This is a genomic window from Thermoanaerobaculia bacterium, assembly GCA_035593605.1.
In the GTDB taxonomy this organism is placed as follows: Bacteria; Acidobacteriota; Thermoanaerobaculia; order UBA2201; family DAOSWS01; genus DAOSWS01.
On the sequence record DAOSWS010000029.1, the window covers coordinates 1 to 41,589 of the forward strand.

A 41,589-nucleotide genomic window follows, 5' to 3' on the forward strand; every position below is an offset into this window, starting at 1 on the left:
GATTCCCTACCGTTCCAATTAAAAACAGAATCGTTTTTCAGTGGACCCTACTTTATCATCTGTTACAATAAAAATGGAAAACATTAAATCATTATTAATTATCTGTTTGTAGTTTATCTCGATAAATGAGAGCATATTCTTATATATATGTAATTTATCTTTGTTGAAAAAGTAAACCGGATTCCAATTTGTCAATCCTGTCCAAAGCAAATTCTCAGAATCATAACTCACATGGCATTGATGAAAAATACTTGGCCAATCATCATTAACATTTTTAGCTGAATCTTTATCCAAATAATTATATTGGCTATCACCAACCTTGTAATAAAGCAGATCATTGCTATGTATTGTGATTACATAACTTGAGGCCATCCATATCTGATTGAAATCTGGAGTGTATTCAGAACAGGATGGGGACGAAATAAAGATCAGAATAAAGAGAATAAAGGAAAAATATTTGTGTTCAATCATAATTATCCTTAGTTGCTTATTAAGATTATGGTATCCATGGATTAAGTTGAGGGATTTTAAATCTACATATTTCATTGTAGTGACCAATTAATTTGTCCACTTTTCTGTCTCGAAATCGTTTGACACGTCAGGGTATTTTTTCATCATTCCGTAGCGATATAGTAACAGTTCCACGGCCTTTCGTCGAGCCCTGCTTATCCATTACACGGAGGGGAAATCTGTCGGGTTACAGGATGCTCTCATTCAGGAGTAGTAAGTCGTCGGGGTCAGAACTTATATCTTTACTTTTCAGACTTTTTTCTTTGCCCTGCAAATGCATCCTGGCTCCCCTTCGGATCGGAATAAGGCTAGACTGTGGAAATAGAATGCTGAAACACCGCACTCATGACAACCGCTACCGACTCACGAATCTCACGATTATTGGATCTATGGGGACCATGGCGAACCTAATGACGGATGCAAATTACAAGGTCACAGGAATCACCTGTAACTATAAGAGTTTCCAGGTTAGGATCTTCCGGGAGTAGGCGTCCAGAAGGTGGAATGGATGACGGGTCTCGTTATCCAGCAATAATCGAAACATGGTGGCCGTGTATAATGGATTCATGCGGGCACTTATCCTTTTATTACCACTCCTTTTGGGTATTCCCCTTTTTGCTTCGGTACGCTCCAGTGCTGTGGCGGGTTCGTGGTATCCCGGTGATCCCGGAGCTCTGCGAAAGATGGTGGAAGGGTACCTGGCGGAGGCGGGGAAGGAAAAACGGAACGGAACCATTTCTGCACTGATCGTACCTCACGCCGGTTATGTCTATTCGGCCGGTGTCGCGGCCCATGCCTACTCTGAAGTGAAGGGAGGCTCCTATGACAGGGTCATTCTACTGGGTACGAGCCACTATTCGGGACACCGCGGGCTTTCCGTGGGTGATTACTCCGCGTATCAGACTCCTCTGGGGGATATTCCGGTTGACCGGGAGGCCGTGAAGAAGCTCCTGAAACACAAGGGAGTAAGCTTCATTCCCTCGGCCCACGTGCGGGAACATTCACTGGAAGCCCAGCTTCCCTTCCTCCAGGTTGTCCTCCCCAATGTGCCGATTGTGACGATCCTACCGGGACACGCGACGCCCTTGGAGGACGATCCCGAGCTGGTGGAGGCCATTCGAGAGGTTGTGGATGACCGGACCCTTGTCATCGTCTCTACCGATTTCACCCACTATGGGAGACGATTTGACTATGTCCCCTTCGATCAAGACATTGCGAGACGATTGAAGGCGCTGGACCTTGGAGCCTTTCACCTTCTTTCTTCTTCGGATCCTGCTGATTTCCAGATGTATCTCGATATTACGGAGGCGAGCATCTGCGGCCAGAGGGCTCTGAGGCTCCTGATGTCTCTCTTTCCCGGAGCGAAGTATGAACTCCTGAAGTATGCAACAAGCGGTGATCTTACCGGGGATTACTCCACCTGTGTGTCGTATGTGGCCGGTGCCGTAATCCCCGCTCCGGGATCACCATCGAAGCGCCAGGCTGCCCATCCGCTCTCAGGCTCTCTGGATGCAGGAGAAAAAGAAGTTCTGCTTCGTCTGGCCCGTGCAACCCTGGAGGCTCGCCTGCTGGGCTCCGGCAGCCTGTCGGACGCTCTGTTGGCCGTCCCTTCCACCGGGCATCTGCGGGAGATCGCGGGTGCTTTTGTGACGCTGAACAAGGACGGGAATCTTCGGGGCTGCATCGGGTATATTGAAGGGATCAAACCCCTGTACCAGGCCGTTGTGGATAACGCCATCTCCGCTTCGTCCAGAGATTACAGGTTTCATCCCGTGAAGGCTGATGAGCTCAAAGATATATCCGTTGAAGTGTCCGTGCTTTCTCCGCTGAAACCTGTGGATTCCTGGTCTGAGATTAAGTTGGGGACCCATGGAGTCATCCTGCAAAAGGGAGGACGTAGGGCCGTATTTCTCCCGCAGGTCGCCACAGAGACGGGATGGAGCCTGGAAGAGTTTCTCTCCCATCTGGCCCAGAAGGCAGGATTGCCGGGGGATGCCTGGAGGGAGGGAGCGGAGTTCGAAGTCTTTACCGCGGAGGTGTTTCATGAAGGATCTGAACCGTAGGGAAGTTCTCGTTGGCCTGGCGGGAATGCCCCTTCTCCTGGCGGCCGGAAAATCACCATCAAAAACTCCGGTTATCCGATTGTCGGAGACGCCGACAGCCGCAAACCTATCCCTGGGATTGAACGCTCTGTGCACGGGAAAGAGCTCGTTCCTTAAAGAAGAGCTGAGGCCGTCGGATATTGTGGGAATTAAGCTGAATTGCCTGGCGGGACGCAGGCTTTCCCCCCGCCCGGAGCTGGTCGATTCCCTCGTTGCCTTGCTGACGGAAGCCGGGATCAAACCCTCGAATATCTACGTTTTTGACCGCTCCGACAGGGAGCTGGTCAAAGCGGGTTTTCCTCTGTCCCCGGATGGGAAGGGACCCCGAGTTGTCGGGATTAATCAGGATTATGAAAAGGAAGTTTCGGAGTCCGGACCTGTGGGGAGCTGTTATGCCACCCTTGTAACCCGCACTGTAACCCGGCTGATCAACGTGAGCGTACTGAAGGATCACGATCTCGCCGGCGTTTCCGTGGGAATGAAAAATTTTTACGGCGTCATCCACAATCCGAACAAATATCACATGGATGCATGCTCTCCCTACGTGGCCCATGTCGTCAACCACCCCTCCATTCGCACAAAGCTTGTACTGACAGTCATCGATGCTTCGGTGGCTCAGTACCATGGGGGGCCGGCCTACAATCCCAGGTATACCTGGAAAGAGGGCGCAATCTATATGGCCCGTGATCCCGTTGCCCTCGATGCGGTGGGGTGGGATCGGATCGAGAAGGTTCGAAAAGAAAAAGGAATGGCCTCGCTGAAGGCCGAAAAACGAGAACCGGCCTACATCGCTGCAGCCCAGGCCCTTGGCCTGGGTACGGCGGATCTTTCTGCAATCGAGGTTGTTTCCCTTTAGGCTGTTTAGGGGTGGTATGCGGACGATTTCGGGGCAGGCTCGTGATACACTACCTCCCTTACCAGTGAGGAGGCCTTATGGCACGAAGATATTGCGGAACCTTACGAGAAGAGGATAACGGAACCCACGTCCTGTTGTTCGGATGGGTCCAGCGCGTCCGCGAACTGGGAGGACTTCGGTTTGTTCTCCTCCGGGACCGCGAAGGATCGGTCCAGGTTGTGGGAGATTCCTCCTTGAATCCGGCGGTTTTTTCGGCAATGGGCTCTCTGGGCGGCGAAGATGTTGTACGAATCGAGGGAGAGGTTCGGGAGAGGCCGAAGGATATGGTGAATCGTTCCATGGTCACAGGCGGTATCGAAGTTGTTGCCAGATCCCTCACCGTCCTATCAAAATCCGAAGTTCCCCCCTTTGTCATTGAGGACGAGGTCAAGGCCAGTGAAGAATTGCGTTTGACCTATCGCTATCTCGACCTTCGCCGGCCCTGGATGAACCGGAACCTCTATCTACGCCACCGGGCCGCAATGGAAATCCGGAAACATCTTTCGGACCATGGATTTATTGAGGTCGAAACCCCGATGCTGACCCGCTCCACCCCGGAGGGAGCCAGGGACTTTCTCGTTCCGAGCCGGGTCCACCGCGGCCAGTTCTATGCTCTGCCGCAATCCCCACAGCTCTTTAAACAGCTGCTGATGGTGAGCGGGCTGGATCGATATTTCCAGGTTGTAAGGTGCTTCAGGGACGAAGATCTTCGGGCCGATCGACAGCCTGAATTTACCCAGATCGATATGGAAGCCTCCTTTATCACGCCCGATGATCTGTTTACGATTATCGAGGGATTGCTTCAGAAGGTCTTTGCCCTGGTGGATGTTTCTCTTCCGGTTCCCTTTGCCCGAATCTCCTACACGGAAGCTATGGAAAAGTACGGCTCCGATCGTCCGGATATGAGAATTCCCTGGATAATTCAGGACCTTTCCACGATCTTCGAGGGTACGGAATTCCGTGTCTTTCAGTCAGTCATGGAAAATGGAGGCACAATTCGGGGACTCCACGTTCCGGGTGCTGAATTTTCCAGGAAAGATCTCGGGGAACTCGAGGAGGGAGTGAAAAAGCTCGGTCTCGGTGGATTGGCCTGGATCCGCTGGAAGGAGGATGTGGAAAGTTCCTTCCGTAAATTCATTACCGACGATCAGATTCAGGCGATGAAGAAGATGTTCCATCCCGAAATGGGAGGAGGTATGACCTTTGTCGCGGCCGGACCCGCGAAGACGGCTCTCTCTGCTCTTGGATGGCTTCGGCTCCATCTTGCCGATCGACTGAATGTGATCCCTCCGCAGTCTTTTTCTCCTGTATGGGTCGTGGACTTTCCGCTCGTGGAATGGAACGAAGAAGAGTCAAGGTTGGACCCCCTGCATCATCCTTTCACATCCCCGCACCCGGAGGATATTCCTCTCATGGATACGGAGCCACTGAAAGTCAGGGCTCTGGCCTACGACGTTGTGATCAACGGGAACGAGATTGGCGGCGGCTCGATCCGAATCCATACGAGCGATCTCCAGCAGAAGCTCTTTACGATGATTGGAATCGGCGAAGAAGAGGCGAAGGAAAAATTCGGCTTTCTCATGGATGCCTTTCGGTACGGTGCACCTCCCCACGGAGGAATAGCCCTGGGTTTCGATCGCCTGGTCATGCTCCTGGCCGGTGCCGCCTCCATCCGTGATGTCATTGCCTTTCCAAAGACCACGACGGCATCATGCCTGCTGACCCGGGCCCCTGCGGACGTGGATGAAAGACAGCTGAAGGAACTGGGAATCGATCTTACCCATCGGGAATGACGGACAGGGTGATCAGAAGCTGCGTATCCTTTCTACAACAGGGCAAAATATTGGAAGCGAGAAGAGTTTTATGAGAACCGTTGAATGCCTTCAGCTACTGGGTACGGCGGGAGCGGCAGTTGGATCGATTGTGGTTTCCTTCAAAATGAGGTTACTCAGGCACCTGAGAAGGAAAGGTGCAACGAGCCCGGAAGGAGCCATTCCTCTTGATCTGCGTGCCCCCCTTTCCCGATGGTTCCGGGATCGTCTCCTCCGGGCCGGAGTCCTGGTTTCACCGGATGAGGGGACCTTTTTCCTGAATGAGGAAGCCTACCGTATCTATCGAAACAGACGAATCCGGCTCGCTCTGAGCATCCTGGTGACCGGGGCGGCTCTCCTGGCTCTGGCACTTAAATTTTTCAATTGATGGGGTAACCTGTCCCCCCCCTTTTTTCCTTGATATTAGAACCCATCCCAGCCCCAACGTATGGAGTATGGCTTTGATTCAGAGGATAAAGGACTGGTCTTCCGTCTCGTCCGTGGAAACCTTTACGTTACAGCCGTTCATCTCCACCAGCATGTAGTCCGGCACGTTCGGGGAGGGGAAGTAGCGTTTGAAGAGGGGAAAGGACTCCAGGAAGGAAGTTTTTACGGCCGGATCCTCCACAATCCTGGCCTTTCCAGCGACTCGAATATGGACCATATCTTCAAAGGTCCATGCGGCTTCTACCCGGGGATTCGCGAGGATCTGTGAGACCTTATCGGAATTGGTATAGGTACAGAAATGGAGTTTGCCCATGTGAAAACGAAGGGCAATAGGACGCACTCGCGGCTGATCTACATCCAGGGTTGCAAGGTAGCCAAAGGAGTCATCCCGGTTGATTCGTTCAAGAAAATCCTCTCGCGTCATGGTCTGTCTCCTTCTTCCGAATGGCCGACCTGCCGAAGGATCCATGCAAAGTCAAAGGCGTCTTCCCGGAGCGCATCATACCGTCCCGATGCACCGCCATGGCCCGCATCCATGTTGGTTACGAGAAGGAGCTCGTTATGATCTGTCTTGAGGCTCCGGAGCCGGGCGACATACTTCGCAGGTTCCCAGAACATGACCTGGCTGTCAAAGAGGGACGTTTTCACGAGGATTGCCGGATAATCCTTAGCCTCGAGATTCGTATAAGGGCAGTAGGATCGAATGTATGCAAAAGCTTCCGGTTCATTCGGATTCCCCCATTCCAGGTATTCCTCCGTTGTCAGCGGAAGATCGGGATTCAGCATGGTGTTGATCACATCCACAAAGGGAACGTACGTTACAATCGATTTGAAGAGGTCGGGCCTCATGTTGGTGATTGCCCCCATGAGGAGACCGCCTGCGCTACCCCCGGTGGCCACGAGAAGATCTGGATTTGTGTAACCGGCAGATATGAGATGTTCGGCACAGGCGATAAAGTCTGTGAATGTGTTTTTTTTGTGCATCAGCTTCCCGTCTTCGTACCACAGTTTCCCCATTTCGTCTCCACCCCGAACGTGAGCCAGAGCGAAGATGACACCTCGATCGAGCAGGCTGAAATAGCGGGGCCGGAAGACGGCCGGCCGGGCAAAGCCGTAGGCGCCGTAGCCATCCAGAACCAGGGGATGAGCCTCGGGTGGATGAATATCGTTTCGGCGTATCAGAGTGATGGGGACTTCCTTCCCATCGGAAGTCTTTGCCCAGATCCGTTCCAGAGTGTAGCGGGCAGGATCATAGTGGGGTACTTCTTTTTGCTTCAGGAGGGTTTTTTCCCGGGTGCTCACCCGGTATTCGAAGGTACTTTCCGGTGTCAGAGGGGACTCATAGGAGAATCGATAGACTGGAGTATTAAAGACTTCATTCTGATCGGGATAGAGAGCGAAGGCTTCCTCTTCGAAGGTGATGCCGTGAGACTCCCCCGTGGTGAAATTCAGGATCCGGAGGTTCTGCAGGGCCCTCGATTTTTCCCGTACGACCATGAATTCCTGAAAGAGATCAAATCCTTCGATCATGACATCGGCCCGATGGGGAACCACTTCAACCCAGTGATCCATGGATGGCTGTGTGACGGGCGTCTTCACAATCCGATAATTTTCCGCCCCTCGATTGGTCTGGATGAAAAACTCTCCATTCCGGTGGTCGACAAGGTATTCATGGCCGAGTTCCCGTGGAAGGATTAATGTCCATTTCTCTCCGGGGCGATCTGCGGGTATATAGCGATATTCCGTTGTGCTTGAGGCATAAGATACAAGAAAAATATACTTTCCATCCCGGCTCCGGGTAACCCACGCCCGGAATCGGTCATCCGGTTCATCGTAGATCAGGTCGTCTTCCTCGGATTGGAGACGGTGGCTGTGCACGGTGTCGGGCCGTTTCGTTTCGTCTTCCCGCGTGTAGTAAAGGGTCCGGGAATCAGCGGCCCAGACGGCAGACTCCACATGATCGATCCGGTCCGGATAGATCTCTCCGGTTTCAAGGTTTTTCACGAAGAGGGTGTATTCCCGAAATCCCCGGGTATCCAGAGAATAGGCCAGCAGCTTCTCGTTGTCACTGACTTCAAAGAGCCCCAGTCCAAGGAACGGCTGCCCCTCTGCCAGCTCATTCAGATCGAGAAGAATCTCCTCTTTTCCGTCCGAACCATGCTTTTTCCGGCAGTAGATCGGGTATTGTTTTCCCTTTTCCGTTCGGTCGTAATAGTCATAATTCCCTTTGGGGTAAGGGACGGTCAGGTCGGTTTCCTTCATCCGGGAAACCATTTCCCGGTAAAGAGTCTCCTGAAGGTTCTCCGTTCCCTTCATTATGGTTTCGGCATAATCATTTTCATCCTTGAGATACTGAAGAACTTCGGGGTCTTCCCGATCCTGGAGCCAGCGGTAGTTGTCAACGCGGGTCTGCCCGAGGTGGGTCAGTTTTACGGGGATCTTTTTGGCGATGGGAGGGGAGGGAATTCCCTGGTTTCCCTTGCATGCGAAGGAAGAAAGAATCGACAGAACGAATAAAAATCTGAGAATAGGTTTCCAGTCGGTTCGTAGGTTCATGGCTGAATTATCTCAGAAAGACAACCGCTGCGAAAGATCTGCCCGATCTGCGAATTATCTTTTGCCGGGGGGTAATGAATTCTTAATTTACCAGGTAAGGATGAAGAAGTTTCAGACTGTCCGTGAAAATTTATGGGTCGATCCTGCCCGCAGGTAGGCGTCGAAGGGCATGGCAATATTGCGGACCAGGAGCCGTCCCAGGGGACGTACACGGATTTCCCGATCGGTCAGAGCGATGAGTCCGTCCGCTTCCAGAGGCTTCAGGTCCTCCAGTTCAGGGGCGAAGGTCGATTCAAAATCCAAACCGTAGTCGTCTTCGATTTCGTCGAACTTCAAAACGAAGTGGCACATGAGCCGCGTGATCAGGTCCCGGCGCATCACATCGTCGTCGGTCAGCTCCACACCCCTGAACACGGCAAGGCCCGTCTCTTCAATCCGCCGCTGATACGATTCAAGTTCCTTTTCGTTTTGAGCATAGGTGTTTCCCACCATGGAGATGGAGGAGACTCCAAAGGCAAAGAGGTCGGCTCCCGATTTTGTGGTATATCCCTGAAAGTTTCGATAGAGGGTCCGATCTTTCAGGGCCAGGGTGAGTTCATCCTCCGGTTTGGCGAAGTGGTCCATCCCGATAAAGACATACCCGGCGGACGTGAACTTTTCCACTACCATTTCCAGGATCCGGAGCTTTTCCATCGGGGAAGGCATGGCTTCTCCCTCAATAGCCCGCTGGTGCTTGATCATTTCGGGAAGGTAGGCGAAGTTGAAAACGGCGATCCGGTCCGGATCGATCTCAATGATCTTGTCCACCGTGGTCTCAAACTCCTCCCGGTTCTGATAAGGAAGACCGTAGATCAGGTCGACATTGATGCTCTCGAATTTCAATCCACGGCACATGGAGATCGTATGCCGTGTCAGTTCTTCGCTCTGAATGCGGTGGACAGCCTGTTGAACGCGAGGATCAAAGTCCTGGATACCCATGGATATACGGTTAAACCCGCATTCAGCCAGGGCCCGGAGATGTTCGTCAGTGCATTCCCTTGGATCGATTTCGATCCCGATCTCCGCGTCGTCCGCGAAGGTGAATCGTTCCCGGATCCCGTTCATGAGTTTGCGAATGAGATCGGGCGACAGGTAGGTGGGTGTACCGCCGCCCCAGTGCAGCTGAACCACGGGCCGTGACGGATCCAGGGTTTTCAGGACTTCATCCATTTCCCGGTGGAGCAGATCCACGTAGGGATGGGTCAGTTCTTCATGTTTTGTGTAGACGACATTACAGCCGCAGAAGTAACAGACTGACCGGCAGAAGGGAATGTGCACGTAGAGGGAGAGAGGACGGGAAGGATCGTTCTCCTGGGAGGTCAGGATTGTTTTCCTGTGAGTGTCCGAGTTGTACGCCGTCGTGAAGTTGGGAGCCGTCGGATACGAGGTGTAACGAGGACCCGGCTTGTCGTATTTCAGGATCAGGTCGAAGTTGAATTCGGGTTTCTGCCAGCGGGTTTCCATCGTTATCGGCTCTGAACGTATTTGACGAGAAATTCGACATTCTCCACCGGTGTCTTGGGAAGGACGCCATGGCCCAGGTTGAAGATGTGGGGATGTCCCTTCATTTCGCCCAAAATCCTGTCCGTCTCCTTCCGGATCGAGTCCTGGGAGGAGAAGAGAATTGCGGAATCGAGATTTCCCTGGAGGGGAAGACGGCCTTTTGTTGCCTCCAGTACCTTTGTCATGGGTTCATGCCAGCCGACGGAGACTGCCGTTGCGCCCGTTTCCGGGAAGAGTTCGGAAAGATGAGCTCCGTTCAGAAGGAAATAGACGACGGGGACGTGATCCCGGAGGCGCTCCGTGATGGACTGGACAAAGGGAAGCGCAAAATTCTTATATGCATCATAGGTGAGGCAGCCGCCCCAGGAGTCGAAGATCTGAACGACTTCCGCTCCGGCTTCCGCCTGGGCTTCGAGGAAGATCGCAACGGTGTCTGCGAAGTGTTTCATGATCTGAACGAAGGACTCCGGCTCCCTGTACATCCACTCTTTCGTTTTCAGAAAGTGTTTACTGGAGCCTCCTTCAATGGCGTACGACGCCAGGGTGAAGGGCGCTCCCGCAAACCCGAAAAGGGTGCAGGAGGGGGGAAGCTGGGCCCGCAGGGAACGGATCGTGTCCAGAACAAAGGGTAGATCCCGACCTGGATGTGGAATGGACAGAGACCGAAGTTGACTTACCGACGTCAACGGCTGGACGATGGGACCGGTACCCTCTTCGAAGCGAACGTCCAGCCCCATGGGAGGAAGGCAAATCAGGATGTCAGAGAAGAGGATCGCGGCATCCATGCCGAATTTCCGGATGGGCTGAAGGGTTACCTCCGTCGCCACTTCGGGAATTCTGCACATGTCCATGAATTCGTGATTCTTCCGAATCGCCTGATATTCATCCATATACCGCCCGGCCTGGCGCATCAGCCACACAGGCGGAGGGGAAACTGGTTCACCGTTCAATACGCGTAAAATCTTCTTCATGGCGCAATTGTACCATGTGCACTCAGGCTTTCTCTGCGTTGACCGGAAGGATAGATGCGTGCTAGGTTGCCGTGTATGAATACCATGTGCTCCATTCAACGATTGGATCTCTCTGCCTATTCCTGGGAGGATGCCCGGGGATGGGGACTGAACCTTCTGAAGGCCTCTCTGGGAACCGATCCGACCATCGGGGATCTCCATGTGGTCTCCATGGAGCCAGGTTCTGTGAGGGGAAACCATTTCCACGATGCGGGAGTTGAATGGCTCCTTATTCTGAACGGTCCGGTGGATGTAATTTGGAGCAAGCCTTCAGGAACATCGCAAAAGGAGCGGATCATAGAATTTCCTGCCCTGTACAGGATTCCCCCCGGTGTAGCCCACGCAGTGATCAATGTCTCCGCAGGTGTTGTCTTTCTGGTGGCCGTGGGGGATCAGGGGGAACGGGAAACCCGTCCCTGTACTCTGGTTGAAGGAGTGCAGACTATCTCTCAGGGCTGAAGAACCTCTTGAAAAATATCGATGTAGGTCTCAGCAACCTCTTTCCAGGAGGGTAGCGATACGGGAACTTCTTTGCCGGGGCGGACATTCATCATGTATTGGATTCCGGTGAGGATGGCGGAGGGCGAGGTGTCCACAATGTGACACTGTGGATGAGGATATTCCTGTGCCGCAGGAACGGGTGTCGATACTATGGGTGTGCCTGCGGTCAGGGCCTCAATGACAGGAAGCCCGAATCCTTCCTGCAGGGAGGGGAAGATAAACAGTCTTGCCCTCCGGTAGAGTTCCCATTTTGTCCGTTCGTCTACATATCCCAGGAAAAGGGTTCGATCACTCCCGCTGTATCTGGTTTTCCATCCCTTATCTCCCGCGATCACGAGGGGGGGAAGAGTGGGGTCGGAACTGTGGGCTTCCAGGAGAGAGTGCAGGTTTTTCCGGGGTTCCAGTGTGGATACTGTGAGAAGAAATTCTGACGGGAGGGGAGAGATGTCCGAAGGAGAGGGAAGAGGAACGGGGCGTCCGGGAGGGACGACGCCCACCCTGGGTCCCACTCCAGGGAAATAATGTCGGACGGAATCCCGGGTTGCGCGGCTTACGGCGATGATACGATCTGCACGATCAAAGGATCGATCATAGAAAGGAACCGTAGTGAGTCGGTTTTTCATGCGGTGCCATCCGGGGTGTTCGAGAGGTGTGATGTCGTGGACGATAAGGACGGAAGGAATACGGATGTTCCAGGGCAACACATTCAGGGGTGCAAGAAAGAGATCCACCTTCTCCTGATCAAGGATCCGCGGAAGAAAGCCGTGATAATAGATATTTCCCTTCAGAACCGGTCCCGTATGCCAGGTGGCCCGGATGGGAATGGGAAAGGGTGCGATTTCTCGGGGGAGAAAGATATGAAGATCGCAGAGGTGGCCAAGCTCAGTCAGGAGAAGAGCCAGATGCTGGCCGATCCCCGTCCGGGGCGGGTAGAGTGCCCGTCCGTCAACGGCAATCTTCACAGCTGCTCTCCAGCACGGAAAGAGTTTCCCTTGCCGCTTCTTCCCATTTGAATAAAGCCGCCTGCTTCCGCCCGGCCTTGCGATATTGTTCCTGAAGTGGTTTATGGGTCCATACGTCCATAATGACCTTTGCCAAAGCTTCAGGTGTGGGAGAGTCAACATAGGCACAGGCATCTCCCCCCACCTCCGTAAGGGAGGAGTTTCGTGCCGCAATCACGGGACATCCATTTGCCATGGCTTCAAGGAGTGGGAAACCGAAGCCCTCGTAATGACTGGGGAAGACAAAGAGATCGGCATTGTGGTAGAGATCGCCCAGTCTGGTGCGATTCACATAATTCAGATGGCGAATCGAGCCCGCATAGGGGTGGGCTCTCATCTTTGAGAGTGTTTCTTCGCTCTTCCAGCCAACCTTCCCGGCAATCACAAGCTTTCCCGGATACCCCTGCTGCTTTACGAGGGAAAAAGCATTCAAAAGGGAATCGAGGTTTTTCCGTGGCTCGATTGTGGACACGAAGAGCAGATAGGGACTCTGTTCCAGCGACCCGCCGGATGAACAGGGAGCGTCAAGGCCGGAAAGGACTTTTATCGTTTTTGATTCTGCACCCGGAAAATAGGAAGCGATGTCATTTCGTGTACTTTCCGATACTGCAATAATCCTGCTTGCATGGTAGATACTGGATGGCATCCTCGATTCCAGGAGATGGAGAGTCTCATTCTGGACAAATTCCGGAAAAACCTTGAAGGTCAGGTCGTGAATCGTAGGGACCATGTCGGGAGCTGCGCGTTCCATCCTTGAAGGAGGAAAGAAATTGGGGGCAAAGAGTACATCGTTTTGGTCCAGGATCTGGAAGAGAGGTTCGAATACCGCTTTGCAGATCAGGAGTATGACAGATCGGGGCAGGATCAGCCTGGATGGGATGCCGTGAGTGCGGAAGCGGACTCCCGGGAGATCAATGTCAACAAAAAGGCCGTCGCCCTCTTCTTCCATGCGGAACATGTGTCCGTAAAGATTTATGCGAACATCGGACCTTTGGGAAAGGTTGCGCAGAAGATGATAGGCGTACCAGCCGACTCCGGTCAAATTTTCGTAAAAGGGAAAGATATCCCAGGCTATGGTGAGAGGAAAAGATTCCCCCCGGCACCGTGCCTGGTGACGGCGGATCGAATCTCTCAACGTACCTGCAAGATCGCGGAAAATATGCAGGATAAATCGGGCGGTGTGATACAATCGACGAATCAATGAAGCCATATTATAGAACATTTTTCATGCTGTTCCTTCTGGCGGCGTGCGGACCCGCACCTGCTCCCACCCCGAAATCGATTGCTTCGTCCCACGTCCTATCCCCTGTGTCTGCGGACTGGCACCTCTTTACCCTCCTTACACCCCAGACACGCCGGCTCCTTTCAATTGTGATCGGAGATCGTGAAATCCCTTCCATTCCTCACTCCATTCACCTGGCGGGAAGGAAGCAGCATCTGCGGTTCATTGAGGCGCAGGGCGGAGTACTAACTTCGATGGCGGCATTTCTTCCCAATCCAGCCGGATGGGTGACGTGTAAGGAGAGTACCGCACCTCTGGCTAGGATTCGAACGGATGTCACTGCGGAAACCATCCAACTACCCCTTATTGGAAACGACATTCCTTTCCAGGAACCTGCTGATATGATCGCCTGGCTGGGTGATGGTTCGAACAACTGGAAAGGCCTTATCACCATCCGCAATAGAGGGCTTTTCTGGGAATTCCTGGGGGTCATGAATGCTGAATCCGGTGAAAATGCGGTTCATCACCCGGATGCCTCCCTTGTCTTTGTTGCACTTCCTGGTTCGGCCCTGGCCAACTGGCTGGGTTCGGGGGGGCGCAGGATTGACCTTGCTGTCTCTGAAGAAACCGCGATTCTAAAGGTCGGTTCTCATTCAGTTTCGGTAGGTGATGGCACGATTGTGTCGACCGGATCTCCCTCCTTCAGTCTCTTCGGTCATTACGATCGATCCAATCTGCGTCTTCCCGGAACACTTTCCCTGCCCGCTGCCGTTCACAGGGGACTTCGGGGGTTTGATTCTTTTGACATTCTGTGTGAAAATAGGGGGCCCCTGGAGGTTTGCAGGGGTAGGTTTGTATTAAAGGAGTTGTAAGATGTCCCAGTGGCGCGTCAACCTCTTGGACATCCCTTCCGAAGGTCTGCCTTTGGACGGGAAGATTGTCTTTGGGGAAGACCTAATCCATCCCGATCAGGAACTGACCATTCCGGAAGCCATGATGCGGGGTATCGTGAGAAAGATTTCCGGGGGATTTACCCTGCAGGGAAATCTTTCTTTTACCCTGGAGCTTCCCTGTTCCCGATGCCTGGAAAGTTATCCGCTGGCTCTATCGATTCCTTTTAATTATCGTCTGACCCGGGAACGGGATGACGATCCCGGCACCTGCACGTACGAGGATGACGCCGTCGTCCTGGACGAGATTATGGCGGAACTGGTTTTACTGAATGTTCCCATGAAGCCGCTCTGTTCCGAATCCTGCAAGGGGCTCTGCCCCAATTGCGGGATTAACCTGAATACAGGGTCCTGTTCATGCCAGCCGCCGACCGATCCACGCTGGGGCGCGCTGAAGAACCTAACATAAGAAGGAGAAGAAGATGCCAAATCCAAGACACAGGCATTCCAGAACAAGAGGAAGAAAACGTCAGGCCCACGATGCCCTTAAGGCCGTTCCGAGGACAGAATGTCCCCACTGCCATGAGCAGAAACTTCCTCACCACGTTTGTCCCCACTGTGGCCATTATCGAGGCCGGCAGGTGATGGAAGGCCAGGATACCATTTGAGAATCGCTGTAGATGCAATGGGGGGTGATTACGCCCCCCGGAATATCGTTGCCGGTGCCCTTGAAGCCGCCGAGCTGGGTATTCCCATAACTCTGGTTGGGAGGGAGGATGCCATCCTTTACCATCTCCCACCCTCTTCTCAGTGGCCTGCAGGACTACAGGTTGTCCATGCCCGGGATGTCGTGGGAATGGATGATCCTCCGACCTCGCCGCTGAAGAATAAAAAAGACAGCTCGGTGCGGGTCGCTGCGAACCTCGTCCGCAACGGTGAAGCCATGGCGCTTGTTACTGCTGGAAATACCGGGGCGGCCATGGTATGCGGGAAACTGGTGATCGGTGTCCTGCGAGGAGTAGACCGTCCTGCCCTCGCCACGATTCTTCCCAGCCTCCATGGACACGTCGTGGTCACGGATGTGGGAGCAAATGTCGAATGTAAGCCCCGAAACCTTCTGCAATTTGCCATTATGGGAAGTCTGTACACGGAGTCGATCCTGGGGATCCGTTCTCCCCGCATTGGACTTCTATCCAATGGGGAAGAAGAGACGAAAGGAACCGAACTGGTTCTTGAGGCTGCCCAGCTCATCAAGAAGACAAACCTCAACTTTATCGGAAACGTGGAGGGCAGGGATGTTTTTCTGGGGAAGGTCGACCTCGTGGTTACCGACGGATTTACGGGAAATATCATCCTGAAGGCGGCGGAAGGTCTTGGGGAAATGGTCGGAACCATGTTGAAGGAGTCGATCAAGGAAAGCCTTCCTGCCAGTTTCGGATATCTTTTGTCCAAGGGAGCCTTTAAAAAGTTTCAAAAGAGAGTGGATTATTCAGAATACGGGGGTGCGCCCCTTCTCGGAACGAATGGTGTCGCGATTATCTGCCACGGAAGATCTACCCCCAAAGCCATTCGAAACGCGATTCGAGTGGCCTTTGAGTATATTGACACGGGTTTGCATGACAAAATCGAGGTGAGTATGAAGGAATTCAGCCTCCTTGAAAAATTCCATATTCCCAAAGGATGGACCCATGAGCCGTAGAGCACGTATTGTAGAAACAGGCCATTGCCTGCCCGAAAAAGTCGTGACTAATTTTGACCTGGAGAAGATCGTCGATACCTCCGACGAGTGGATTACAACACGAAGCGGTATTCGAAGTCGTCACATTGCCCGGAAAGATGAACCCCTTTCTGATCTGGCCGTAACCGCTGCACGACAGGCCCTCGAAACAAGCGGTATTCCCCTGGATAAGCTCGATCTGATCATCCTGGCTACAGTAACCCAGGAACAGCTTTTCCCTGCGACCGCGTGCATGATTCAGCATAAGCTCGGTGTGAAGAATGCGGCCGCGATGGATATACAGGCCGGGTGTACCGGTTTTATTTATGCTCTTTCCATTGCGGATCAATTCATTCGATCGGGAAAGTATGACAACGCCCTCGTCATCGGTGGAGAGGTGTTATCCAGGTATGTGAACTGGAAAGATCGAAATACCTGCGTTCTCTTTGCCGACGGAGCGGGAGCGGTTGTGCTCCGGGCCGAAGAGGGGGAACGGGGTGTCCTGGAAACAGGTCTCTATGCCGATGGCAGTATGTATGACCTTCTTTCCATGCCGGGTGGAGGAAGTAATGCTCCCGCGAACAGGAAGGAAGAATTTGATCCCGATCTCTTCCATATCCATATGAAGGGGAACGAAACCTTCAAAATTGCAGTTCGGAGCCTGACCGACGTGAGCTTTGAAGTATTGAGCCGTCACGGACTGAACCCGACCGAAGTGGACTGGCTCTTTTTTCACCAGGCCAATGTCCGGATTATCCAGGCTGTCGCCGACCGTCTGGGAATTGATAACAGCAAGGCCTATATCAATATCGACCATGTAGGGAATACATCCGCCGGGTCGATCCCCATCGCTCTGGACGAGGCCAATAAAAAGGGTCTGATAAAACCTGGGGAGCTCATGCTTATGTCAGCGTTTGGAGCAGGCCTTACGTGGGGAGCCGCTCTGGTGAGGTGGTAGGATGAAAACCGCCCTGCTCTTCCCCGGTCAGGGAGCACAATTTACCGGGATGGGTTCCGACCTCTTTGCGGCCGACCCGAAATCCTCTGAATTACTGGAAATTGCCGATCGGACTCTTCATTTTCATCTTTCCGAATTGATCCGTAACGGACCGGAGGAGGAGCTTCAAAAAACAGCCAATACACAGCCCGGCATTCTTACGGTTTCTTCAGCTTTTGCTTCCTATCTCAAGCGCCATGGGTTAATGGCGGACATGGTGGCAGGGCACAGTCTCGGTGAATATTCAGCACTTGTTTATGCCGGGGCGATTACCTTTGAAGATGCTGTGAGAATGGTTCATCTTCGGGGAAAGTACATGCAGGAGGCTGTTCCCGAGAGGGAAGGCGCGATGGCGGCAATTCTGGGACTTACCAGCGATCAGGTTGTCACGATCTGCTCCAGAGCATCTGAAGCGGGCGTTGTCTGTGCTGCAAATTTCAATGCTCCAGAACAGACGGTAATCAGTGGATCGGCATCTGGAGTGGAGGCTGCAATCCAACTTGCCAGGGAAGAAGGAGCCAAGCGGGCCGTACCTTTAAAAGTTTCTGCTCCCTTTCATTCTCCGCTGATGGAGCTGGCCCGGGTTCGAATGACAGCGGTGTTGAATAACGTTTCTTTTTCGCGGCTCCGGATGCCCCTGGTGAACAACATCGACGCGATGCCCATTCAGGAGGGAGAGGCTGCCCGTGATGGACTCATCCGCCAGGTTGACGGTCCGGTCCGATGGGTTGAAACGATTCGCACAATGGCAAATGCGGGGGTGACGCGATATATAGAAGTTGCACCTGGAAAGGTCTTATCCGGTCTTGTCAAGCGTATTCAATCGGACGCGGAAGTGGTTTCTCTATCCACCTACGATGAAATGACACAATTCTTGGGAGGTACGTCATGAATATTGACCTGAAGGGAAAAAGAGCCCTGGTGACGGGCGGAGCTCGCGGGATTGGGGCCGCCATCGCAACCCAGCTTGCTGACTGTGGTGCAGACCTTCTTCTCCTCGATATTGAAGCCAGTGCCCTTGCTCAGAAGGTTGAGGAGTTAAGGCAGACAGGAGTGAAGGTATCGGGAATCCAGGCGGATATTACAAATTCCGAGCAGACGATCGAGCTCGTTCAATCAGATTATAAAGCCAACGGTGATTGTCTGATCCTGGTTCACAATGCAGGTCTGACAAGAGACAATCTTCTCATGCGGATGGGGGCCGATCAGTGGGATCTGGTGATGAAGGTTAATCTTTACCCTCTGCACTATCTGACGCAGGAGTGTCTCAGGCCGATGATGAAGGCCCGATGGGGAAGGGTGATCGCAATCAGTTCGGTTACGGGTCTTATGGGAAATCCGGGACAGTGTAACTATGCCGCCACAAAGGCCGGAGTGATCGGATTCATAAAATCTCTGGCCAGAGAGGTCGGTTCCAGAAATATTACCGCCAATGCGGTCGCGCCCGGTTTTATACGCACGCCCATGACGGAAAATCTCGAAGGGGATCAGATTGATCGTCTCAAGGATGCAATTTCACTCAAACGTCTCGGGGAACCCGAGGATATTGCCAGTGCTGTGACCTTTCTTGCCAGCCCGCTGGCGGACTATATCACCGGAACGGTTCTTAATGTCTCCGGTGGTCTTTACATGTAACCGGAAAGGCAGTACAATCCAAACGCTCGGGGCGTAGCGCAGCCTGGTAGCGCACACGGTTCGGGACCGTGTGGTCGGAGGTTCAAATCCTCTCGCCCCGACCATTATCTCCATTAAACAACGTGCACTAACCGCTAATGTGGCTGGAAGGCTCCATTCCGGGATTTGGCGCACCTCCCACACCCCGCCCTGCGGAGCAAATCCTCTCGCCCCGACCATTATCTCCATTAAACAACGTGCACTAACCGCTAATGTGGCTGGAAGGCTCCATTCCGGGATTTGGCGCACCTCCCACACCCCGCCCTGCGGAGCAAATCCTCTCGCCCCGACCATTATCTCCATTAAACAACGTGCACTAACCGCTAATGTGGCTGGAAGGCTCCATTCCGGGATTTGGCGCACCTCCCACACCCCGCCCTGCGGAGCAAATCCTCTCGCCCCGACCATTATCTCCATTAAACAACGTGCACTAACCGCTAATGTGGCTGGAAGGCTCCATTCCGGGATTTGGCGCACCTCCCACACCCCGCCCTGCGGAGCAAATCCTCTCGCCCCGACCATTATCTCCATTAAACAACGTGCACTAACCGCTAATGTGGCTGGAAGGCTCCATTCCGGGATTTGGCGCACCTCCCACACCCCGCCCTGCGGAGCAAATCCTCTCGCCCCGACCATTATCTCCATTAAACAACGTGCACTAACCGCTAATGTGGCTGGAAGGCTCCATTCCGGGATTTGGCGCACCTCCCACACCCCGCCCTGCGGAGCAAATCCTCTCGCCCGATTCTTCCCCCAACTCCACGGTGGACACAGGCTGCAAGGTTGGACGGTACCGCAGTGATTCAGATCCCCGGGAGGCACGTGTGCGTGTATACTAGTCCCATGCCCTTCCTTGTCTATACCGAAAATGAGGAATGGAAAGTCTGGTCGATCCCCGAAGGACAAACCAGCCTGGGACGAGACGATTCGGCAGATCTGATTCTCAGGTCCAATCACGTATCAAGGAACCATTGTGCTCTTTCCTTTGATAAGGATGGTCCCTGCATTGAGGATCTCGGCAGCAAGAATGGAACGATCGTCAACGATCAGAAGATCGATTCGGTTTACAGATTGAGAGATGGGGATGTGCTCAGGCTCGGGGACGTCATTTTAGTCTACATGGATGAGATCTCTGATCGCTTTTCCATCAGGATCGGACAGTGGAAGCTGGACCGCGACACGATGGAGCTTTCCCTGGAGAAAAAAGGTCCCCTTGGAAAATATTCAGAACTTCTGGAAAGTGTGCGAAAGAATTTTCCCGGAGATTACCAGGCTGTGCTGCACAGTGTAAATCAGCTGTTTCACTTTGAAGGGTCGGCATTCCTGAGAATTGAGGAAGGAACCGTTACCGTGGAGGGACTTGTCGCGGGAACGGGAGGCCTTCCTCTTTCCAGAGCCTATATTCGCGATCATCTGCGTCTGCAACGACCCGTACTTTCCTGCAGGATGGATTGGGAGGAAGGATCTACACTTTCTGAATCCTATGCTCAGGGGCTCTTACTTCTGCCCCTTCCGGGTGGATATGCATTCTATGGGGTCAGTAGAGAGGTGTTGACGATTTCTCCGGAGGAGTGTGGGCTTATTGCCGAAATCCTGGGGCTCTGCATCCGAAGCAAGATCTGGGGTGAGGAAGTGACCCGGCTCCGAAGGGAGACAGAACTTGTGAACCGGCAGGAGTCGAACAGAGAATTCGCATTTATCGGGTCGGCTCCATCTATGGTTGAAGTCCTTAAAACCATGAGATCCGCTCTTGAGTCCGATGCTACGATTCTGATCACGGGAGAATCAGGAACGGGAAAGGGACTCCTTGCCCGCATGATCCATTCACTCTCCCCCCGCCGGGATTTTGGATTTGTTGCAATCAATTGCAGTGCCATTCCGGATACGCTCTTCGAGGCGGAAATGTTTGGGACCGTCAAGGGTGCAGCTACAGATGTTCGGGAGCGTGAAGGATATTTCATTCTGGCAGATCGGGGGACACTCTTTCTGGATGAGATATCCAACCTATCTCCGGCCGGACAGGCCAAACTCCTCAAAGCTATAGAAGAAAAGTGGATTCTTCCCGTGGGGGCGACAATACCAAGAAAAATTGATACCAGAATTCTTGTGGCTTCCAACGCGAATCTAAAACAGCTGGTTGATGAAAAGAAGTTCAGAAACGATCTTTATTACCGCCTCAATATCCTGGAACTGGCCATTCCTCCCCTTCGAGAACGTCGAGAGGATATCCTGTTGCTCGCCGACTACTTTCTCAAAGACCTGGCCCGCCAGTACCGTCAGGCACCGCCGCGTCTGGATGTGCAGGCGGCACGAATTCTTGAGTCGTATCCCTGGCCCGGGAATGTCCGTGAGTTGCGCAATATTATGGAACGGCTGGTTCTTCTCTTCCCCGATCATGCAGTACAGGAAAAGGATCTCTCCCCCCTTCTCAAGCCAGTTGGCAACAAGGGGGATGTATTTGCCTTTTCGGAATCGATGTCATGGAAAGAATTCAAACACCGGTTGACAGGTATCTATCTCGAAAAAATTCTGGCACAGAATGACGGAAACATTCGTTGTGCCGCCAAAGCCGCAGGAATGACCTACCGCAACTTTCTCTACCTGTTGGACAAACAGAAGAAACCGTACCCGGAGGAAATGTAGGATTCTCCCTTACCCTGTCCCCATCGTTGTTATGCTGACCCCGGGACCGAAATCTGCTATCCTTATCGGGTATCAGGAAAAAACAAGGAGGAACATAACATGGAAATTTCGAAGATCGCCGTAATGGGAACAGGTACCATGGGGCGGGGGATTGTCCAGGTGGCCGCCGCCGCCGGTTACACTGTCTTTGCTGTGGATGTGGCGCAGGATATTCTTGCGAAATCACAGCAGAGAATCGAAGCGGGTATTGCCAAGTGGGTTGAAAAAGGGAAAATTACAGAGGATGCAGGCAAAGCCATGGCTTCCGCCATTACCTATACGACCGACCTTCACCAGATTTCCGACGTTGACCTGGTTGTTGAAGCGATTGTGGAACAAGTCGAGATCAAGGTCGAGCTCTTCTCAACCCTGGATACGATCTGCAAGCCGGAAACGATCCTGGCATCCAACACGTCCTCCATCTCCATTACTCAGCTGGCTGCGGCGACCCATCGTCCCGGGCAGGTGATCGGGATGCATTTTATGAATCCCGTCCCTCTGATGAAGCTCGTCGAGATCATACGGGGTCTGGAAACTTCAGATGATACCTATAGGATCGTCCAGTCAGCTTCAGAAAAGATGGGCAAGACACCGGTAGAAGTGAATGATTCCGCCGGATTTGTTTCGAACAGGGTTTTAATGCCCATGATTAATGAGGCCATCTTCTGCCTGTATGAGGGAGTGGGGACGGCCGAGGCCATCGATACGGTCATGAAACTTGGCATGAATCATCCCATGGGTCCTCTGGCCCTGGCGGATCTGATCGGACTTGACGTTTGTCTGGATATTCTTCATGTCCTCTATGAAGAGTTCAAAGACCCGAAGTATCGTCCATGCCCTCTTCTGGTGAAGATGGTACGGGCGGGAAAACTGGGGAAAAAGACCGGACAGGGATTCTATTCCTACGGAGGCTAATATGTACTGCCAGGTGTGCGGAGCGCGCAACGGGGATGATGCGGAATATTGTCACCGTTGCCGTTCCCTCCTCCTGATCCTTTCGGGTCCGGATCAGGGAGACGATTTCTTTGGGAGCGTCCCGATTGAAGAACATCTCCTTGAGCGGATCTCCGCTCTGGAGGATAAAGTTCTGAGAATGGAAGAAGCACTTTATGCCATGCTCCAGAGTCTCCGGTCTCAGGATCAGAGCCTGCTGGCAGGCCAGGCGGGTCTGCAGGCTATCCGGGACATCCTGGAAGAAAAGGGTGTGCTTGAAGGAGATAGTTTCCTTAAAGTATGGGAAGACCGATTGAACACGCAGGTTCTTTCCAGAGAGCGGGCAGAAAAGGTCGAAGATCGGCTGGAGCAGATTAAAACGGCTTTCGGCGGTCAGAGTGAAGATGAATTTGTACAGTACCTTCTTGACGCTGTGAAAGCATTTGATGCGTCTGATGATCTTCGCGGATTTAAACATCTCGGAGCAGCCAGTAAGCTGGATCGAAAAAATGTAGAACTGCTTTCCCTGATTGGTGAACTGCATACGCTTTCTGGAAACTACCGGGAAGCTCGCGTTTACCTTGAACGAGCCAGGAAACTGGATCCGCGCAACTTTCAGGTGAATTTCAACCTGGCGCTGGGCAGATTTTACGATGGAGATCTGGCCGGCGCTCAGTCCAATCTCGAGATATGTCTACAGAACAACCTGAACCCTTTCCTTGTTCATTTTACCCTCGGGATGCTCCATTTTCATGAAGGAAATTATCCGGAAGCAGAGATTTACCTGTCCATAGCCTATGAGGCAAGGCGGCACCCCCAGGTATCGATGATGCTCGGAACAGTACTCTATGAACTGGGTAAGGCAAGGGATGCAATTCGAGTGTTAAAAGATACGGTAGAAGAGGATCCGGGAAATGAAGAGGCGCGATTTTTGCTGGGTCTTTGCTACCTTGACCGGAACTGGACACAAAAAGCCGCACAGGAATTTCGACGAGCCCTGAAGGCGAATCCCGGCCGGATGGAGATCCAGCAGGCCCTTTTAATGAGCAGAGTCTGGAAGGAACTGGCCGGAATCCCTGAAACCACTCAAGCTGGGCGTCTTTGCCATCAGGCAGATGAATTGTTGGCCAGCGGCAAGGTAAAACAAGCCTTGCGACTTTTCCGTAAGGCCATAGAAAGTGATCCGGAAAATCACTCCATTGCCGTGGGTTATGTCGTAGCGGCACTGCAGGCGCGCCAATACCCTCTTGTTTTAAGCCTGTGCCAGAGACTTCTGCGGATGGATCTGCCTGAAGTGCTGTCGGCTCCCCTCTATGCTGCTCTTCTATACGCGCTGCGTGGATTGGAACGTCATCATGACGGTGTCCGTTTTGCCCGGGAGATGGAACGTCACACCCATGTTCCCTATGCCAGAACCATTGCCAATATGGAGCTGGCCTATCATCTGGCACAACTGGGACGGGAACTGGATGAGGCATACTTGCGGGCTCGCGAAGCTCTCAAAGGGGCACCTGATGAGCTGGTGGGGGAGTGTTATGATACGCTGGGCTGGGTTTCCTTCAAAATGGGGAAGCTGGAAGAAGCCCATAAAAATCTCAAACGTTCCGTGAAAGTTCAGGCCAATCCGCACAATCTTCTTCATCTCGGTATGGTTTGCCTCCAGATGGGAAGACGGGATGAAGCGAGACAATCTTTCCAGAACGCAAGAAAGAGTAAGGACCGTGCAACCGATGTTCACCGTGTCCTGTGGGATCATCTTAAGAATGGTTTGAGGAGAAAAGAACGATGAAATATTCCCGGTTTTTTATTCCCACATTGCGGGAAGCGCCGGCTGAAGCTGAGGTTGTATCCCATGGATTGATGCTCAGAGCCGGAATGATCCAGAAAGTGGCTGCCGGTATCTATGATTACCTTCCCCTCGGTCTGCGAAGCATAAAGAAACTGGAAGCTATCATCAGAGAGGAAATGAATGGAATTGGGGGAGCCGAACTTCTCATGCCCGCCATTTCCCCCTCTGAATTATGGGTTGAAAGTGGACGATGGTTTCAGTACGGGAAGGAATTGCTTCGGATGCAGGATCGCCACGACCGTGAATTCTGTTTCGGACCCACCCATGAAGAGGTGATCACGGATATCGTAAGAAAACATGTCCGGTCCTATCGTCAGCTTCCCATCACGTTATACCAGATTCAAACCAAATTCCGGGATGAAATTCGACCCCGGTTTGGTCTGATGCGCGGTCGTGAATTCATAATGAAAGATGCCTATTCCTTCCATGCAACCCGCGAATCCCTGGACGAGACCTATCAGGATATGCATCGGGCCTATTGTCGAATCTTTGAACGGTGTCGCCTGGACTACACGCGGGTGGAAGCTGATACAGGTTCCATTGGCGGAAGCGAATCGCATGAGTTTATGGTTCTGGCTGGAACAGGGGAGGATGTAGTATTCCATTGCCCCTCCTGTGGCTATGGCGCGAACGCGGAAAAGGCGGAGACTGCCGGAATCGGTGTTCCCCTTGCACCACACAGTAAAAACCAGGCCGTTCAGGAGGTACCGACACCGGGTGTCCACACCGTGGAAGAAGTTGCGGCCTTTCTGAATGTACCGTTAACCGAAATCATCAAGACGCTGATACTGGAGACGGACAGGGAATTTGTGGCAGTGCTCATCCGGGGAGATCGGGAAGTGAACGAAATCAAGGTCAAAAACTACCTTGGATGCAGCCACATTCAGATGGCCGGACCCGATAAGATCGAAAAGCTTACCGGGGGACCGGTTGGGTTTTCCGGTCCCGTTGGTTTGAAGGGGGTAAGGATTCTGGCTGATCTGAGCCTTGAGGGTATGAAAGATGGTGTTTCGGGAGGGAATCGATTGGATACTCACCTTCTCCATGTCGACCTGGAACGGGATGTTTCAATCGAGGACTGGGCCGATTTTCGCATGGCGGCAGAAGGAGATCCCTGTCCACGATGCGGGGCTTCCCTGACGATGTTCCGGGGAATTGAAGTCGGTCATATCTTCAAGCTGGGCACCAAATACTCAGAACCCATGAAGTGCCTGTTTCTTGATGAGGCTCAGCAGGAACAATCCATGATTATGGGGTGTTACGGCTTAGGGGTAGGAAGAACCGTTGCCGCCGCCATCGAACAGAGCCACGATGAAAAGGGCATTGTGTGGCCCATTCCTCTGGCTCCCTTTGTGACGACCGTCCTGCCGCTGAACCCGAATGATTCCAGTGTGGCAGATCGAGCTGAGAAATATTACCAGGACCTTCAGGCCAGGGGCATGGATGCGCTCCATGACGATCGAAATGAGCGGGCAGGGATAAAATTTCATGACGCTGAACTGATGGGCATTCCCTTTCAGCTGATTGTAGGTTCCAGAGGGCTGGAGCGGGAAACTGTCGAAATTGGCATCCGAAAAACAGGGGAGAAAATTGAGGTTCATCAAAATGATGCAATTCAGAAAATTTCGGAACTTATCGAAGATTAGTTTCATCATTTGCGTACTTTTTTTTCTGGGAGCCTGCGCGTCGACGGATGTTGCGGAGTCGCTGGAGATTGCGGTCTCCTATGGGTCAGGTATGGCCCAGCAAAAAGTCTTGCTTTCCGGCCTGAGGATTCATACGGAAACCTTCACCCTGGATCTTGAGGAAAACCAGACCCTTGTGAACAGGTGGGATGGAAAGGTGTCCAGGGAGGCTTACCAGGCTCTTCTGACGCTTGTGACGTCAGATTCCTTTCCGACCGGGGAACACTATCTTGTGGATGCCCAACAGGGTGTGAAGAGCCACTGGATGGTTCGAATCGATAAGGATGGAACTCAAATTGGAACGTTTTTAATTTCAGGATTGTGTCCCGGTCAGGTCCATCAGGTGCTTCGAATTATCGAAAACCAGCTCCCGCCTTCGTACCGGTTTCCGCTTCCCATGAAAAAACCAGGATTATGATTCGGCGATCTGTTTTTTTCGGGTAACAAAAACCCGTTTATCTCCCTTTCGAACGGTAATTCTGGATCCATCTAAAAACTCCAGAAAAGGAATAACGTATTTCCGCGACAATCCCAGGACATTTTTCACATCGGCGACGCTGAATTCAGTCCACCCCTGATCCGTTAACCGCTGAACCAGGGAGTCAATGATTTCCCTGTGCAGGCAAAGGCCGCCTCCCAGACGAACGACGGATCCCTGTTTGACACCCAGAGAGAGAAGAGTTGTGCATTCTTTCTCCGATAATTTCAGAGTGGCGGGCAGGGTTGCCTGTTCCACGAATGTTCCCTGGGATTTCAGGTACTCCAGAAGCCGTTCAAGCTCGTCTGCACCTTCCCTGCAGGAAGTGGATGAAGGTTCAGGGTAGACTGCACCTCTCTCTACGGTGAAACCGGCCGCCTGGGCCAGGTACGTAATCAAGTCGTCATTGGTAAGGTGAAGACGAGTTCGGAGTTCAGAGATGGGGATCCCTTCCACCAGCGGGTTTGCTTTCCTGACCCGGTCAAGAGTATGGATCAACTTCGATTGAAGTGCCATAAGAGTATCCCCGTGATAATTTCGGCTTCCGATGGAAACCTCTGACGCGGGGGAGGGGTCGCGATCGTAGCTTTGATTCGCGAATCCCGAAATGTAGGGCCAATCATTTTGTGCAATGCCCCTGGGGCCGGCAACGGTAAGCCAGAGATCTCTCCATCCCCTGACATCCCCCTGTGGAAGGGATGCGATCGTTTCCATTGTATGTCGTCGGGGATGAAGCTTGGGGAGAGTCGTATCCAGAATGGTCCCGCCTCCGAGAAGAGTTTGTGGGGAATACTTCCGGATCACAATATGGTCTCCTCTCAGGGCAGGCAGGGGAGATTCAAGAAGGATCTGGAATCGCGAGATTCCAGGACGAAGGTGGAGGCGACCGAAGATCTCCCGGGTAAAATGGTGAACCCGGACCCGCTGGTTATCTTTCACGTCTTCGTAGAACCGCCCCTCAAGAAGGATCGTTCGTGTATTCGGATAGGATTCAGAAACCAGGATTTGACCCCGTTCAAGGTTCTCCAGTTCGAGCCCTGAGAGATTGGCGGAGGTGCGTTCCGGAGCAACTGCCCGGTCTCGGATTTTTCCATGAACCTGCAGCGATCGGACTCGTACTTCGCGTCCTTCGGGAAGAAGAACAAGGCGATCCCCCGAAGAGATCGTTCCACGGACGAGTGATCCCGTTACCACAACGCCAATTCCTTTCAGGATAAAGGCTCGATCCAGCGGGAGGCGGGAAGGGTGGGACGTATCTGAGCGGGTTGACAATTCGGAAACAAATTGGATAAGGCGATCATGAAGATGCTGGATACCTGTACCGTCCCGGGCTGATGTGCGGATGATGGGAATCGGTTCGGGAAATTGGGACTGAAGGAAATCATTCACTTCTTCCTCTACCAGATCACTCAGTTCCTCATCCATGGTGTCGACTTTTGTGAGGGCGCAGAGTCCACTCGTTACTCCGAGTATTTTCAGTATTTCAACATGTTCAACAGTTTGAGGCTTGATTCCCTCTTCAGCAGATACTACAAGGAGAAACGCATCAACGCCCCCCGCTCCTGCCAGCATGTTTTTAATGAACTTCTCGTGTCCGGGAACATCCACAAAACCTATCTGCAGATCATCCTTCTGCATAAATGCAAATCCAAGATCAATGGTGATACCCCGCTCCTTTTCCTCTTTCCAACGATCGCAGTCAATTCCTGTCAGGGCTTTCAGGAGGGCGGTTTTTCCGTGGTCGACATGTCCCGCCGTCGCAAGGATGGCGCGCTTCATTGAATCGCAGTCAGAAAGGTAGAGACAAGCTCCGGATGGTAGGCCTTCCCCGACTGATCCTTGATGTGCATGATCGCATGGTCCCGCGTCAGGTGGCCCTTTCTCATGGGACCCGGCTGAATCATTGCATCGTAGGAAGAGCAAAGAAAGAGCAGGTTTTCGTTTGAAGGGACATTTTTCAAGGCGTACGGGTATCCGAGACCATCATATCGCTCGTGGTGATGCAGCACGAATGTTGCGGCACTTTGGAGATTTAATTCGCTCAGAATTTCATGACCCAGGATTGCATGGTTTTCAAGGAGTTCTCTATCCTCAAGGTCAAGCTCCTGGATGCGGTTTAAAAGCGAAAAGGGCAGCATGACTTTGCCGAGATCATGAAGCGTTGCAGCGACGACGAGATCATCCCCCGGATTCATTCCCATGTGCTGGCTTACCCTTTCCGTGAGATGTCTCGTGCGTCTTCCATGGCCGGTCTGGTTATAAAAATCTTTCCGATCTACCAGATGCTCCAGAACGACCAGAGATCGCCGTCCCAGTTCATTCTCCCTGAAGAACTGAATGGGCTCTTTTGACCCCATCGACTCACGAATGGAACGGAGAAACTCTCTGAGTATGCGCTGTTCTTCGAGGTCGCATCGAGAAGATGGCCTTTTAAAATAGTCTCGAACCGTGGAAAGCACATCGCTTTGTTCGCCCATCATGCGATGAAAGGTCAGACGGTGGGGCAGGAATCCTTCCGGATCCAGAGGTTCCTGATGATAGAGGATGGAACGCGCTTTTTCCCAGCGATTCAACGAAACCAGAGATTCAACCATGATTCCATAGGCCCGGCTGAGCAGTTCTCTGGAAAGGGGAATATTCAGAATCGTACTGAGAACATCCAGAGCACGCTGGTGTTCCTGCAGTGCGTTCATGCATTCGCTGATCCCGATCATGGAATGGACACGAAGTATATGAACCTCATCATCCTGGTTTGTGTTGTCAAGAATATGAAGGGCGTCCTGAAAGCGTTGAACGGCAATGTGATACTCGCTCTGAAGCTGATGAATACGGCCCAGGTCGAGAAAGATCTGATGCATGGCTACATGGGGAATCTCTCTGTTACGGCTGGCCTGGAGAGTTGTTTGAAGGAGGTGTTCTCCCTCAGGGAGGAATCCAAGATTGGTCGCTGTGACGGCAAGAAGATGGGCAATCTGAAACCAGTGGTCGTCGTGCAACCGTTTCCGCCAGTGCTCCATGAATCTCTTTGTGAGCTTGTAGGCCGAATAACAGTCCCCGAACCTGGTAAGGGTCTGATGAATTTTAATTAGACCTTCCACCAGGTGGGGAGTTGGTTTTCCTCTGAGACATTCCTGTTCCAGATGGACGATGAAGGTCTTATATTCGTCGAGCCGATTTCCGGATAATTCGGCAAAGGTACCGAATTCTTCAATCGTGCGTCGGGCTCGTGTACTTAGATCTTCCGCCGCCATCGTGGCCCCGAAGGTGTATCCTCGACAATAATTCCAAGGCTATCCAGTCTGGTCCGAATTTCATCCGCTTCCGCGAAGTTACGATTCTTTCTCGCCTCTTCTCTTCGCGATACAAGATTATCGATTTCATGGTCACTTTCGGTGGAACCTGCTGGAAGGATTCCCAGAACGGTATCCACTTGTTTCAACGTGGACAGACAGAGTGCTGCTCCTCCGGCGGAGAGGTCCCCTGTGTCGATCCATCCGTTCACCTTTCTGACAAAATTGAAGAGAGAAGCAAGGGCTTCTGCTGTATTGATGTCATTTTCCAGACAGGAGGTGTATTCCGAAAGGAAAGACGAGCATGCCTCTTCCGGGTACATCCCCTCCTGTCGTTCAGAGGAACGAACTTCTTCCAGACGGCGAATGAAGATGTCAAGTCGTTCCAGGGCTTTCTTGGCAGAGTCCAGTGCCGTGAAGGTGAAGTTAAGCTTTCTCCTGTAGGGTACCGAAAGGAGAAGATAACGAATGGACATGGGATCCCATCCCCGGGCGGTGAGGTCGCGGAGCGTATAGAAATTACCTTTGGATTTGGCCATTTTCTCGCCATCGACGATCAGGTGCTCTGCGTGCAGCCAGTAGCGCACAAAGGGCATGCCCGTGGCTCCCTCCGCCTGAGCAATCTCATTTTCATGATGAGGAAAGATGTTGTCTACGGCTCCTGTATGGATGTCGAACGTGTCTCCGAGATAAACAGAACTCATGGCTGAACATTCAATATGCCAGCCGGGGCGGCCTGGCCCAAGAGGAGTCTCCCATGTGGGTTCTCCTTCCTTTGTCTCTTTCCACAGAGCGAAATCTCTCACGTCCGCCTTTTCGTACTCATCGTGATCCACCCGGGCACCGGGTTGAACGGAATCGATATCAATTCCGCTGAGCTTCCCGTAGGAGGGGAACGTGGAGATTTTGAAATAGATCGATCCTCCCGAACGGTAGGTGTGGCCGCGGGCTTCCAGCTTCTGAATCATATCCACCATGGCGTCGATATGTTCCGTGGCTCTTGGATAAACGTGAGCTCTTTTGATGCCGACAAGATCGATGTCTTCAAAGAATGCTTCGGTGTATCGATCTGTAAATTCCTTCAGGGAGAGCCCCTGGGCGCTGGAATCCCGGATCGTTTTGTCATCGATATCGGTTATATTCATCACGTGGGTCACTTCATATCCGAGGAATTCCAGGGTTCTTCGAAGAACATCTTCCCAGATAAAGGTTCGAAGGTTCCCGATGTGAATATAGTTATAGACCGTCGGGCCGCAGGTGTAGAGCCCCACTTTCCCTGGCGTAAGGGGTTGGAATTCTTCCCGGGCTCTTCCCAGAGTGTTGGAAATGGATAATGTCATGCGCTCTTTGCCATCCGTTGAAGTTTTCGCTGAATCACTTTTTTCTGAAGCCCTGTAAGATGATCGATAAACAGGACACCATTCAGGTGGTCGATTTCATGGCAGAAGGCCCGTGCCAGTAAACCCTCCCCGGTGATTGTGAATGGTTTTCCCTGAAGATTTTGTGCCCGAACAGTCACCCGGCTGGGCCTCTCCAGGGAAGTCTGAATTCCCGGGATAGAAAGACAACCCTCCTCGCCGTCCTGTGTTCCCTCCGTTTGTGTGATCTCAGGATTGACCAGTACGATAAGAGAATCAGGATCTTCTCCGACGGTAATGTCGACAACGGCGACCTGCAGAGGCACATCCACCTGGTTTGCAGCAAGGCCGACGCCCGGTTCCGCGTACATGGTTTCTACCATGTCATGGACGAGACGTTTCAGCTCTTCATTAAACTCTTCGACTTTCGAACTTTTCATCCTCAGCGTAGGATGACCATAGATGATAATATCTCGAATGGCCATGAATTACTCCTTTTTCAACTTCGCCAGCATGGCCTCCACGGTATGTTCGGCCCGGCTTTCGAAAAATTGTCTCAACACCTCTTCAACACGGGGATGCCGGGCAATAATTTCATCCATCTTGGTGCGTGGAAATTCGAGAAGCTGACACTCTTCTGCCGTCGTGACCGTTGCCGTTCGCGGTTTTGAGGTCAGGAGGCTTCCTTCACCAAAAAAATCTCCCGGGCCCATGTCTGCAAGGTGGACTTCCTCACCTCCAGGAGCCCTGGTTGTCACCCTCACTTTTCCTTCCACAACAGCGAACATGGTTGTTCCGGTTTCTCCCTCCGTGATTACGGTGTTTCCTGGTTTCAGTTCAAGAAGTTCCACACCCTCCATCATGATTTCTTCCAGTTCTTCAGGTTTAAAGAGGGTAAAGAAGGGGGGGAGGGAGATTTCTGACCAGCTCTTTGTTGCCTTCAGGTCTTCGACCTCAGCTGCCAGGCTATGGGAGGTAGATCGCCCCCTGTCCGGTCTCAGCCGCTGAATTTTTTTCTGGATCGCCACAGCCTTGGCAACATATCCGTCTTCCATGTAGATCCGAACTACTCGTTCCAGGGCATCAACCGCGGGATCGATTGCTCCCGTCTGTTCAAGGCACTCAGCAAGTTTCATGTGAATGAAGGTGTTTTTCGGCTCATGTTCACAAAGATCCGTCAGCAGATCAATAGCCTGATCCAGTCTTCCTTCACGAATATGGGTGAGGTAATCGTCGTTGTCTTTTTTTCCTTTAAACAGGTCACGCAGGCCCATAATTACACTATAGCCCCTATCGGTTTGATGGTCAAGTTATTTGTTCGAGAGCAAGGACTTAAGCTTATTGTAAGACTGGTTCTCAACTTCCCTGTGAAGTGACTTTCCATGGCTGTCCATGGTGACTACGGCAGGAAAGTTTTTCACACGGAGTTCCCAGACCGCTTCGGGAGAACCAAATTGTTCCTTAAGATAGACATTACGTACCTCTTCCACACAGAGAGCATAAATCTGCGCCGCACCTCCAATGGCGTGAAGATAAACGGCTCCATGCTCCTTGCATGCCTGCAAAGTTTTTTCGCCCATTCCACCCTTTCCGATCACGGCGCGAATGGAAAATTCCTTAATAATATCTCCCTGATAGGGTTCTTCGCGAATTGAAGTCGTAGGACCGGCCGCCATGACCTGGTAAGTGCCGTCCTTTTCAACAACTACAGGACCGCAATGGTAAATGACTCCACCCTGGATTACATCGAGTTTTCCCCCATCATGGAGATACTTGTGGACGGCATCTCTTCCCGTGAAAAGGATTCCATTAAGAAGAACCGTATCTCCGACATGGAGATCCCGCACGTCTTTTTCTGAAAGGGGAAGGTTCAGGGATGTAATGTTTTTCTGACGGACCTCAAAAGTTTCCTCCATTTCGATCGGAGCGTCGAATTCTCCGGGTTCCTGGTAGAGCCATTCAACAACGGTTCCATCCGGTTTCATTACGGCGCCCCTCCGACGATATGCCCAGCACATGTAGGCCACCGAAACAAAAAAGCTGGCAGGGAGACGATTCAGCGTCCCGATTTTACAGCTGCCAAGAGTGAACTTTCCAGAAAACCCCATGGGGCCGATCGAAAGCTGATTGGCATCCGTTACAATGCGGGATTCCAGGGCAGCCAGTTCCGGGTTTGGGTTGCTGTCATCCAGCGGTCGCAGAAGCTGTGCTTTCGCATGTGCATACCCGTCGGCACGGTCGCCGCCAATACAGACGCCAAGAAATCCGGGACCGCACCCCTTTCCCTGTGCCTGATGAACCGCATCCATAACACAGGCATATACACCGTCCAGATCCCTCCCGACTTTCTTTTCGGCAATGACTGCGGGAAGCTTGTATTGAGTGCTCATATTTTCACAACCGCCGCCTTTCAACACAAGACGTACATCAACCGTTTCCTTATCCCATTGTTCAATATGAAAGGATGGGTGCCCCGGTCCTAAATTGTTGCCCGTGTTCTTGCCCGTGATGGAATCAACCGAGTTTTGTCGGAGATATCCGACAGCAGTCGCTTCTTCCACGGCTTCCCGGGCCGCCAGCTTAAACATGGCGTGGTCAAAATTTTTCGGGGCATGGACGTAAAAGCCGATGGTTCCAGTGTCCTGGCATATCGGAAGAGATCGCTTCTTGGCCAGTCCTACATTCTGGGCAATCATATCCATGGCAAACTCAGCCATGGTGTTGCCTTTATCCCAGGAAAGGCCTGTCTGCAGGACTTCATTCACATCGGGTGGAAGAAAGGCGCTGGTCCTTCGGATAAGTTCAATAAGATTCTTTTTCATCGTGTCATGGTGCATGGGGTATCTCCTTCCATTCGGATTGGTACAGTGTACACCTTTTCACAATTGGCTCTCAAGATCAATCATTCCTCTGATCCGGATGGCCCATCATTTCGAGGAAAGTCCTGTGATACACTTTTTGAATGCCTGTACTGGTAGCCCGGAAAGCAAGTTTTTGCATGGGGGTTCGTCGAGCACTTGATGCCGTTCTGGAAGCGCGCCGCCGGTATACTGGTGTGATTTATACCTATGGGCCGCTGATTCATAACCCCCAGGTGCTGGAAGTCCTGGCCAGAAATAATATTCGTCCTCTGGAACCCGGCGCGGCTCCCGGAAGTCCCGTAGTTATACGCGCTCACGGCATTACACCGGAAGAGCGAAAGGAACTTAAAGAACGAGGATTTGTCCTTGTCGATGCAACGTGCCCTCGAGTCGCGCAGGTACAGGCTCTTGCAAAGAGGGCCGCAGGGCAGGGGAAGACTGTGGTCATACTCGGAGACCGGGATCATGCAGAAGTGAAGGGTATCCTGGGATTCTGCAGATCAAAAGGATTTGTAATAGAGAAGGAATCTGACCTTTCCATGCTGGACCATGTGGAAGAGGGAGTGTTACTCTTTCAAACAACACTGAATCGTGAGTATGCCGATCGGATGACAGAATCCATCCGGAGGAAAGTGCCGGCAATCATTGTGCAGGACACTCTATGCGAAGCGACTGACCAGCGTCAGGCGGAGGCCAGGAGTCTCGCTCATCAGTGTGACGCGGTCATTGTCGTAGGCGGAAAATCCAGCGCCAATACGGCCCGTCTGGTCCAGGTGATAGAAGAAGAAAAATGTGCGGCTATTCACGTTGAAACGGAAGAAGACCTTCCCGGTGACGTGAAACGATACGCAAACATTGGCATTACTGCGGGTGCCTCCACACCCTACTGGCTTGTACACCGTGTGGAGGAGAAGGTGAGGGAAATTCAGCTGTCAGAATGGATGAAACCCATCTGGATGATTTTTAGTTTTCTTGTTCGAAGTTATCTCCTGAATGGCCTTGGCGCATTTGGTATCGCGTGGGCGATGGGAAAGCTGCTGGGAATGGGTACCGGAACTTTTCCTCTCCTGGCAGCGCTTTATATCTTCGGTATCCATGTCGTGAACGGCTACGGGCTGGAACATTCCATGGAAATCAATGAGCCCATGCAAAAAATATTTCTCGCAAGGTACCGGAAAGTTCTTTTACCAGCTGCGTTCCTTGCAACTCTTACACTCTTGATTCTTGCATCACAGTTCTCTCACCTGCTACTTTTTCTAACCAGCCTGGCTGTCCTTCTTGGAGCACTTTATCCACTCCCTATTCCGTTTCTACCTTTTAAACTGAAGGATCTCCCCGCTTCCAAAGACTTGTTTACATCTGCGGCCTGGGCCTTCTTTTCGGTACTACTTCCGGCCTGGATGACCCATACACTTACCCTGGACAGCTGGATTGCAACCCTGTGCATCTTCAGCCTTCTCTTTTCCCGGGCACTACTCTATGACATCAAAGATCTCCAGGGGGACAGGATGCTGGGACGGGAAACTATACCGGTGATCCTGGGTAGGAGAGGAGGTCAGATCTTCTCTATAGGCATGATCCTGGTCGGGACCATCCTGATATTTTTTCTGCCGGCACCATGCCTCATCCTTCTCGTATTGCCCTGTCATGCGCTCCTGGTTCATTATCTCTATCATGCAGGGTTCATAACAGGAGGGGTGAGGTTCAGTCTGGTCGTTGACGGACTCTTACCTTTTCTCCCCCTCCTCTTGACCTTTCAGGCCATGTAGGATATAGTTTGCCTCTATGGTTAAGCGAAAACTCAGCCGGAAGGAACTGAAGCAGGACGAAGTTCTAGGTTTTTTTCAGAAACTGGTCCATCAGTTCTCAAAATACCAGAAACACCTTCTTTATGGTGGGGTCTCGCTGGTTACAGTCGCTGTAATCATCTGGGGTGCCGTCTCCTTTCATCAGAGCCGCGAACGTCATGCGGCTGAGCTCTTCGCGAGCGCCCTGAAGGAAGACACGGTCGATCAGGATGTTCTCTCCCGTGTGGCTTCCAAGTACAAGAGTACGCATGCCGGCAGATCAGCATCTTTAATGCTCAGCCTTCGTGAAGAGGGTACTCCTGAAGACACGGTTCAGAAGCTGGAATCCCTTCTTCCAAAATTTCATGATCCTGCGTTAAAGGCCGCTGCTTATCGTGATGTTGTGGCAATGATGATGAATGAAAAGAAATTTGAGGAGGCCATTTCCTTTGTCGATGGTTCAGGGGATGAAGTGGGTGCTGATTTGAAACTGTTCCTTAAGGGCAGGATTGAAGAAGCAAGAGGTCGATCTGAGGAAGCTCGTCTCCTCTACGATGAACTGAACGAAACACACTCAGAGTCTCCCTATGCTGCCTTAGCAAGGACACGAGCCCAGTATCTGTAATCCAATGAAAGTATACATTCTGCTTCTTGATGGGGTCGGTGTCGGCTCCCAACCAGACAGCAGTGCGTTCGGTGACGAAGGCGCCAATACGTTGGAACATGTATTGAAAACTACAGGTGTCCATCTTCCGAACCTTGCCATGTTTGGTTTGCTCAGATACTCACCTGGAGAACCTGCAGGATTAGCTGCAGGAGGAAAACTTCAACAATTTTCAGCCGGAAAAGATACAATCAGTGGTCACTGGGAACTGATGGGAGTTGTAAATTCCGCAACCATGCCGGTGTATCCGGGCGGTTTCCCTGAGGATATTGTTCGGGCCTTTGAGAATCGGATCGGAAGAAATGTAATCGGAAACATTCCTGCCTCGGGAACAGAAATTCTTGTGACTCACGGACCAAAACATATGGAGACAGGAAATCCGATCCTCTATACTTCCGCAGACTCCGTTTTTCAGCTGGCTGCTCATGAGGATGTAATCCCTCTGGATGAACTGTATCAGATGTGTCGGCTTGCCCGGGATGAAATCCTGGTAGAGGAGCATGCTGTAGGAAGAGTCATTGCCCGACCCTTCACAGGGAAAGAGGGATCCTTTGTTCGTACCGCCAATCGAAGAGATTTTTCCCTCAGACCTCCACATCCAACGGTTCTGGATGTTCTGGTCAAGAAGGGATACAACGTAATGGGAATAGGAAAACTGGATGACATCTTCGGTGGAACGGGTTTTACGGAAGCTCGACATACCCGGGATAATGAAGAGGGATTGGAACTCCTACTTGAATCCATGAAGCTGCGACGCCACGATCTGGTATTTGTGAATCTTGTGCAATTCGATTCACACTGGGGACATCGGCGTGATCCTGATGGGTTTGCCCTGGGACTCAAGGAAGTGGATGAGGCACTACCTGACATCCTGGATGCTCTGGGCCGGGATGATATTCTGATCATTACGGCCGATCACGGTTGTGATCCCACCTTTCATGGAACGGATCACACAAGAGAATTTGTTCCCTGTTTGTTCTATGGCCGCTACTTTCAGCCTGCAGCTGACTTTGGGGCTGCCCCCATGGTGGCGCTGGCAGATACTCTTGCCGAAATGTACGGGATCGATTCCTGGCATGGATCCCAGAGTCTGGTTCCCATGATTATCGATCGACATCAGTTGAAAGAATTTGAACAATCCATTACTTCGATAATAGAAGAATCCGTTTCTGAATAATCGAACCATATCCTTTTGGCTCTCTTTTGCCTGATTCGGCTTCAGATGGGATAATAGAGTCAGTGTGAATTTGCGCGACTTTGTTCCGGAAGTCGTTCTACAGGGCGGCAATGCATTCCCATGGATGAAATGGCAGAGGGGAAGTGTGCTGTTTGCGGATGTTTCCGGATTCACCCCCATGTCGGAAGCTCTATCCACTCTGGGTGTGGAAGGGGCTGAAATCCTGACGGATATCCTGAATCGGTACTTTCAGGAGATGATCGCAATCATTCACCGTTACGGCGGTCAGGTGATGAAATTTGGAGGAGACGCGATCCTCTGTTTTTTCCCGGGAGAAAACTCACTCCATCGTACCCTCTATGCGGCTCAGCTCATGCAGGAAGTCATGCCGAAGTTCCAGTCTATCCGGACATCGGTGAAACGCTTTACATTAAGGATGAAGATTGGAATCGCCGAAGGAGATGTCCTTCTGGCTGGCGTAGGAGATCCTGGCATACGCTGTGACTATGTCTTCGCGGGTACTCCGGTGGATCTGACTTCAGACGCCGAACATCACGCGGAGGCAGGGGATATTGTACTTGCAAGCCAAACAAAACCAGCCATTCCAGGGCTTCAAGTATCCCGGATTGAGGGTGCCTATTACTTGATCAGGCATATTCCAGAATGTGATCCAATGAAACAGGAGAGAATAATCGCGAGAGACAAAGATACGAAAACAAGTCTCATACAATCCTACCTCATCTCTGAAGTTTTTGAATTGGTCTCAAGAGGTTATCATTCTCACGTAGGGGCACTTTTAAGTATTGTTCCAGTGTTTCTTCAGTTCAAGGGTTTTTCCTACTCGAAAAAGGGATTTCACCTTGAGATGTTTGATGATTTTTTCCGAACCGTCATGGAAATCACCCACCGGTACGAAGGGAGATTGAATCGAATTAGTATGGGTGATAAAGGAAGCACTTTTTTTATTCTTTTTGGTGCCCCAAAGGCATTGGAGAGGAAAGAAGAACTTGCTTCCCAATGGGCACTCGATGTTAAAAAGATGATTGCGGATAGATTTTCCCATGTATCTTTTTCTGTGGGAATGAATTCAGGGCGTGTATTTGCAGGAATTGTCGGGGGGGCGCACCGATGGGAATACACTGTAATGGGAGATGCGGTTAATTTTTCCGCCCGAATAATGCAGGGAGCAAAACAATGGCAATTATGTGCAAGCCAGACGTTCTATGAACATGCTTCTTCAAATTATGAATTCCGTGAATTAGGTTTTAGAACCTTTAAAGGTAAAAAGGACCCCTTATTAACATATTTCATACAGGGAAAGTGTTTGGAAAATAATGAATGGAGCGGAGATAAGAAGTACCATCTAGTCGGTCGGGAAAAGGTTTTCCAATTTTTAGAACAGAAATCAATAAATGTTGAAAAGGGAAAACCTTCAATGGTTCTTTTACAGGGACCCGCAGGAATTGGAAAATCGTTTCTTATTCGTCATCTGATGAACAGACTGTCTACTTGCGAGTGGCGAATTATAACCACAAGAGGAGAAATAACTGCACAGACTCGATCCTATAAACCTTGGAAAGATCTGATCAGACAGATCGTACCTGACGGAATTAATGGAATACAGAGCTGTGAATCTTACCTGTCCGCGATCAATTCGGAATTAACAGAGTCAGCAAGCCTTTTATCTGAATTTCTCGAGTATACCGTTTCAGATGTGAGTACATCGAATTTGGACCCTAGAACACGAAAGAAAAGGCTTCACCATCTTATCAGCAGGATTCTTCTGGATGTCATAAAGGAGAAACCCGGGCTTGTCATCTTTGAGAATATGCATTGGTGGGATGCTTCATCCATGGAATTGTTGGAAGACTTTCTAAGCCACCTGAGAGTTCATCGTATTTTCATTGTTGGGATAGCACGTGATGATTGGGACGCTTACACGATCCGCTCTCGGCCAATCGTTGAATGTGTTAATCTGGAGGCCCTTCATCATAATGCAATTAAGGATCTTATTGGAGAAATTCTTAAATTCGAGCCCCACGAGGACCTGTTATCTTTTGTAAAAGATAGAACGAAAGGAAATCCCCTTTACATTGAAAATTTATTGACGTACCTCTCAAAAGAGAAGAAGCTGGAAAAGCGGCTGGATCGATGGTTTCTAAAAAGGGGAGAAGAGGGAACCGTTTCCCTGTCTGGTAGTGGGATCATTCTGGCTCAAATTAGCCAGCTCCCCCTGGAGGAAAGAATTTTACTTCAGTTTGCATCTTGTATTGGTAACACCTTTTCCCTTGACATTCTTTCTTGTGCAAAGCAAATTAGCCAAAACGATAAGAGAATAGAGGGACTAAAGAGAAAAGGAATACTGGAAGATTTAGGAGCTGGTTCCTTACAATTTACACATAACATTATTCAGGAAACAATATACTCAACACTTCCTAAGAAAATTCGAAGTCGTTACCACTTTTTGATTGCAAAGGCGATTGAATCAATAAATTCAAAGGATTTAGAAACATATTTCCCAAATCTTTCAAACCACTACTACCTTGCGGGTAAACAGAAAGAAGCAAGAGAATATGCCATTTGCGCGGCCGAACATATGGTTGCTCATTATGCTTATCCGGAAGCGCATCTCTATTTTTCCAGAGCCTTTTCTTTACTAACCAGGACCCGAGACCAGAGAAAATGGTCTGTTGGATTACAATTAGGGGATATTCAGCTGAAGTTGGGAAAATTACAGGAGACCGTCGATCTTTCAATCAAAATACGGCATAGTGCTAGGCGGAAAAAATTAAAAGAAATCCAGTTGCGCGCCAGAATATTAGAGTATGATGCCCAAAAAAGGTCTGGTGATTATTCGTATCAAGATCAGGCTGTGAAAATAATTAATAAGATACGCGATATAAAACTCAAAAATCACTTAGATTATCTTATCTCAGAAACATACTTCAGACAGGGTAATTTTAAAGTTGCTAAAGCGCACTTTACAAGATTGATACAAACAGATATTGAGTTTGTCAGTCTAGATGATGTTTTGTCAGCTTATACGTTTTTAGGTACTTTACTGGGTAGGCAGCGGGATTATGAGGCAGCTTTCCGTATTTTTGAAGAAGGTATTAAATTGGCCACTGTTAATGATAATGTTTATCATAAAATACGCCTGCTTATTGGCTTAACCTCACCTTTAAAAGATTCTGGGAATATTGATAAGGCCATAGAAATTCAAAATGAGATCTTAACACAAGCAGAGAGAATTGGAGATTACTATTACATGGCTTCAATATATTTGAATTTAGGATTTTTCTATATGAGTAAATGTCTTTTCGAGCAATCTAAAAAATATATGACTGAGTCAATTTCAATCTTTGAATCTCTTGGTGCTAAAAATGGAGCAGCCAAGGGATGGATGAATATGGGTATTCTCAGTTTTCATATGAAAAATTATGAAGCATCCAAGGACTATTATATACAGGCTGTCCATTTTTTTGAAAAGTCAGGAGAATTACTGGAAACCGTCCCTGGATATTATAATCTGGCTGAAGTATGTATCGAATTGAATCAAATAGAAGAAGCAGAATTGTGGTTTACTAAAGGTATAAAGGTGATTAAAAAAGAAAATGAACCTGGTCTTCAGAATATGTTTGATGAGTTAAGGTTAAGGTTAAGCAAACATTGACAGAAGTTACAGATCGATATTGCCAGTTCAATAAGGACCCCCATAACTTATGATGGGAAAAAACCGCTCTGCCACCATTGACAGTACCCACCTCTATCGCGTATCCAGCGGGATCCCTGTCACGCCGGGTCTCTCCCTTACGGGTAGGTAAACCCTCCCGGGAGCGTGCCGTACTGGCCGTTGGGGTTCGTGACGATGACGTCCACTGACCCCGCCCCCGCCGGCACCACGCACTTCAGCTTCGTCGTATTGATGAAAACTACGCCCGTCGCAAAGG

General features: G+C 51.1%; 32 protein-coding genes, 1 tRNA gene and 1 pseudogene. 22 read left to right on the forward strand and 12 right to left on the reverse strand.

Annotated features, from left to right (window positions below; genetic code table 11):
* Positions 1-1,076: 1,076 nt before the first annotated feature.
* The 4 genes from amrB (at position 1,077) to PLD04_12720 (ending at position 5,706) form a co-directional block, all read left to right on the forward strand.
* Positions 1,077-2,573 carry an AmmeMemoRadiSam system protein B gene (amrB, locus tag PLD04_12705; GenBank protein HXK69190.1) on the forward strand — a complete coding sequence of 499 codons (1,497 nt, stop codon included), beginning with the start codon at positions 1,077-1,079 and terminating at the stop codon, positions 2,571-2,573.
* Complete coding sequence (locus PLD04_12710) at positions 2,554-3,468, forward strand: DUF362 domain-containing protein (GenBank protein ID HXK69191.1); 915 nt, start codon at positions 2,554-2,556, stop codon at positions 3,466-3,468. Before amrB ends, PLD04_12710 begins: the two co-directional genes overlap by 20 nt.
* Positions 3,469-3,545: 77 nt before the next feature.
* Positions 3,546-5,300 (forward strand): aspartate--tRNA ligase, encoded by a 1,755-nt coding sequence (aspS, locus tag PLD04_12715; GenBank protein ID HXK69192.1) that lies wholly within the window; start codon positions 3,546-3,548, stop codon positions 5,298-5,300.
* A 70-nt stretch (positions 5,301-5,370) separates the two neighbouring features.
* Entirely contained in the window at positions 5,371-5,706 is a 336-nt protein-coding gene (locus tag PLD04_12720) for a hypothetical protein (protein HXK69193.1), read from the forward strand.
* A gap of 78 nt (positions 5,707-5,784) precedes the next feature.
* On the opposite strand, the gene PLD04_12725 is transcribed toward PLD04_12720, so the two are convergent.
* The 4 genes from PLD04_12725 to hemE all read right to left on the reverse strand — a co-directional run bounded on the left by PLD04_12725 (position 5,785) and on the right by hemE (position 10,834).
* Positions 5,785-6,189 (reverse strand): pyridoxamine 5'-phosphate oxidase family protein, encoded by a 405-nt coding sequence (locus PLD04_12725; GenBank protein HXK69194.1) that lies wholly within the window; start codon positions 6,187-6,189, stop codon positions 5,785-5,787.
* On the reverse strand, positions 6,186-8,321 hold the full coding sequence (locus PLD04_12730; GenBank protein ID HXK69195.1) for a S9 family peptidase: 2,136 nt from the start codon (positions 8,319-8,321) through the stop codon (positions 6,186-6,188). Before PLD04_12730 ends, PLD04_12725 begins: the two co-directional genes overlap by 4 nt.
* A 111-nt stretch (positions 8,322-8,432) precedes the next feature.
* Complete coding sequence (hemN, locus tag PLD04_12735) at positions 8,433-9,824, reverse strand: oxygen-independent coproporphyrinogen III oxidase (GenBank protein ID HXK69196.1); 1,392 nt, start codon at positions 9,822-9,824, stop codon at positions 8,433-8,435.
* A 2-nt stretch (positions 9,825-9,826) separates the two neighbouring features.
* A complete protein-coding gene (gene hemE / locus PLD04_12740) occupies positions 9,827-10,834 on the reverse strand; it encodes a uroporphyrinogen decarboxylase (protein HXK69197.1) in 1,008 nt (335 codons plus the stop codon).
* Between the two features lie 75 nt (positions 10,835-10,909).
* Here hemE and PLD04_12745 point away from each other — a divergent pair, with 75 nt between their 5' ends.
* Entirely contained in the window at positions 10,910-11,332 is a 423-nt protein-coding gene (locus PLD04_12745) for a cupin domain-containing protein (GenBank protein ID HXK69198.1), read from the forward strand.
* Here PLD04_12745 and PLD04_12750 read toward each other — a convergent pair.
* On the reverse strand, positions 11,323-12,336 hold the full coding sequence (locus PLD04_12750) for a glycosyltransferase family 1 protein (protein HXK69199.1): 1,014 nt from the start codon (positions 12,334-12,336) through the stop codon (positions 11,323-11,325). The genes PLD04_12745 and PLD04_12750 overlap by 10 nt on opposite strands.
* The gene (locus PLD04_12755; GenBank protein HXK69200.1) at positions 12,320-13,576 is read right to left on the reverse strand and encodes a glycosyltransferase family 1 protein; all 1,257 of its coding nucleotides are present in this window, start codon (positions 13,574-13,576) and stop codon (positions 12,320-12,322) included. The genes PLD04_12750 and PLD04_12755 overlap by 17 nt, the downstream gene beginning before the upstream one ends.
* A 26-nt stretch (positions 13,577-13,602) precedes the next feature.
* Between PLD04_12755 and PLD04_12760 the strand changes: the two genes are divergently transcribed.
* The 13 genes from PLD04_12760 (at position 13,603) to PLD04_12820 (ending at position 26,442) form a co-directional block, all read left to right on the forward strand.
* Positions 13,603-14,469 (forward strand): hypothetical protein, encoded by an 867-nt coding sequence (locus tag PLD04_12760; protein HXK69201.1) that lies wholly within the window; start codon positions 13,603-13,605, stop codon positions 14,467-14,469.
* 1 nt (position 14,470) lies between these two features.
* Entirely contained in the window at positions 14,471-14,956 is a 486-nt protein-coding gene (locus tag PLD04_12765; protein ID HXK69202.1) for a DUF177 domain-containing protein, read from the forward strand.
* Between the two features lie 13 nt (positions 14,957-14,969).
* Complete coding sequence (gene rpmF, locus PLD04_12770; GenBank protein ID HXK69203.1) at positions 14,970-15,155, forward strand: 50S ribosomal protein L32; 186 nt, start codon at positions 14,970-14,972, stop codon at positions 15,153-15,155.
* Complete coding sequence (plsX, locus tag PLD04_12775; GenBank protein HXK69204.1) at positions 15,152-16,186, forward strand: phosphate acyltransferase PlsX; 1,035 nt, start codon at positions 15,152-15,154, stop codon at positions 16,184-16,186. Before rpmF ends, plsX begins: the two co-directional genes overlap by 4 nt.
* Complete coding sequence (locus PLD04_12780; GenBank protein HXK69205.1) at positions 16,176-17,162, forward strand: beta-ketoacyl-ACP synthase III; 987 nt, start codon at positions 16,176-16,178, stop codon at positions 17,160-17,162. The genes plsX and PLD04_12780 overlap by 11 nt, the downstream gene beginning before the upstream one ends.
* Before the next feature lies 1 nt (position 17,163).
* Positions 17,164-18,093, forward strand: a complete 930-nt coding sequence (fabD, locus tag PLD04_12785) for an ACP S-malonyltransferase (GenBank protein ID HXK69206.1) — start codon at positions 17,164-17,166, stop codon at positions 18,091-18,093.
* A 2-nt stretch (positions 18,094-18,095) separates the two neighbouring features.
* Positions 18,096-18,836 carry a 3-oxoacyl-[acyl-carrier-protein] reductase gene (gene fabG, locus PLD04_12790; protein ID HXK69207.1) on the forward strand — a complete coding sequence of 247 codons (741 nt, stop codon included), beginning with the start codon at positions 18,096-18,098 and terminating at the stop codon, positions 18,834-18,836.
* Positions 18,837-18,863: 27 nt separating this feature from the next.
* A tRNA-Pro gene (locus PLD04_12795) sits at positions 18,864-18,940 on the forward strand.
* A 778-nt stretch (positions 18,941-19,718) separates the two neighbouring features.
* Positions 19,719-21,518 (forward strand): sigma 54-interacting transcriptional regulator, encoded by a 1,800-nt coding sequence (locus PLD04_12800; protein HXK69208.1) that lies wholly within the window; start codon positions 19,719-19,721, stop codon positions 21,516-21,518.
* Between the two features lie 99 nt (positions 21,519-21,617).
* Positions 21,618-22,472: a 3-hydroxybutyryl-CoA dehydrogenase gene (locus tag PLD04_12805; GenBank protein ID HXK69209.1), complete on the forward strand. Its 855-nt coding sequence runs from the start codon at positions 21,618-21,620 to the stop codon at positions 22,470-22,472.
* A 1-nt stretch (position 22,473) separates the two neighbouring features.
* Entirely contained in the window at positions 22,474-24,279 is a 1,806-nt protein-coding gene (locus PLD04_12810; GenBank protein HXK69210.1) for a tetratricopeptide repeat protein, read from the forward strand.
* A complete protein-coding gene (locus PLD04_12815) occupies positions 24,276-25,985 on the forward strand; it encodes a proline--tRNA ligase (GenBank protein ID HXK69211.1) in 1,710 nt (569 codons plus the stop codon). The genes PLD04_12810 and PLD04_12815 overlap by 4 nt, the downstream gene beginning before the upstream one ends.
* Positions 25,986-26,076: 91 nt before the next feature.
* Entirely contained in the window at positions 26,077-26,442 is a 366-nt protein-coding gene (locus PLD04_12820; GenBank protein ID HXK69212.1) for a hypothetical protein, read from the forward strand.
* Here PLD04_12820 and selB read toward each other — a convergent pair.
* The 6 genes from selB to PLD04_12850 are packed head-to-tail and all read right to left on the reverse strand — an operon-like array spanning position 26,437 to position 33,987.
* Positions 26,437-28,281: a selenocysteine-specific translation elongation factor gene (gene selB, locus PLD04_12825; GenBank protein HXK69213.1), complete on the reverse strand. Its 1,845-nt coding sequence runs from the start codon at positions 28,279-28,281 to the stop codon at positions 26,437-26,439. The genes PLD04_12820 and selB overlap by 6 nt on opposite strands.
* The gene (locus PLD04_12830; GenBank protein ID HXK69214.1) at positions 28,278-29,753 is read right to left on the reverse strand and encodes an HD domain-containing phosphohydrolase; all 1,476 of its coding nucleotides are present in this window, start codon (positions 29,751-29,753) and stop codon (positions 28,278-28,280) included. The genes selB and PLD04_12830 overlap by 4 nt, the downstream gene beginning before the upstream one ends.
* A complete protein-coding gene (gene cysS, locus PLD04_12835) occupies positions 29,735-31,132 on the reverse strand; it encodes a cysteine--tRNA ligase (protein ID HXK69215.1) in 1,398 nt (465 codons plus the stop codon). Before cysS ends, PLD04_12830 begins: the two co-directional genes overlap by 19 nt.
* A complete protein-coding gene (def, locus tag PLD04_12840) occupies positions 31,129-31,635 on the reverse strand; it encodes a peptide deformylase (protein HXK69216.1) in 507 nt (168 codons plus the stop codon). Before def ends, cysS begins: the two co-directional genes overlap by 4 nt.
* A 3-nt stretch (positions 31,636-31,638) precedes the next feature.
* Positions 31,639-32,424, reverse strand: coding sequence for a cyclic nucleotide-binding domain-containing protein (locus PLD04_12845; GenBank protein HXK69217.1), 786 nt, complete (start codon positions 32,422-32,424; stop codon positions 31,639-31,641).
* Between the two features lie 36 nt (positions 32,425-32,460).
* The gene (locus tag PLD04_12850) at positions 32,461-33,987 is read right to left on the reverse strand and encodes a FumA C-terminus/TtdB family hydratase beta subunit (GenBank protein HXK69218.1); all 1,527 of its coding nucleotides are present in this window, start codon (positions 33,985-33,987) and stop codon (positions 32,461-32,463) included.
* A 125-nt stretch (positions 33,988-34,112) separates the two neighbouring features.
* On the opposite strand from PLD04_12850, the gene ispH reads away from it, so the two are divergent.
* From ispH to PLD04_12870, 4 genes and pseudogenes are all read left to right on the forward strand, one after another.
* Positions 34,113-35,780, forward strand: coding sequence for a 4-hydroxy-3-methylbut-2-enyl diphosphate reductase (gene ispH / locus PLD04_12855; GenBank protein ID HXK69219.1), 1,668 nt, complete (start codon positions 34,113-34,115; stop codon positions 35,778-35,780).
* A 16-nt stretch (positions 35,781-35,796) separates the two neighbouring features.
* Positions 35,797-36,423 (forward strand): tetratricopeptide repeat protein, encoded by a 627-nt coding sequence (locus tag PLD04_12860; GenBank protein HXK69220.1) that lies wholly within the window; start codon positions 35,797-35,799, stop codon positions 36,421-36,423.
* 4 nt (positions 36,424-36,427) lie between these two features.
* Positions 36,428-37,546 (forward strand): annotated as a pseudogene (locus PLD04_12865) (phosphopentomutase).
* Positions 37,547-37,703: 157 nt separating this feature from the next.
* Positions 37,704-41,312, forward strand: a complete 3,609-nt coding sequence (locus PLD04_12870) for an adenylate/guanylate cyclase domain-containing protein (protein HXK69221.1) — start codon at positions 37,704-37,706, stop codon at positions 41,310-41,312.
* The last annotated feature ends 277 nt before the right edge of the window (positions 41,313-41,589 follow it).

What these genes read in the sequence shown, in the direction of transcription:
- ispH (HXK69219.1), top strand. Translation starts at nt 34,113, where the DNA reads ATGCCTGTACTGGTAGCCCGGAAAGCAAGTTTTTGCATGGGGGTTCGT.
- aspS (HXK69192.1), top strand. Translation starts at nt 3,546, where the DNA reads ATGGCACGAAGATATTGCGGAACCTTACGAGAAGAGGATAACGGAACC.
- PLD04_12780 (HXK69205.1), top strand. Translation starts at nt 16,176, where the DNA reads ATGAGCCGTAGAGCACGTATTGTAGAAACAGGCCATTGCCTGCCCGAA.
- PLD04_12730 (HXK69195.1), bottom strand. Translation starts at nt 8,321, where the DNA reads ATGAACCTACGAACCGACTGGAAACCTATTCTCAGATTTTTATTCGTT.
- amrB (HXK69190.1), top strand. Translation starts at nt 1,077, where the DNA reads ATGCGGGCACTTATCCTTTTATTACCACTCCTTTTGGGTATTCCCCTT.
- rpmF (HXK69203.1), top strand. Translation starts at nt 14,970, where the DNA reads ATGCCAAATCCAAGACACAGGCATTCCAGAACAAGAGGAAGAAAACGT.
- PLD04_12815 (HXK69211.1), top strand. Translation starts at nt 24,276, where the DNA reads ATGAAATATTCCCGGTTTTTTATTCCCACATTGCGGGAAGCGCCGGCT.
- PLD04_12800 (HXK69208.1), top strand. Translation starts at nt 19,719, where the DNA reads ATGCCCTTCCTTGTCTATACCGAAAATGAGGAATGGAAAGTCTGGTCG.
- PLD04_12860 (HXK69220.1), top strand. Translation starts at nt 35,797, where the DNA reads ATGGTTAAGCGAAAACTCAGCCGGAAGGAACTGAAGCAGGACGAAGTT.
- hemE (HXK69197.1), bottom strand. Translation starts at nt 10,834, where the DNA reads ATGAAGAAGATTTTACGCGTATTGAACGGTGAACCAGTTTCCCCTCCG.
- PLD04_12760 (HXK69201.1), top strand. Translation starts at nt 13,603, where the DNA reads ATGCTGTTCCTTCTGGCGGCGTGCGGACCCGCACCTGCTCCCACCCCG.
- fabD (HXK69206.1), top strand. Translation starts at nt 17,164, where the DNA reads ATGAAAACCGCCCTGCTCTTCCCCGGTCAGGGAGCACAATTTACCGGG.
- selB (HXK69213.1), bottom strand. Translation starts at nt 28,281, where the DNA reads ATGAAGCGCGCCATCCTTGCGACGGCGGGACATGTCGACCACGGAAAA.
- PLD04_12725 (HXK69194.1), bottom strand. Translation starts at nt 6,189, where the DNA reads ATGACGCGAGAGGATTTTCTTGAACGAATCAACCGGGATGACTCCTTT.
- cysS (HXK69215.1), bottom strand. Translation starts at nt 31,132, where the DNA reads ATGACATTATCCATTTCCAACACTCTGGGAAGAGCCCGGGAAGAATTC.
- PLD04_12810 (HXK69210.1), top strand. Translation starts at nt 22,474, where the DNA reads ATGTACTGCCAGGTGTGCGGAGCGCGCAACGGGGATGATGCGGAATAT.
- PLD04_12820 (HXK69212.1), top strand. Translation starts at nt 26,077, where the DNA reads ATGGCCCAGCAAAAAGTCTTGCTTTCCGGCCTGAGGATTCATACGGAA.
- PLD04_12830 (HXK69214.1), bottom strand. Translation starts at nt 29,753, where the DNA reads ATGGCGGCGGAAGATCTAAGTACACGAGCCCGACGCACGATTGAAGAA.
- PLD04_12745 (HXK69198.1), top strand. Translation starts at nt 10,910, where the DNA reads ATGAATACCATGTGCTCCATTCAACGATTGGATCTCTCTGCCTATTCC.
- PLD04_12845 (HXK69217.1), bottom strand. Translation starts at nt 32,424, where the DNA reads ATGGGCCTGCGTGACCTGTTTAAAGGAAAAAAAGACAACGACGATTAC.
- PLD04_12720 (HXK69193.1), top strand. Translation starts at nt 5,371, where the DNA reads ATGAGAACCGTTGAATGCCTTCAGCTACTGGGTACGGCGGGAGCGGCA.
- PLD04_12710 (HXK69191.1), top strand. Translation starts at nt 2,554, where the DNA reads ATGAAGGATCTGAACCGTAGGGAAGTTCTCGTTGGCCTGGCGGGAATG.
- PLD04_12765 (HXK69202.1), top strand. Translation starts at nt 14,471, where the DNA reads ATGTCCCAGTGGCGCGTCAACCTCTTGGACATCCCTTCCGAAGGTCTG.
- def (HXK69216.1), bottom strand. Translation starts at nt 31,635, where the DNA reads ATGGCCATTCGAGATATTATCATCTATGGTCATCCTACGCTGAGGATG.
- hemN (HXK69196.1), bottom strand. Translation starts at nt 9,824, where the DNA reads ATGGAAACCCGCTGGCAGAAACCCGAATTCAACTTCGACCTGATCCTG.
- PLD04_12805 (HXK69209.1), top strand. Translation starts at nt 21,618, where the DNA reads ATGGAAATTTCGAAGATCGCCGTAATGGGAACAGGTACCATGGGGCGG.
- PLD04_12850 (HXK69218.1), bottom strand. Translation starts at nt 33,987, where the DNA reads ATGCACCATGACACGATGAAAAAGAATCTTATTGAACTTATCCGAAGG.